Raw genomic sequence first — 57,671 nt, forward strand, 5'->3', positions numbered from 1 at the left:
CGCCCAGGCCGCGTCGAGCTTGCCCGATCCGGGCGCCCCCACGAACAGGTACGCGTGGCTCGCGCGGTCGGTCCGGACGGCGCGTTCCAGGAAATCCCGCACGCGCGGCTGCGTGTCGAGCTGCGCCAGCAGGCTGTTGTTCGCCGATGCGGACATCGCTACTCCGCAGGCGCCATCAGCGCCGACAGCGCCGAGCGCGCATCGTCGGCGGAGACGGCAAGGCCCACGCCGGCGAGCTCCGCCAGCACGCAGGCGAACACGGCATCGATGGGCTGGGTCGCGTCGACGAGGCGCACGCGCTCGGGATGCTCGCGCGAGATCGTGCGGAATCCGTCGGCGACCCGCTGCTGGTACTCCAGGCCCTTGGCCTCCATGCGGTCCGGGGCGTCGTCGCGCTGCTCGCGACGCGATGCCGCGGCGGCGGGGTCGATATCGAACACGAGCGTGAGGTCGGGCACGCAGTCACCGACCGCCAGCGCGTTCGCGACGTCGGCGTCTTCACGGGCGACCGTGCCCGCGAACGCCTGGTAGGCCGACGTGGAGTCGAAGAACCGGTCGCATACGACCACCTTGCCCTCGGCGAGCGCGGGGCGCACGATCTCGTGCACGAGCTGGGCGCGCGCCGCCTCGTAGAGCAACAGCTCGCAGGTATCGCACATCGCCTTGTTCTCGGGGTCGAGCAGAAGCGCGCGTATCTTCTCGGAGATGGCCACGCCGCCCGGCTCGCGCAGGCTCACGATCTCATGGCCGGCATGTTTGAGCGCCGCGGCGACCAGGCGCGCCTGCGTCGACTTACCGCAGCCGTCGATTCCTTCAAGCGTGATAAACGGCATTCGATCTCCCTTCGGTTGCACCCCGTCATCATACCCCAGGACCCCTGGGCGGCACTGATCAATTGCCTTCGAGGCGATCGGCCCCGTGGCGAGGCGGATGCGGGTGAAGGCGAGGAAGGCACAGTGGCGCTGCGGCGACGCAGTCTGAGCGCGTAGGCGCCCGCCACGGGGGCAACCGGCGCGGAATGAATTGATCAGCGCTTCCCAAACTACGCGTTCCGCAGCATGACCTGAATCGACGGTACGCCATAGGCACGCGGCCTCATCGAGAGTACGCTATAGGCACGGTTTCGAGTGCAAAACGTGCCTATAGCGTACCGTGAACAGGCCGGCGTGCCTATAGCGTACCGTCGATTGTCCGCTTACGACGCCTCGCGGAGCGGTATCCCTGCACAGGTCAACAAGCGGCGCATGTAATCCTCGTCAATCGCCTGGGCAAATGAAAAGCGGACGACGAGAGCCCTCGTGAGGTTGAGGTGCGATTCGCGCAAGCGCTCATCGGAAAAGTTCTCGATCGCCGCCTCGATATCCTTCGCGACATCGCCCGTCCCTTTGTATTTTCCCTTTCCATCCAATTCCGCCATAACCTCGGTTCCGTCGGACAGAAGCCAATAGTAGTCAACGCGCTTTACCTGAGTCGAATCCATGGGATCGACAACCTCGCGCTGCAGTTCGGGAACCACGAAGCCGAGTTCGATCATGACGGCGCGGGCGACGGACTCCCCGCCGTTCTCGCTTTTGCCGTCGACCCATTGCAGCACCTTGCGTGCCGTCGCAATCCCACGCTTCCTCTTACCGCAACTGTCGAAATACACCTTGAGCTCCGAAACCGTCGTCAGGTTCCAATGCACAGCGGAATCGACCACAGCAAGACCGTAGCGAAAGCTTGCGGAACAGGCACAGTCGAGCAGCGTCTGGAAGAGTGATGTCACCCGGATGCCCGCCACGACCATAGGCTCGACATCCCCCATCTGATGGCAGGTGATAAACCCGCCAGGCTTGTATTTACGTTCATGAGATCCGACGACGATGTGCACCGTGTCCAGGTACCGGTGAGAAACCTGAAGCCCGTAGACAAGGGCAGCGGAAAAGGATGCGAAGATCCACGTAGGATGCTTTTGAGCCACGGCACGGATGAGATACATCGCTTGGGCGCGTTTCGAGAGGCTCTTGTACACGTCGCTTCGTGCGAAATAGCCTTTCGCCGGCTCAACCACCCGACCAGCATCTCGCCTGCGCTTCAATGCCATGACCTCAGTATGCGACGAAGCGAACGCGAGCCGATACGCGTGCTCCGCCTCATCCAGCAGACGGTCGGCGCACGCTTGCTTCCTCTCGCCCATCTGCAACACCCCCTTTGCGGAGAAACCGTATCAGCAAGATGCCTTACCGGTCTCAAACGGGGATTGACATGCTTCTTACCGCGCAGCTCAAACCCGTAGGCGTGCGCCCGCGCAGAGAAACGTAATCGGCGAATGGCCACCCATGCGCCCCAAACGGCAAGAAGTTGAGAGGCGCCGCGCCCGATGGTCGGCACATCGACGGTACGCCATAGGCACGCGGCTTCACCGAGAGTACGCCATGGGCACGTTTTCGAGTGGAAAACGTGCCCATGGCGTACCGTGAACAGGTCGGCGTGCCTATGGCGTACCGTGAATCCAACCGTGAATCCGGCAGGCTACTTCTTGGAAGACGACTTCTTTGCCGAGGTCGACTTCTTGGCTGTCGTCTTCTTCGTGCTCGACGAGGCACTCTTGCGTCCGCGACCCGATGCGGCCTTCTTCTCCTTGCTCGGGCAATCCATGTTCACGCAGATGCGCCAGGGGCCGCGCGCGGTCTGCACGACCACGATCGGGGCCCCGCAGTGCTCGCACACCTCGCCGGTCGCCTCGAGCTTGCCGCGCCCGGGAAGCGGATAGGACACGCCGCACTCCTCGTAGTTCGTGCAGCGGATGAAGCGCTTGCCGCTCTTCTCGGACTTATGCGCGATCAGGTCGCCATGACGGCCGGCCGCGGCGCATACCGAGCACTCCCCCACCTTGAGGTCGGGCTCGTAGTTGGTCGGGCACTTGGGGTTCACGCACACCTCGTACGCCTTCTGCCTGAACGGCTGGCACTTGATGCGCGGGGCACCGCACTCGGGGCACACGGCCGCCTCGCCCTCGAGCGGGCTCACGCGCACGCCGGAGGGAACCGGATAGGTCACGTCGCAGTCCGGCCAGCCCATGCAGCCGATGAAGCTGCCGCGGGTCTTGGCGCTCGTCTTCATGACGAGGTCCTTGCCGCACTTGGGGCACGTGCCGACCTTGGCGTCGGCCGTCACCGCATCGGAGATGGCGTCACCCAGATCGTCCTTGTGCTCGATCAGCGCATCGAGCATGCCGGCGAGCAGCGCACGCGAGTGGTAGACCACCTGGTCCTGCGTGTCGGCGCCCTCGGCGACATGCGTCATGTCCTCTTCGAGCTCGCTGGTCATGTCCGGCGTGGTGATGCGCGGCGCGAACTCGTGCAGCGCGTCGATGATCGCCATGCCGAGCTGACTCGGCTCGATGGGGCCGCTCGGCGTACCCTTGAAGTATTTCACCTGGTAGAGGCGCTCGATGATGCTCGCGCGCGTGGACTTGGTGCCCAGGCCGCGCTTCTCCATCTCCTGGACGAGCTTGCCTTGGCTGTAGCGCGCCGGGGGCTCGGTCTGCTTGGCCTCGAGCTGCATGTCGCGCACGTCGACCGTATCGCCCTGCTCGAGCGCGGGCAGCTGCTCGTCCTTCTTGAGGCCGAAGGGGTATACGGCGCGGAAGCCGGCGACCTTGAGCACGTCGCCCGAAGCCTGGAACGGCTCGCCGGCGACATCGATCTCGATCTTGGTCCCCTCGATGACCGCGGGGTCGGAGAGCGTGGCCAGAAAGCGGCGCGCGATGAGGTTGTAGAGCTTCCACTGGGCGGGCTCGAGCTTGGTGGGATCCGCCGCGGCCGTGGGGTAGATCGGCGGGTGGTCGGTTGTCTCGGTCTTGCCGCGCGTCGCGGTGAGCTTCTCGCGCGAGAGCAGCTCGCGGCACGCGGGCGCGTACTGCGGGACGCCCGAGATGGCCTTCACGGTGGCGCGCAGGTCGAGCGAACGCGGGTAGACCGTGTTGTCGACGCGGGGATACGAGATGAGGCCGTCCATGTAGAGCGACTCGGCGATGCGCATGGTGCGCGCCGGGCTGATGCCCTCCGCGGCGGCGGCCGCCTGCAGCGAGGTGGTGTTGAACGGGGTCGGCGGGCGCTGGGTGCGGCTCTTCTTCACCACGCTCGTGACGGTGCCGGTCGATGCGCCCTCGACATGGGCAAACGCCGTCGCGGCCGTCTGCTCGTCCGTGAAGCGCCCGGCGCTGTGCGCGATCTTGAACGCGTCCTCCTCGCCGGCGCCCTGCGGCGCCGCCTCGCCCGAGATGACCCAGTAGTCCTCGGGCTTGAACGCCAAGCGCTCGCGCTCGCGCTCCACGACGAGCGCGAGCGTGGGCGTCTGGACGCGGCCGGCGGAGCGCACGTTGCCAAAACCGCCGAACTTGGCCATGGTGAGGTAGCGGGTGAGCGCCGCGCCCCAGATGAGGTCGATGTACTGGCGCGACTCGCCCGCATCGGCCAGGTTCTGGTCGAGTTCCACGAGGTTGTTGAAGGCGTGGTCGATCTCGGCCTTGGTGAACGCGGAGTAGCGGGCGCGCGATACGGGCACGTCCGGGGCGACGTCGCGCACCATGGCGAGCGCGTCGGAACCGATGAGCTCGCCCTCGCGGTCGAAGTCCGTGCCGATCACGACGGAATCGGCCTTTTTGGCAAGGTTCTTGAGCGCGCGGATGATCTCCTTCTCCGCGGGAAGCTTCTCGATGGGCGCCCACACGAGATACGGCAGGCTCGGCACCTTCCAGCCCTTGATGTCGATGCCGTCTTTGAGGAAGGGCTTGCGCTTGGACTCGTACGGCGGGCGGGCGAGCCCGTCGGGCACGTCCGCGGGCAACATCTCGCCGTCTTGGGAGATCGCATACCAGCCGAGCTTCTTGTCGAATTTGAGCTCCGTGGGGAAATCGGGGGCCAGGATGTGGCCGCGCAGACCGATGGTGACCCACTCCTCGCCGTCGACCGTAAAGCGGTAGACGGGCGTGTTGTAGACCTTGTCGGCCTTGGGCTTGCCGACGCTGCACAGCAGGCGCGCGATCTGCTGGGCGGCGTCGTTCTTCTCGGTGATGACGAGCTTCAAAGCGGCTCCTTACGTATATATGGTGCCCGCGGCGCACGGCCGCGGGCGTCAAGTCGTGTACCGCAACGTACCACAAGTGAGCCGCAAGCGCGAATTTTTTCACCCGCACGCAAAGTACTGCACGCGCGGGGACGTACCTTCCGCGTGCACTTTTGCAAATCCGGGGACGTACCTTGCGCGTGCATTAGCGCACGCGCTGGGACACCCCTTGCCCGCGCGCGAGCCCAAGATGCACCATCGGGGACAGGCGCACATGGCAGATCCTTGATGCCGCCACGTCGAGATGGCAGGCTTTGGGCGATCAGCCGTGTGCTCCCGTCCCCGATAGCGGGTCAGGGGTGTCCCCTGCGTGCATTAGTGCACGCGGAAGGTACGTCCCCGGATTTGCATAAGTGCATGGAACAGGTACGTCCCCGAGCGTGCGTCCCCGTGCGTGCATTAGGCGATGTGGATTCGTCCGCTCACGCTGCCGAGGTCGATGTCGCAGGCGCCGTCTCCGATGACATAGGAGCCGTCCTCATCGACGGTGTTGAGCTCAAAGGGCGTCGACAGTCCTCCCGAGACCGTGTCGGCCGCAAGCGTGAACCCTAGCCCGTCCGGCACATCGAGCTCGATGGCGCCGCTGACGGTGGATACCGAGATCTCGCTCGGCGCGCCCTCGGTCAACGTCAGGTACGCCCCGCCGCTCATCGTGGAGACGTCCAGCTCCTCGGAAACCTCTCCGGAAACCTCTACGGGGCCGCTGACGCCGCCGATCGACACGTCCTGCGCGCGGATGCCGTCGAGCGTGATGTTGGAGCTCACGCTTGCGACCGAGAGATCCTCGCTGACAACGCGCTCGACATCGATGGTCGAACTGACGCTCTCGATGTCGACGTTGCCGAACATGAGCGCATCGTCACAGGGCGCCTCGACGACAAGCTCCATGTGCGGATACGTGCCGCCGCTATCGGGCAGGCCGTCATCGATCTTGAGCGTCTTGCCCTCCTGCGTGAAGGTGGCGTTGCGCGGATCCATCTCGTAGTCGCCGGCGGCAACGCGCTCGATGACGCGAATCTGGTCCCCATCTCCCGCAACGAGCCTGATCGAGCCGCACTTCCAATCGATATCGAGATCGTCCACCTCGGAGGCGGCAAACGATTCGGAGCGGTCGATGGGGGCCTCGAGCGAAACGGGCTTCGACCCGATCGAGAAGCCGCCGATCTGGATGACGGGGAACCAGCGCGTGAACAGCCCGGACCACCCCGAAGCGGCGATCATGAGGATGAGCGCGATCGCCGCGATGCCGACGCCGACCCTCACCTTGTCGCCCTGCGAAAGACGCGACATGGCTATCGCCTCCCCTCTTCATCGGATCGGACGCCCTGCGGCGCCGCGGGCGCTGTGCCGTCGTCTCCCCTTCCGAGCGAATCGTCCATGATGTTGGCGATCCAGTGATAGATGGGGATGGTCAGAAACACGAGCCACGCGGTCGTCCACGCATGGAAGCCGAAGCAGAACACGAAGAAGAAGATAGTCGCGACCACGCTGTACGGAAACGAGCGCCACGGGCCGCGGCGGCGCAGAGTATCGGACTGTCCTTTATACACATCTAGCTGTCTATCATCACCAGGGCCACTTATTTGAAGCCGACTTCTTTCCCGTTGTTGCTGGACCTACGGCACGGTGGGGTCGACGGGCGGCCCCGCAACCTGTCTCTTATACACATCTAGATGTGTATAAGAGACAGCCTGATGGGCCCGTTGCTCGCGCAGGGCCTCCTCCCGCTCCGCTTGGGCCCGCGCCGTCTTTTCGGCACGCTCGGCGTTCTCGAAGGCGACATCGTCCTCGATATCCTTGTCCACGTTCAACAGGTCGTCGAGGCTCACGCCGTACAGGCGCGCGAGCGCGATCAGATTCTCCGTATCCGGCGAGCTCTCCGCGCGCTCCCATTTGGAAACAGCCTGACGGGACAGGCCCAGCTCGTTGGCAAGCGCTTCTTGACTGTAGCCCTTGGCGCGCCGAAGCTCGGCCAAGCGCTGAGCGATCTGCACGTTCATGTGAACTCCCTTCGCCGACGACACGCGTCCGTCGACCTTGCGACCATACGAGATTCTACCGATATCGATACGCCTCCCCGGTCGACGATCCGATCCGTCTGGAACGCGTCCGGAAAAACCGGGCAGATCCTTTTCGCGGGACACCGCGCAAGCGCCCGACGCGAGACGAATCGACCGGCGTCTCCCGCGGGAGGCACCGGTCGACGATCCGATTCTGCCCATGCATGCAACAGTGCACGAAACAGATACGTCCCCATGTTTGCAATAGTGCACGAAACAGATACGTCCCCATGTTTGCACGCTTTGGGTGTCCGGTGCCTCCCTCGGCGGGATGGCAGCTGTACCGTACCGAGAACGCACGGTAGCGCGCCAGCAAGTCTGGTGGGAATTTTGCCGCAACTATCGGTTGCGTATGCTCTGAGCAGGAGTTTTGCCTACGCTCGCGCCATCTCGATCTGATGCGCGAGCCACGTTGCCCACGCTTCCATGCCCCCGCCCTTGGTGGCGCTCACCGAGAACCGGGGTGCTGTGGGGTTCAGGTCGTCGAGCACGCGATGGTAGCCCTCGATATCGAAGTCGAACGCGGGCGCGACATCGATCTTGTTGAGCAGCAGCGCCCCGGCGTGCTGGAAGATGCCGGGATACTTGATGGGCTTGTCGTCCCCCTCGGGCACCGACAGGATCATGATCGAGAGGTTCTCGCCCAGATCGAAGTCGACGGGGCACACGAGGTTGCCCACGTTCTCGATGAAGATGACGTCGATGGCATCGAGGCCCACGCCGGCATCGAGCGCATCGATTGCCTGGCCGATCATGTTGCCCTCGAGATGGCACAGGCCGCCGGTGTTGATCTGGATGGCCGGCATGCCCGCGGCCTTCATCTTGATGGCGTCCACATCGCTCGCGATATCGCCCTCGATGACAGCGCAGCGGTAGCCGAACCGGTCGCGCAGGATTTCGTTCGTGGCGAGAATCGTCGAGCTCTTACCCGAGCCCGGGCTCGACAGCACGTTCACCACATAGGTGCCCGTCCGCGCGAACCGCTCGCGCAGCTCGGATGCGATCCGCTCGTTGCGCGACAGGATGGAGCTGCCGATAGCTACCGTCTTTTCCGCCATTCGTTCCTCCTCAGTTTGACAAGACGTCCCCGCCTTGCCCTACGTCTCGTCCTCGATCTCCATGGAGACGATGTCCATCTCGCGCCCGGCCACCAGATGGGTCTCGCGGCTTCCGCATGCGGGGCAGCGCAGATGGAACCGATCGTGCTCGAACGTCTCGCCGCACGCGCTGCATACGCTGCGCGGGTGCACGTACTCGACCTCGACGGTCGCCCCCGCGGTCAGGGGGTCGTCTTCGCGCAAGACGTCCCACGCGAAGTCGAACGACTCGGGGTTCACCTCCGCCATGTCGCCGATACGCAGCAAAACAGAAACGACGCGCGAAGCACCCGCCTCGCGCGCCGTTCGCGTCACCACGTCAAGAACTCCCGAAACCAAGCCGAGTTCATGCATGGGCAGACCTACTCGTCGTCCTCGTCATCGGAGAACAGGCTGATGCGCCGTTCGGTCAGGCCCTTCTTGCCCTCGCGCGCCACGATGACGATGCGCGTCACGAACAGCGAGATCTCGTAGAGCGCGAGCATCGCCGCGTACATGAACAACAGCGTGACCGGGCTCGCATCCGGCGTCACGGAGGCGGACACCACGAGCATGATCACGTAGATGTAGCGCCATGCGGAGCGGAACGTCGCGTACGGCACGATGTGGAACACGGCGAGGTAGAACACGATGAGCGGGAGCTCGAAGGCCACGCCGAAACCGATCATGAGGAGGATCTCGATGTTGATGTAGTCCTCGAGGTTGGGGGCGATGTTGGCGATGGACAGCGTCTCGCCGATCAGCCATTCGAAGCCGGCCGGCACGATGACGAAGTAGCAGAAGATCGCACCGATGAAGAACAGCAGCGTGGCCATAAGCACCGTGGGCACCACCCACTTGCGCTCGTTGGGCTTGAGCGCGGGCAGGAAGAACGCAAGGATCTGCCACACGATCATCGGCGTGCACATGACCGCGGCGGCCTTGATGGCCAAGCCGAACTTGATGGCGAAGCCGCCGAGCGACGTGTAAATCGAAAGATTGGTGCCCTCGGGCAGCGACGGCAGGATGGGGTCCTTCAGGATGTCGACGAGCACCGGCGTGGCGAAGTACATCACGACGGTGGCCACGAGCACCGACACGACGATGATGGTGAGACGGCGCCGCAGCTCGCCCAGGTGGTCGAGAAGCGGCATGCGCGCGGGTCCGATGGGCATTACTGCTCGCCTCCCTCAACGGAATCGGTGGAATCCTCGGCCTGGGCGGCCTTCGACGCGCGGTGCTTGCGCGGACGGCGGGCGTACAGGTCCTCGGTGGTCTGCACGGCAGGCTCGGCCTCGGCCTCGGGCTCGGCGGACGCAGGCGCCTCGGGCTGTGCCGCCGCCTCGGCGCCCTCGGATGCGTCGAGATCGGCATCCTCGTCATCGACCGCCGCCTGCTCGGCCGCCTTGGCCTTGGGCGCGCTCGCGGCCGCGGCCATCGGGTCGACGACCTCGGTTTGGACGACGTTCGTCAGCTTCTCCTGCGTCTGACGGAACTGACGCAGCGCGCGGCCGATCGTATGGCCCATCTGCGGGAGTTTGTCGGGACCAAAAAGCAGGAAGGCAAACACCAAGATGATTACCAGTTCCGTTCCGCCGATACTAGGCACGGAAAACCTCCTGTTTGCTCATGCGGGCCCGCCGGGTGCGGTACCCGGCGGGCAGACGATTCATACAACTGCTGAAGTATACCGCGCGGATCGCCGGCACGAATCGCGTACGCGAAATGCGCACGGCGATATGCGCGAGGGCATCGAGGCTATGCCCCGACGATGCCGATCTCCTTGTCGACGCCCAGAAGCTGCGCCACGCGCATGACGTTGGGCTGGGCGTTGATGACCTCGAAGCCCTTCTCGTGCTCCGCCGCATGGTGAGCGGCGCCCACGAGCACGCCGATGCCCGTTGAGTCGATGTAGGACACGTTCGCGAAATCGAGCGTGAGCTTCGCGGTGGGCTGCTCGAGCGCCAGGTCGATATGGTCGCGCAGGGCGCCCACGTTGGAGATGTCGACCTCGCCCGCAACGGACACGAGGTAGCGCTCTGGCGTGGGGGTCGTCGTGATTCCGAGTTCCATATTGTTGTGCTCCTTACGTTCTCATCGGTTCAACGTGCACGCCGCCGCAGCCGCGCCCCGCTACGAGGCGCTGAGCGCGTCCAGGTGCTGCTGGGCATAGTCCTTCACGCCGTACGCGTCGCTCGAGTCGCTCTCGATCGCGCGCTCGTAGGCCGCTATCGCCTCGTCGGTGCGCCCCTCGGTCTCGTAGAACATGCCGAGGTTCGCCCATGCGGGGCCGAAGCTGCCATCTTCCGCGGTGAAGGATTCGAGCTCCGCGATGGCACGGTCGCGGTCGCCGGTGTAGAAGATAGAGATGGCCCGGTCCACTTCCACCGACTTCGAATCGGGATTCTGCTCGAGATAGTCGTCATAGCGCGCGATGGCCTGGTTGAACAGGTCGACGACGTGCGCGTCGTCCTCGTCGGTGGCCACCACGTCGCGCGCGGAGACGCCCCAGTCGAAATAGCCGTTGGCGAGCTGCAGCAGCGCCGAGGGATTGCTCGGGTCGCTGTCGTACTGCGCCTGCAGCTGCTCGACGACCGAGGCGTAGTTCGCGTCGACATGGGTCATGTCGTGCTCGCCGGAGGTGACGGCCTGTCCTGCGGCCTGCGAGGAGCCGTCGGTTGTGCCGTCGGCTGCCTGGGAGGTGGAATCCGCGGTGCCGGTCGCGGCGCCCGGGGCCAGCGCGCCCGAGAAGACCACGGCCGCGATCGCGACCACGATGACCGCCGCGGCCGCCAAGACGATCGCCTGCGCGCGGCGCGTCTGTTGGGCGTCAAAAGCCATACGTCGCCTTCCTGCTCGCTACCTACTGCGCCGATCCGGCAGACGACGTCCCGTCGCCCGTGGCGACAGATGCCGTGCCGTCCTCGTTGATGTCCAGCTGGGGATGGCCCTCGGGCAGAACCTCCGAGGAGTCGATCGCGTCGCTGCTCTGCTGGGTGGCGGCGCCCCCGGAGGACCCCAGGGCGTTCAAGGCCGTCGACGTGCCGATAAGATAGCCGATGACCATGCCGAGCAGAAGCGCGATGGCCGCGATGGCGACGACCATCCAAAACGGGGGCGCCGAGGTCTCCCGGGCGGCCTCGCGAGATGGGGCCGGGCCGCGCTGCGCGGGCAAGGCGGCAGGATCTTGGGGTGCGGCGCCCGCCGCCTCCATCAGCTCCTGCTCGTCATCGAAAAACTCGTCGGCCATATCTCAACTCCCGTCGGTTGTGCATGTGCGGCATGCATTCCGTCTATTGTAGCGGGTCCGCGGCACTTTTTGGGACGGGCCGCCCTTGGGCCCATCAAAGCTCTAGCGGGCAGTGCAAATCGGGGGACGTACCTGTTGCGTGCAAAAATGCACGCAACAGGTACGTCCCCCGATTTGCACGATACGCGCACGTGCGCCTTTGCCCATGTCGGCGCTTCGCCGACAGGGGCAAAGGCGGCTCCGTCCCAAAAGTGCCGCTGGATCCGTTTCGCTACGCGCGGGCCTCGCGCGCCAGCTGGGCGGAAACGAGCTTCACCGCGAGCACCAGCACGTCGAGCGCCTCGGAGAGCTCCTCGACGCTCGGATAGGTCGGGGCGATGCGGATGTTCGTATCGTGCGGATCGTTGCCGCCGGGCCACGTGGCACCCGCCGGCGTGAGCTTGACGCCCATCTCGGCGCACAGCGCGCCGACGCGCTTGGCAGAGCCCTCCGGGCCGTCAAACGACACGAAGTAGCCGCCGTGCGGATGCGACCACGTGCCGCAGCCGGTGCCGGCAAGGCCCTCCTCGAGCTTCTCCTCGACGCAGGCGAAGCGCGGGCGCAGGAACTCCGCGTGCTTGCGCATGTGGGTGTGCACGGCATCCAGGTCGGGCAGGAAGCGCGTGTGCATGAGCTGGTTGAGCTTGTTGGCGCTGATGAGGCCGACCTTCAGCGTGTTCGCGACCTCGCCCACGTTGGCCGCCGACGAGCCGAAAAACGCGATGCCCGCACCCGGGAACGTGATCTTCGACGTGGACGCGACGCCCAGGATGCGGTCCTCGTTTCCCGCCTCGCGCGCCAAGTCGAAAACGTTCGCGAGCACATCCGGCGTATCGGTGAAGTCGTGCACCGCGTACGCGTTGTCCCACATGATGCGGAAGTCCGGCGCGGCCTTCATGGTCGCCAGACGGCGGACCGTCTCATCGGAGTAGGTGATGCCCGTCGGATTGGAGTACTTGGGCACGCAGAACATGCCCTTGATGGAGTCGTCGGCGGCGCACAGGCGCTCGACCTCGTCCATGTCGGGGCCGGTCTCGGTCATGCGGACCGGAACGTTCTCGATGCCGAGATCCTGCGTGATGCCGAAGTGGCGGTCGTAACCGGGCGCGGGGCACAGCCACTTCACGCGGTCGAGCTTGCTCCACGGGGTGTACCCGGGCACGCCCTTCTCCCAATAGTGGATGAGCACCGACTGCATGATGTTCAGGCTCGAAGACCCCAGCACGATGGTCTGGTCCGCCGGCAGGCCCAAGAACTCGCCCGCAAGGCGACGCGCCGAGGGGATGCCCTCGAAGCAGCCGTAGTTGCTGCAGTCCACGCCCTCGTCGGTGAGATCGGCGCCGCTCGAGAGCAGATCGAGCATCGGGCGGGAGATATCGACCTGCGCCGGCGACGGCTTGCCGCGCGCCATGTCGAGCTTGAGCCCCTTGGCCTTGACCTCGTCAACCTGTCTGGTCAGATCCGCCAAAGCGGCATCAAGCGCGGCAGTATCCATCTGCTCATACATTGTCTGCATACCGGGGCCCTCTTCCCTCGCGTGAATCGCTGGCCTGCATCCATGCAAAAACAGGACAGGCGATCGGTCGTACACGTGCGCCTTAGTATACGCACGCGATGTTTCCGATGTGTGTCGACTCTGTACATGCTGCCCCGATTTGCGACCGTGGTAGATTTATAGCGGACAACCCGTACCCAAGGAGGACACATGCGACTTGGATCGTTCCAGGCGGAAGAGTTCGGCGAGCTTCAGCGGCTCGTGGACGGCATGTTCACGGGAAGGCAGGTCATCGACCGGCTCGACCTCGTGGTTCAGGCCGAGATCTTGGACCTCGCGCCCGACCTCATGGAGATCGTGACGCTGCTGCCTCCGGGCACCTACGATCGGCAGCGCCTCTGCGACCAGCTGAACTCGGCGCTCGCGGCCCACGGCTGGGGCGGAACCTACGGCACGGTGGAGTAGACGGGCGGCCCCGAGACCGAACGCTCACCATAGAGGAGGCATCACATGGACAAAGACCTGCGCACAGAGATCGATGAGGCCATCGAGGCCGCGGACCGCGCGCTCGAGCACCTGTACCGCGCGCGCGACCTGCTGCACTCGGCGCGCAACTGGGGCGCGTTCGACATCTTGGCGGGCGGCTTCATCTCATCGCTCATCAAGCGCGGCAAGATGTCCGACGCCCAAGACGAGCTCGACGCGGCCCGCAGCGCGCTCGCGACCTTCGCCTACGAGCTGCGCGATATCGACGGCTCGCAGGGCGTGAACATCCAGACGGGCAATCTAGTGCTGGCGGCCGACCTGTTTTTGGACAACCCCTTTGTGGACCTGTACGTCCAGGGAAAGATCGACGATGCCCGCTACCAGGTCAACCGCGCCATCGAGCAGGTCGAAAAGGTGCGCCGGCAGCTGGCGGGTTGACGCAGGTCGCGCCCATGCCGAGGCCGCGTCGCGCGCTATGATTTCGCGATCGTGGTCAATTCACCCATCGAACCGGGTTCGGTCCATGGCTGAGACAATATATTGCGATGCGCTACCGCACTTCTTGCAAGACTGAGCGGCGCGTCGACCGAAGAACTCGGCGCTTCATGCCCATGGCGAACGAAAAACCCGCCCGGAGAGCTCCTCTGGGCGGGTTTGTCCGTTTATACGCAGCCGGCATTCCCGGTTCGATAGGTGAATTGACCACGATCGCGGATAGATACCGCGCCACGGCCCCTACGCGCGCTTGTGGCACACGAAATGCATGTAGATCAGGCCGATAAGCGCCGCAGAGATCGATCCCGCCAGAATCGCCGTCTTGGCGGCGAGCAGCTCCGCGGGGATCTCGGTGAACGCCAGGCCGGCGATCAGGATGGACATGGTGAAACCGATGCCGCCCAGGATGCCGACGCCGACGACATGCGGCCAGTGCACGCCGGTCGGGAGCTCGGCGAGCTTCGTCTTGACGAGCAGCGCGGTCATGCCCACGATGCCGATCGGTTTGCCCAGCAGCATGCCGAAGTACACGCCGAGCGCGACGGGGTCGAACAGAAGCGTCGCGGGATCGACACCGACCAGCCTGACCTGCGCGTTCACGAACGCGAAAATCGGCAGGATGATGAAGTTCACCGGCGTGGAGATGGCGTGCTCCAGACGCTGCAGCGGCGGCGTCACGCGGTGCATCACGCGCTCGACGCCGTTGACCGCGTGCGTGAAATCGTGCTGGCCGAGGATGTGCGCCTCGTCGTCATAGCGGTCGTCGAGCTCGGGGAGCTTTGCGCGCACCCATTCCACCAGGCCGCCCGCATCGATGTCGGAGCGCGCCGGGATGGTGAAGGCCAGGATCACGCCGGCGAGCGTCGCGTGGACGCCGGACTGGTACAGGCAGAACCACAGCACGAGGCCGAGGGCCAGATACGGCGCCAGGCGGAAGTGCCTGCGGATGTTGAGGACGACCAACAGCGCGGTCACCACCGCGGCGGCACCGAGCCACATCATGCTCGGGGCATGGCCGTAGAACAGGGCGATGGCCACGATGGCCAGCAGATCGTCGGCGATGGCGAGCGTCGAGAAGAACACCTTGATCGCCGGGGGCACGCGGTTGCCCAGAAGCGAGAGCACGCCGAGCGCGAAGGCGATATCGGTCGCCATGGGGATGGCCCAGCCGTAGACCGCTCCACCGCGGTTCACGAACGCGTAGATGCAGGCGGGCGCGATCACGCCGCCCACCGCAGCGAGCATCGGCAGCATGGCCTGGCGCGGGCGCCTGAGCTCTCCGACGGTCATCTCGTATTTGAGCTCGGTGCCAACGAGCAAAAAGAAGATCGCCATGAGGAAGTCGTTGACGAACAGCTCGAAGCTGAACGAGAACTCCCACCCGGCGATACCGATCGACACCGGCAGGGCGAACCACTCGTGCAGCGCATAGTACGCATCGGTATTCGCGCAGATCACCGCAGCGACGGCGGCGAGGATCATCACGCAGGCGGAGATGGTGCCGTTGGAGGTGATGCGGTCGAGCACGCTGCGGCGCTCGATGCGCAGGCGCTGCTCATCGCTCATGAGCGGCACCGGTATGCTCGGAGCATCCAGGGCAAGCGCCTTGCGCTCGACCGCCTTGGCCGTCCGCTGGTTGTGCATGCGCTTACGCTTTGTCATGTCAGCTCCGATCCTTTCTGCACCAAGCGTCCTTCTCACAAAACCGCGGGCGCCGCATCCGGCGTCCCGCGGTTCGTAATAAATTATTATTGACTCTCAAGCCCTCATGCGGCAGTTCTTTGGGAACGCGCGGCAAACGCGGGCGAGCGGTCTGTAGGCTCCGGGGAAGCCCCGAATACAGCATCCCCTACCCGTGATAAAAACCCACCGATTCGATAGGCGATAACATGGAACATCCACGGGTCGTGCGCAGGTTCTGCACAGGGCGCTTCACAGCAAGGCCCGGCGCTCGCGGGCCCATCGCCACGCCCCCCTCCGCTTTGTTGACGGCGCGACCACAGCGTATTGACGGGCCGGCTTCGGCGGGGTATCCTTCACGTCAGAGTACGCAGCGCGTACGAAGGGGCGCACCACCTCGGGTGCGGTGTCCCTTCGTGCGCGCTTTTTTTGTTGGCTCGACGCCCCGCTCTTGCAGCGGAGGCGCGGTGGCCGCGGGTGCGTGCTCTTGGCTGGCGACGATTCCGTAACGAGAGGAGGTCCCATGGCACGGGTGAACGGCAAGGAGGATCCGTCGGTCGACGGCCTTACGCTGGCGCAGCTGCTCGACCGGATGGACTTTGAGGGCACGCGCGTGGCGTGCGAGCTCAACGGCGACATCGTGCCGCGCGCGCAGTTTGCCGAACGCACGCTGCGCGCCGACGATGCGTTGGAGATCGTACGGTTTGTGGGAGGCGGCTGATGGACGAGGGCAGCGTGCGCGCCGGGGCGGCAGACCCCCTTGCGGCACGCATCGGAACGGCGGCGCGAGCCCGCAAACCGCCACAAGGTCGGCAGCGTGGGCTCCGGCCCCTCCGGCATCGCCGGCGCCGGCGGGCTGGGGTCGAACATCGCGGTCATGCTGGCGCGCAGCGGCATCGGCGCCCTGCGCATCGTGGACTTCGACGCGGTCGATGCGAGCAACCTCAACCGCCAGCATTACTTCCGGCAGCACGTGGGCATGCCCAAGGTCGAGGCGCTAGCCGATCAACTGCGCGCCATCGACCCGAAGATCGTCGTGGACGCCCGGTGCGAACGCGTGACGGCGGCCAACGCACGCGCGCTCTTTGCCGGCTGCCCCCTTGTATGCGAGGCGTTCGACGCCCCGGAGGCCAAGGCGCTCCTGGTCGAGGAGCTTCTCGCCCAGCCTGACGGCCCGGTGGTCATCGCCGGCAACGGCATGGCGGGCCTGGGGCCGGCGGCGGAAATCGTCACGCGCCGGATGGGCCGACGGCTTTACCTCTGCGGCGATGGAAGGTCGGACGTGGGCGCGGGCCAGGTGCTCTACGCGCCGCGCGTGGCGCTGTGCGCCGCCCAGCAGGCGCTTCTCGCCCTGCGCCTCATCATGGGAGAGGAAGCACCGGAGGGCTAGGGCGCGTTCCCTCGTCCCTATCGCACGTAACGCAACGACCCTCTGCGCCCCCGTCCCAGCGATGGAACAGGCGCGGCAAGGGTCCCAGAAAAGAGAGGAGCATCATCAATGTCAGAGCATACGCAAACCGCCTGCCAGGCCCCGGAGGCGGATACCTGGCTGCTGGGCGGCAAGGAGTTCAGCTCGCGCTTCATCCTGGGTTCTGGCAAGTTCAGGCTGGACCTGGTCCGCGCGGCCGTCGAGGACGCCGGCGCCGAGATCGTGACCTTGGCCGTGCGGCGCGCCAACACCGGCCAGGAAGGCAACATCCTGGACGCCATCCCGGACGGCGTGACCCTGCTGCCCAACACGTCGGGCGCCCGCACCGCCGAGGAAGCCGTGCGCATCGCCCGCCTGGCGCGCGAGCTGGGTTGCGGCGACCTCGTCAAGGTGGAGGTCATCCGCGACACCAAATACCTGCTGCCGGATAACGTCGAGACCGTCCGCGCCACCGAGCTCCTTGCCGACGAGGGCTTCACCGTGCTGCCCTACATGTACCCCGACCTCAACGTGGCGCGCGATCTGGTCTCCGCCGGCGCCGCCGCGGTCATGCCGCTAGGCGCGCCCATCGGGTCCAACAAGGGCCTGGTCACACGGGATTTCATCCGCATCCTCATCGAGGAGATCGATCTGCCGGTGATCGTGGACGCCGGGATCGGCCGGCCGTCGCAGGCGTGCGAAGCCATGGAGATGGGCGCCACGGCGGTCATGGCCAACACGGCCGTGGCCACCGCCGGAGACATCCGCCTTATGGCTCGCGCCTTCGGCCAAGCGGTGGATGCCGGTCGCGCGGCGTACCGGGCCGGCCTGGGCCGCGTGCTGGACACAGGCGAGGCGTCGTCCCCGCTGACCGGCTTTCTTGAGGAAGAGGGGCGGTAGCCATGGCGGACAAGACCGAGCAGGGCGAGAAGGACGCATCGGGCACCGTTCCCGAAAACGCCGCCGCGGCCCTGGCCGCCGGCGACCTCACCACGGCCGACCTTCCGCGCGAAGCGGTGGGCACGCGCGCGTACCGCCTCGCACCGCTGTCCCAGGAGGCGCTCGACGCGGCCATTCACACGGATCGCGCCCTCGATCCGCTCACGTTCCTGCCGGACATGGACGTGCTGGGCGGCGGCATGTTCGACCGGGTGCTCGATGCCGCCGAGGCGTACGATCCGAGCGCCGTGACCGCCGCCGACGTACGCCGCGTGCTGGCCGAGGACACGGTGGGGCCGGAGGACTTCGGCGTGCTTCTCGCCCCCGCAGCAGAACCGTATCTGGAGCAGATGGCCGTACGCGCCCAGCGCGAGCGCGCGCGGTGGTTTGGCGCCAACGTGCAGTTCTTCACGCCCCTCTACATCGCCAACTACTGCGAGAACCGCTGCGTGTACTGCGGTTTCAACTGCGCAAGCGACATCCGCCGCGCGCAGCTGAACGAGGCCGAGATCATAGCGGAGCTCGACGCCATCGCGGCCACGGGCCAGGAGGAGATCCTGCTGCTCACCGGCGAGGACCCGCAGCGCAGCAGCGTGGACTATATCGCACGCGCCTGCGAGCTCGCGGCGGAGCGCTTCCGCACGGTGGGCGTGGAGGTCTACCCCGCCAACGTGGCGGACTACGCGCGCCTGCGCGCCGCCGGCGTCGACTACGTCACCGTGTTCCAAGAGACCTACGATCCCGTGCGCTACGGCAAGCTCCACCTGCGCGGCCGCAAGCGCATCATGCCGTACCGCTTCGAGGCGCAGGAGCGCGCGCTGCGCGGCGGCATGCGCGGCGTGGCGTTTGCGCCGCTGCTGGGCCTAGCCGACTTCCGCCGCGATGCCCTGGCCTGCGGCCTGCACGCATGGGAGATCCAGCGCGCCTACCCCGCGGCCGAGATCAGCTTCTCGTGCCCGCGCATGCGCCCGGCCAAAGGCGGTGTCGTTCCGCATACGCCGCACGTGAGCGAGCGCCAGCTCATGCAGGTCATCTGCGCGTACCGCATCTTCATGCCGTTTTCGGGACTCACGGTGTCCTCGCGCGAAAGCGCGCGGTTCCGTGACCACGCGGCCGTCATCACGGCCACCAAGGTATCGGCAGGCGTGTCGACAGGCGTGGGCGAGCACACCCACCAGACCGACGAGGGCGACGATCAGTTTGAGATAGCGGACACCCGCGACCTCCCCACCATGTGCGCCGCCATGCGACGGATGGGTCTGGAGCCGGTGATGAACGACCACGTGCTGGTGTAGCCGCCGCGCCCGCCCGCAGGCGATGCGCCGATCAACGAAAACGCAGAGAGGAGCGCCATGGTTGACGAGCATATCGTATCCGGTCGATCAATGGAGGTGAGGGCCGTCGGTGCCGCGGGGACGACCGGGGCGGCCAGTCCTGCCGCCATGCAGACGTCCGCCCCGGCTGCCGCCGACGCTGGGACGGCACCCGCTGGCGCACCGAGCCTTGCCGTGCTCTTCTCATCCGGACAATTCGCTCGCGTGGCGATAACGGATCGGCTCAACTGCATACGCCCGCTTCCCGATCAGGTGGAGCGGCTGGCCGGCAAGGTCGACGCACTGGTCCTGCGCGAGAAGGACCTGGCGCCAGACGCCTACGAGCGCTTGGCGCGCGACGTGCGCGCAGCCTGCGAGCGCGCGCACGTCGCCTTCATCGCCCACTCCTTTGTCGAGCCCGCCCGGCGCGCGGGCGCTCGGAGCCTGCACCTGCCGCCGCCCGTGCTGGCGCGCACGGGCCGCCCGGCGGGCTTTGAGCTAGTGGGCACCAACGTTCACGAGCTGGACGAGATCGTCGGCGCGGAGGCCCTGGGCGCAGACTACCTCATTGCCAGCCCTGTCTTCGCCCCGTCGTGCAAGCCGCTGCCCGGGCGCGGCCTGGATTTCCTCAACGCGGTTATCGCCCGGGCCCATGTTCCGGTGCTCGCCCTGGGCGGCGTCACCGACACCACCGAGCAACAGGTCCGCCAGGCCAAGGCCGCAGGAGCCTGCCGCATGTCGGGCTACATGCGCCTCTGACGAGGCTTATGCAAGAGGCCGCTCCTGCATGCGGAGCTATCGCCGCGGCATACGCGATCGGCACGCATCGTTATTCTCAATGTAAACAGGGTATGACCCGCCGATTGCCGTTCAAAGAGGGCGAAGCGACCCTTGGAAAGAGGACGGCAGGCGCGGGCGCTTCATCGGGGATCTCGAATTGATTCCGGCCCCGGGAATAAGGCTGGATTCGCCGCCGGCGGTCGCAGGGGCGCCCAGCTTGTCTTCCGGCACCGTTGCGCACAGCCGGAAGACAATGCCCGGCACCGCATCACGCGGCACCGGGCATTGAAGAGACAGCTTGCGATCAGGCTACTCGGCGGCGGCGAGGATCGGCGCGGCCACCTGTTTCTTGCGGGAGAGCACGCCGGGCATCCACACGCCCTCGGGCACATCGTCGATGCCGAGACCCTTCTGGGCGACATCGGTCTTGCCCTCGAAGAGCACCTGGGAGCCCTCCTCCATGATGTCGGTCAGGCACAGCACGATGCCGTCGGCGCCCTTGGAGGCCTGGTAGGCGCGCATGGCCTCGCGGATCTCGGGGATCATGCCGAGCGCGCGGGTCTTGTCGACGGTCTCGTACTGGCCGATGAGCAGCTTGTCGGCGCCGACCTCGAACTGCTTGATGTCGTTGCCGACCATCTGCTCGGCCGTGAAGGAGCCGGACGGACGGGTGAGGAAGACCTCCATGCCGAACTTGACCGGGTCGACGCCGAGCTGCTCGCCGAGGCGGGCGGCGACGGCGCGGTCGACATCGGTCGTGGTGGGGCTCTTGAGCATGAGGGTATCGGTCATCATGGCCGAGAGCAGCAGCTTGGCCTGCGCGTCCGTCGGCTGCTGGCCGAAGACCTCGAACAGCCTCGCCACGATGCAGCAGCTGGAGCCCCAGGGCAGGGAGATGATATGCAGCGGGGCCGCGGTGGTGAAGCCGCCGAAGCGATGGTGGTCGACGACGCCGACGATCTGGGCGCCCTCGAGCCCGGCGACGGACTGGCCAGCCTCGTTGTGGTCGGTGAGCACGACCTGCTGGCCCTCCTCGACCGACTCGAGCAGCTCGGGCTCGGCGATACCGTTGTCGGCGAGCAGCTTGGCGGACTCGGCGGGCAGCGGGCCCAGGCGACGGGCCTCGTAGGTGTCGCCGTTGTAGTTGACCTGGTTCAGCAGCTGGGTGAGGACAACGGCGCTCATGATGGCGTCGTTGTCGGGATTCTGGTGTCCGAAGACGAGAACCTTGCTCATGGATACCCTCCAAAACGGTTCACGGATATATCAAACGGTGTAATCGTAGCACGCAAGCGGTGCCGCACGGAGCATGCCGCGCACATCGCCGCACGTTTTTCGCGCGCATGCGCGGCGCGCGGGCCGCGCACGGGGAGCGTTGCGGGAACTCGATACCAACCGCGCGGTCCAAACCCCAAGCGTCGATGCGTAGCGTACGGCGACGGTGGGGAAACCTCACCGCAAAACCGCAGATAAGAGGGGGTCACTATATTTAGAACATGAATTTGGTATCAATTCAAGAAATACGAAGGGAAAACGGCCATATCCGACAAGCCTGTGACCTGCGGTTCCTTTGCTTGGCCGACCACGGAGGCCCTGGGAGGGGCCTCCGACCAGCACCTACGCGGCCCTTATTGCCCGAAATATGATACCAAATTCAAAACGAAGCGGCCGCCCACCCTGGTAAAACCTTTTACCGAGGTGCGGTTTCGCACGCGAGCGGATGCAGCGGCCTCCCTCGCCTCTTCCGTCCTCACGCGTGGGTGTTGGCGCGGCGCCATTCGCGCGGGCAGAGGCCGAACGTGCCCTTGAACGCCCGGGAGAAGTGCAGCTGGTTGGGATACCCCACCGCGCGGCCGACCTCGCCCACCGACAGCGCGGTGAGCTTGAGCAGCTGGGCGGCCTTCGTCATGCGGAAGTCGATCAGGTACTGCTGGGGCGACTTGTCCGTGGCGCTCTTGAAGATCTTGCCGAAGTAGCTGCGGTTGAGCCCGGTCTGGCGCGCGATGTCCTCCACGGTGATCCCGTTTTGGTAGTTCTGCTCGATATAGGACATTGCCTCGCGCACATAGAGGTCCTGCAGGCGGTTGGTCGTCGCGGCGCGCTGGTTCACGATGGAGCGCAAGAAGCTGTCGAGGAACAGGTAGGTGTGCCCGATCAGCTGGAACGCCGAGGCGTCCTGATGGTCGACCAGAAAACGCATCTCCTGCTCCATGGAGCTGCGCAGCTCCGCCTTGTCGGATCGGTAGATCGGGCTGGACTCGGACAGGCCGGCAAGCGAGAGCGATTCCTTGACGCGGATACCGTCGAACTCCACCCAGATGTACTCCCACGGGTCGTCCATGTCGGCGTAATAGGTGTTGGTCTGCCCGGGAAAGATGAGGAACCCTTCGCCCCGCCCCAGGTAATAGGTCGTCTGCCGACCCGACTCATCGGAGGCCACGAGTGTCCCGCACCCGGAGATGATGTAGTGGAACAGGTAGTGGCTGCGCCGAAACGGCCCAAAGGCATGTCCTGGTGTGCACACCTCGCGACCGTACTGATATGGCATCAGATCTATGTATTTACCTCGGGAAAACGTCGATGAGACAATCTCGTGGATTGGCATCTGTACCCCTCTCATAGCGTATGACATATATCTTGGTGCCGTGCAAAGCCTGCAAAATGTTATAGGGACGAATATCATTCTATGCGACTTTTTATACCAGTTTGGGAATATCTCTATGCACTTTTGCTATTTTCTATAGTTTTCCCAGGTAGATGCCTATTTTTTGAGCATGATGAAAATTACTTTACGAATGCCCAAAGCCGTTTCCGGTTCATTTTGCCCCGTTTGCCGAACGAGAACTATTTATCCTTCCCAAATAAACATAGTTTTACCTGCGTTTTAGCGCATTCTGTCAGCTTATATAGCCTAATAGCTTCTTAAGAACGAATTAAGGCAACTTAATATGAAACCTGCAGTAAGAATTGCCTGCTTGTGGAATCAGACACAGGAAGGCATACAGGAAGGGGTTTAAGCTATGGCAGAACTCTCTCTGGAACACGTGGGGAAGAAATACCCGAACGGTTACGAGGGCGTTAAGGACTTCAACCTGGAGATCGCCGACAAGGAGTTCATCATCTTCGTCGGTCCTTCGGGCTGCGGTAAGTCCACGACCCTGCGCATGATCGCGGGCCTCGAGGACATCACGTCCGGCACCCTCAAGATCGATGGCCGCGTGGTGAACGACGTCGAGCCCAAGGACCGCGACATCGCGATGGTCTTCCAGAACTACGCGCTGTATCCGCATATGACGGTCTACGACAACATGGCCTTCCCGATGAAGCTCCGCAAGGCCGATCCTCAGGAGATCGACAAGACCGTGCGCGAGACCGCGCGCATCCTCGACCTCGACAAGCTGCTTGACCGCAAGCCAAGTGCGCTCTCCGGCGGTCAGCGCCAGCGCGTCGCTATGGGCCGCGCCATCTGCCGCAACCCGAAGGTCTACCTCATGGACGAGCCGCTGTCCAACCTCGACGCCAAGCTCCGCGTCCAGATGCGTGCCGAGATCTCCAAGCTGCACCAGCGCCTGGGTGCCACCATCATCTACGTCACGCATGACCAGACCGAGGCCATGACGCTCGGCACCCGCATCGTCGTCATGAAGGACGGCGTCATGCAGCAGGTCGACTCCCCCTCGAAGCTCTACTCCGAGCCCTGCAACCTGTTCGTGGCAGGCTTCATCGGCTCCCCGCAGATGAACTTCATCGACGCCAGCGTGGGCGAGACTGCCGGCAAGGTTACCTTGAGCTTCGGCTCGAACACCATCACCCTGCCCGAGGCCAAGGGCAAGGTTCTGAAGGACAAGGGCTACGTGGGCAAGGCTGTCACCATGGGCATCCGCCCGGAGGACGTCGTGGACTCCAACGAGCACCCCGCAGACCGCAACCTCTCCGAGCAGATCGACGCCACCGTCACCGTCTACGAGCTGCTGGGCTCCGAGGCCATGATCTACGCCGATGTTGACGGCGGGTCCATCTCCAGCCATGTCTCGTCCACCAACCCCGCACGTGTCGGCTCCCGCATCGAGGTCGCATTCGACCTCGACAAGGTCCACGTGTTCGACAAGCAGTCCGAGCTGGCCATCGTTCACTAAGCGCGGAAGGAGGCTTACGCATGCTGAACAAACCCATTTCCCGCCGTGCGCTCCTTGGGGGGGCGGCAGCTGGAGCAGCAGGCCTGCTGTTCAGCGGCTGCACCACCGAGCGCGCAGACGGCAAGATCGAGGTTGAGATCGTCAGCTACAAGCAGGAAGCCGTGAGCATCTTCGAACAGCTCATGGAAGACTTCAACGCTTCGCACGACGACATCTACCTGAACATCCAGAGCCCGGCGGACGCCGTGACCGTCATGAAGACGCGCTTCGTGCGCGAGAACTACCCCGATGTCATCGGCATCGGCGGCGACGGCGACTACGCCAACTTCACCGACTCCAACATCTTGGCCGACGTGTCGGACTGCCCCACCATCGAGGACGTGCAGGACGCCTACATCGACATCTTGGACAGCGTCACCTACGTGCCCATGGAGGGCATCTACGGCGTGCCGTTCGTGGCGAACGCCGCGGGCATGCTCTACAACAAGGACATGTTCGCCGAGCACGGCTGGACCATCCCCGAGACCTGGGACGAGCTGATCGCGCTGTTCAAACAGATCCAGTCCGAGGAACCGGATGTCTATCCCATCTACCTGGGCTACCTGGACACCTGGACCATCCTGTCGCCTTGGAACTCCATCACGGCCAACATGGTCCCCTCTGACCTCAACTACCAGGTCAACCTCGGCAACGCGAAGTTCGCCGACTACTACCGCGAGCCTGCCGAGCGCATGCTCGAGCTGCTCGACTACGCCGAGCCCGGCCCGTTCGCCTACGCCTACAACGACGCCTGCACCGCCTTCGCGCGCGGCCAGAGCGCCATGTACCCCTGCGGCAGCTTCGCCGTGCCGCAGATCCTGTCGGTGAACCCCGACATGAACATCGGAATGTTCCCCATGCCGTCGGCAGAAAACGCCGATGACCGCGTGGTGGTCTCGGGCGTCGACCTGCAGTGGTGCGTTGCCGAGACCTGCGAGCACAAAGATGCCGTCTACGAGGTCATCAACTTCCTGTCACAGGCCGAAAACGTCCAGACCTACATCGACGACCAGCGTGCCATCCCCTGCCTGGAGGGCACCTTCGAGCTCGATCCTCTCTTTGACGACGTGGCTCCCTGGATCGAGGAGGGTCGTGTGCTCGACTACCTCGACCACTCCTATCCCTCCGCCATGGGCTGCGACGCTCAGCTCCAGACGATGCTGCTCAACAAGGACGTCGACGCGTTCCTCACGAAGTGGGACAACGACTGGCAGCGCTACAACCGCAGCGTCATTCGCAAGGTCCAAGCCGCGGCTCAGGAGTAAGGAGGAAGCATGGCATCAACGGCAACCAAGGTCGGGTCGGGTCGCAACAAGACCTTCATGGCGATTCTGATCCCTGTCCTGGTAATCTTCTGCGCATTCAATACGTTCCCGCTCATCACGGGCTTTCTGTACAGCTTCACGGACTCGAAGGGCTACGGCGCCTTCAACATCGTGGGCCTGCAGAACTACATGGACATGTTCACCGATACCCGTATCCTGAACTCCTACCTGTTCACCTTCAAGGTGGCGGTGGTGGCAACCCTGCTCACCAACGTCATCTCCCTCATGCTCGCCATCGGATTGTCGAGCAAGATCAGGTTCAAGAGCGCCCTGCGCGGCGTGTACTTCGTGCCCCGCATCCTCGGCGGCCTGGTCGTGGGTTACGTGTTCAGCTACTTCTTCACCTACATCGTGCCCGCCATCACCGGTACCGAGTCGATTCTGGCGAGCTCGGACTGGGCATGGGTCGCGATCGTGGTCGTGCTCGTGTGGCAGGCCTGCGCGCAGACCACCATCATCTACATCACCGGTCTGTCCTCGGTGCCCGAGGACGTCTACGAGGCCGGCGCCCTTGACGGCGCGACTGGCTGGGACAAATTCCGCTACATCACGTTCCCGCTCATCATGCCGTCGGTCACCACCAACATGGTGCTCGTCATGAAGGACATGCTGATGGTCTTCGATCAGATCGTCGCCATGACCTCCGGCGGCCCGGCGCAGTCCACGGAGTCCATCTCCTACCTTATCTACAACAACGGCCTGTCCGGCGGCCAGTTCGGCTACCAGTGCGCCAACGCGGTGATCTTCTTCATCCTCATCGCCGTGGTCTCCATCCTGCAGACGAAGTTCTTGAACAGTAAGGAGGAGCAGCTCTAATGGCTAAGGAAAAAGTCAAGGAACGGGCTAACTGGCCTGTGACCATCCTTCTCATCATCGGTCTTATCACCATCATCTTCCCGCTGTATATGGCGGTGGTCATCGCCTTCAAGGATCCCACCGAGATGACCAACGACATCGCGGGCATCCTGTCGCTGCCAAGCCACTGGAGCCTCGATAACTTCATCGAGGCCATCCAGGTCACCGACTTCTTCAATTCGTTCTTGAACTCGCTCATCATCACCGTCGTGGCGGTCGTGGCCTCCATCTTGATCCACAGCCTTGCCGCCTACGCGATCGGGCGCAACATGGACCACAAGAAGATCTTCAAGGCGTCCTATTACTTCATCATCGCCGGCATGTACGTGCCCTTCGCGATCCTGATGATGCCGCTCGTCAAGCAGACCGCCGTGATGCACCTCGACAACATGGTCGGCGTCATGATCCTCTACATCGTGTTCTACATGCCCATGAACATGATGCTCTACACCGGCTACCTGCGTAACATCCCCATCGCGCTGGAGGAGGCCGCGCGCATGGACGGCGCCTCCACCTGGAGCACCTACTGGAAGGTCATCTTCCCGCTCATGAAGCCCATGCACGCGACCGTCGCCGTCATCACCGGCCTGGCCGTGTGGAACGACGTCATGACCCCGCTCGTCATCATGGGCGGCCAGGGCGTCAACACGCTGCCGCTCGCGCAGATGAACTTCCAGACCGCGTTCTCCACGAACTACAACCTGGCGTTCGCCAGCTACCTGCTCGCCATGCTGCCGATGATCGTCTTCTACATCGTCGCGCAGAAGCAGATCATCGGTGGCGTCACGAACGGCGCGGTCAAGTAGCCCTTCTGCGACATGCACACGTAGGAAATGCGACATATGTCCTGCTCGTGTAGCTTATAGCCCCTGCCACGTGGACCCCGCTTGCGGGGTCCACGTGCCTTAAAATACCTGCGGTTCGGCATAGAGCCGGCTCCGTTTTCTTGCTGTGTCCAATATCTCATAAAGCGAGGTACGATGCCCATACGCATTGATGATGCAACGCGGACCTTCACGCTGCACACGCTACACACGACCTATCAGATGCAGGTCGACGAAGTCGGGTACCTCACGCACCTGTACTACGGTGCGCGCAGCGAGGGCCAGATGTCGTATCTGCCCACGTTCGCCGACCGCAGCGGCTGCTGCACGACGCCCCACGACGTCAAGGACCGCACCTATTCGCTCGACGTCCTGCCCCAGGAGTTCCCGTTCCAGGGCAACGGCGACCTGCGCAGCCCGCTGCTGGTCGTCCGCGACGCCCAGGGCACCTTCGGCTGCGACCTGCGCTACGCGCGCCACGAGGTGCGCTGCGGCAAGTACGCGCTCGCCGGCCTGCCCGCCGCCTACGCCGATGCGGACGCAGACGACGCCCAGACGCTGTCCGTCACGCTTGCCGACGAGCGGCTGGGCCTCGAGGTCGAGCTGCTGTACGGCGTGCTGCCCGCCATCGACGTCATCTGCCGCGCCGCCGTCGTGAAGAACCGCAGCGAAGGCCGCGTCACCGTCGAGAAGCTGCAGAGCGCTTGCTTAGACTTCGTCCACGGCAACTTCGACGTCATCACCTTCAACGGCCAGCACTGCATGGAGCGCAAGCCCAGCCGTCAGCGCGTGCTGCCCGGCTCCTTTGCCGTCAGCAGCCGCCGCGGCCAGTCCTCGCACCAATACAACCCGTTCATGATCCTGTGCGACCGCGACGCCACCGAGACGGCGGGCCGCGCCTGGTCCATGACGTTCGTGTACAGCGGCAACTTCAAGGCCGAGGTCGAGCAGACCCAGTACCAGCAGATCCGCATGCAGATGGGCCTTTCCGACGAGCTGTTCTCCTATCCGCTGGAGCCCGGCGACGAGCTCGTGGCGCCCGAGGTCATCATGACCTACTCGGGCGCGGGCCTGGAACGCCTCTCCCACAACCTGCACCGCTGCATCCGCCGGCACATCTGCCGCGGCCCGTGGCGCGACGCCCCGCGCCCCGTGCTCGTGAACAGCTGGGAGGCCCATTACTTCAACTTCACCGGCGACGAGCTCGTGCGTCTTGCCGCCAAGGCCGCCGACCTGGGCATGGACATGCTCGTCATGGACGACGGCTGGTTCGGCGACCGCAACGACGACTTCCGCGCGCTCGGCGACTGGTCGGTCAACGAGGAGAAGCTCGGCGGAACGCTCGCCCAGCTCATCGAGAAGATCAACGCGCTCGGCATCAAGTTCGGCATCTGGATGGAGCCGGAGATGGTCAACGAGGATTCCGACCTGTACCGCGCGCATCCCGACTGGGCGCTCGCCGTGCCGGGCAAAGCGCCCGCGCTCGGCCGCGACCAGCTCGTGCTCGACTTCTCGCGCGAAGACGTGCGCGAGAACATCTTCGCCCAAATCTGCTCGGTGCTTGACCAGGGCAACATCGAGTACCTCAAGTGGGATTTCAACCGCAGCATGGTCGACATCTACTCGCACGCCGCCACGGATCAGGGCCGCGTCGTCTACGACTACTACCTGGGCCTGTACGATGTGCTCGAGCGCCTGGTGCAGCGCTACCCCAACCTGCTGATCGAGGGCTGCGCCGCAGGCGGCGGCCGCTTCGACGCGGGCTGGCTCCACTACGCGCCGCAGTTCTGGACGAGCGACAACACCGATGGCCACGACCGCATGACCATCCAGTACGGCACGTCGTTCGGCTATCCGTGCTCCACCATGGGCGCGCATGTGTCCGCCTGCCCCAACGAGGTCAACGGCCGCACCGTGTCGCTGTCCGCGCGCGGCCTGGTGGCCATGGCGGGCGGCGGCTTTGGATACGAGCTCGACCTGCTCGAGCTTCCCGAGCGCGCCTGCGAGATCATTCGCAACCAGATCGCCCAGCACCGCTCGATCGAGCAGCTCGTGCGCGAGGGCCTGTACTATCGCCTGACCGACCCCGCGACCGACGACATCTACGCATGGGAGTTCGTCTCCGAGGACGGCGCCGAGGCCATCGTGAACGCCGTGGTCGCCCGCGCCGAGGGCTACGGCGAGGCGCGCTACGTGGTCCCGCGCGGGCTCACCCCGGACGCGCTGTACCGCGAGGTCAACATGGACCAGGTCTTTGCCGCCAACGCGCTGATGGACATGGGCCTGCCCCTTCCGGTGAGCTCCGCGCTCTACATGAGCCGCAGCTTCCGCTTCGTGCGTGTCGACGCGTAGACTTTTAATGAGAAGCCCCCGCCGTGTGCGGGGGCTTTTTTGTTGCATGGGTTGGAACGAACCCGTCCCCAGCGAACCCAGGAACGAACCCGTCCCCAGCGAACCCATAACAACGCAAGGTCCTCCGTGTCCGCAGGGGTTGGACACGGAGGACCTTGCTTACAGGACCGACGCTGTATACGGCACGTGTGTTACAGCGTGGCGAGGAAATGATCGAGGGCGGCACGGCCCGGCTCGTCCCATTTGAAGACGCCCGCATCCTCCAGGACGCCGGCGAACACGTCGCTCACGCCGTCGCGGATGATCTGGTCGGCCGTCTCGGGCGCGATGTCAGGATGCGCGCAGGCGAGCTCAAGCGCCCATGCGGCATGGGAGGCGCACAAAGGATCGGATTCGAGCGCGCGGGCGAGCGCGGCGCGGTCGTTCGCGCCCGCGTGCGCCAGCAGATGCCCGCGCACGGCCCCGAGCTCCTCCACCAGGCGAGGCGGCAGGATGGCAAGACCCATGACCTCGATGAGCCCGATGTTCTCCTTTTTGATGTGATGCCTCTCGGCGTGGGGATGGAATACGCCGAGGGGATGCTCGGGCGTCGTGATGTTGCAGCGCAGGGCCAGGTAGAGCACGTAGTCGGAGCCGTCTTTGCAGGCGACGGGCGTGATGGTGTTATGGCGCACCTCGACGCCGTCCTCGACCGTCGAGGCGAGGATGCCCACCGACGGGTCGTTGTACGCGCGCCAGACGTCGAGCACGTGCGCCGCCGCGTCGAGCAGGCGCTCGCGATCGGCGGCCCGCAGGCGCAGCACGCTCATGGGCCAGCGCACGACCTCGCATGCGATGTCGTCGAATCCCGGCATCTCGAACGCGCCCGCCGCCGGAGCCTTCATCATCGGGAAGACATGGCGACCGCCCTGGAAGTGGTCGTGCGACAGGATGGATCCGCCCACGATGGGAAGGTCCGCGTTGGAGCCGATGAAGTAGTGCCCGAACAGGTCCACGAAGTCGAGCAGGCGTCCCATGTTCTCGCGGTCCACGTGCATGAGGCGGTGCTCGGCGCTCATGGCGATACAGTGCTCGTCGAAGTACGCGTACGGGCTGTACTGCAGGCCCCAGTGCTCCCCGCCCAGCGTGATGGGCAGGATGCGCAGGTTCTGGCGGGCGGGGTGCGCGCCGTGGGCCGCGCCGGCGCCGCGGCCGGGATAGCCCTCGTTTTCCATGCACAGCTGGCAGGCCGGGTAGACCTCGCCGGTCGCCGGGGCGGCGCCCGCGGCGGCGATGGCCTTGGGGTCCTTCTCCGGCTTGGAGAGGTTGATGGTGATCTCGAGCTCGCCCCACGGGGTCGACGACGTCCAGGCGATGTTCCGCGCGATGGCGGCGCGGCGCACGTAGCGGCTGTCGCAGCTCATCCGGTAGAACCAGTCGGTGGCGGTGCGGGGGCCATAGGCCCTATACAGGGTGGAAAACGTCCGCTCGACCTCGGAGGGGCGGGGCATCAGGATGTTCATGACGCGCGTGGCGAGGCGATCGGCGCCCGAGGGCGTGTCCTCCTCACAGCCGTTGGCGATGCCTGCTTCGGCGATGCGCGCGACCGTCCCCTCGAGATCGAACGCGTCGTCGCCGCTCGCCGCAACGACCGGCGCATCCTCGCCCAGCCGCGCGGTCGGAGAGGTCGCATAGGCGGCCTGCAGGAAAATCGCCGCATCCGGGGCCGAGGGACCGGTCGCCCCGACGGCTTCGAGCACCGTGTTGTACGCCCAAACGGCATCGGCCGGCGACACCAGACCGCAGCGGACGGCGTGCCGCACGAGCGCCTCGATATCGGACGCGAGCGCCCCCGCGTCGTAGACCCGCTCTACAGCCATTGCGCATACGCCCCCTCGGATGCGATGCGGTAGGTGCGGCAGTTGCCCTCGCCCAGCCAGCCGTCCATGCCGCGCACGAAGAAGTCGACCATGTCGAGCGGCACGAACGCCTGGATGGAGCCGCCGAACCCGCCGCCGTGGATGCGGACGGCGCCGGCATCTCCCAGCAGGTGCTCGGCAAGCGCAAGCGCGACCATGGCGGGCTGATCGTTGCCGCCGCACGAGACGTTCTGCAGATACATGCCCGAGCTCGCGCCCGAGCGGCGCGTCAGGTCGAGGAACGTGTCGATGTCGCCTGTGCGCAGCGCTTCGAAGCGCTCGACCACCAGGCGATTCTCGATGTAGTAATGCAGCGCGCGCAGCACCGGGCGGTCTCCCAGCTTGGCGCGCAGCTCGGACACGCGCTCGTCGAAGCGCTCCGCGGGAACCTCGCACAGGCGGGTGCAGCCGAACTCGGCGGCAACAGCCTGCATCTCGCCGGGCACGGCGGCGTAGTCTGCCGTGGACACGGAGTGGTCGGTGCCCATGTAGGCCAGGCACAGCGCGTAGCCCTTGTCAGCGAAATCGAAATCGAGCTTTTCGGACACCGGGTTCGCCGGGTCGGCGAAGTCGATGTGGGCGATGCCCCCGAGCGCCTCGGACAGCTGGTCCATGAGGCCGCAGGGCTTGCCGAAATAGATGTTCTCGGAGCGCTGGGCCGATTGCGCCATGGCGGTCGGCGTCACCGGGGAGCCCGGCCACAGCGTCTCCATGACGCGGCCGACCGCGAGCTCAAGGGCCGCAGAGGACGAAAGGCCCGAGCCACCGGGAATGTCGCTCGTCATGACCAGGTCGAAGCCCTGGACCTCGCGCCCGGTCGCCGCGAGCTCGGCCGCCATGCCGCGCACCAGGCCCGCCGTGCTGACCTTCTCGTCCTCGCGCGGGGCAAGATCGGACAGGTCGAGCTCGAACGGCTCGTAGCCCGCGCTCGCCACGCGCGCCGTCATGGTGCCGTTCAGCGCGGCGACGCCCTCGATGGAGACGTCGAGCGCGCCTGCCACCACATGGCCTCCCTCGTGGTCGGTGTGGTTGCCCGCGATCTCGCTGCGCGCGGGCGCGTGGACGTGCGCCAGCGTGCGGCCCTCCCCGAACTGGTCGGAGAAGCGATCGATGAGCTCGGATACGACGGTACTCATGGAACGGCCCCTTTCATCTGTCGGCGCGCGGTCCGTACAGGGGAATCCGCGCTGCTACCTTTCATCCCTATCGACGGCATAGATCGATAGTGTTCATACCTGTAAGAGTTTGTTCATCTACACCGACTGTACCACAAGGGAGCCCCTGCGCGTCCGCGATGTCGGCCAACGCCGTCCCCACGATGCGGCACTGTGGTATATGGACTCAATTTCGCTTCGTTTACCTGCGAGGTTCGCGCTTCCATCGGAACGGGCGCAAAAAGAGGTCGCATGATGTATACATGCGCGCGCCGTCCGCCCGCTGTCGCTCGCGCTCACGGAGTCTTTGGCACCATTCGCAAAAATCTTGCGCGACTTTGTTCGTTTGTGTTCAAATGAATCAAAGGAGGCATCCATGCTCAAAGCGGAACGACAGGAACAGATCATCGCGCGCCTGGCGGGCGGCAGCACGGAATCCGTATCCGCCATCGCGCAGGCCCTCGACGTGTCGGACATGACCGTCCGGCGCGATCTCGAGGAGCTCGCCGAGCGCGGCATCGTCGAGCGCGTCTACGGCGGCGCGCGCATGCCCGCCGCCGTCAGGGAATCGTTCTCTGCGGCGGGCATCCCGCTTCTGCGCGAGTACTCGCACACCGAGAAGCGGCGTCTGCGCAGCGAGGAGAAGCAGCGCGTTGCCCAGCGGGCGATCGAGCTGATCGAGCCGTCCGACACCGTCTTTCTCGGCGCGGGCACGACCGTAGAGCATATGGCGCGCTTTCTGCCCGATATCCGGCTGCGCGTCATCACGAACAGCCTGTCGGCCTTCAAGCTGCTCGAGCACCGCGAGCATTGCGAGCTGTACCTGGTGGGCGGCCTCTACCGGCAGCAGACCGGATGCTTCGTGGGCGCGATGGCAGAAGACGCCGTCTCCCCGCTCGGCATCGACAAGGCCTTCATCGGCGCCAACGGGATATCGGGCGGATCGCTGTTCTGCGCCGACATGGACGAGGGCCGCATCCAGCGCCTCGTGCTGACAAAGGCGCGCGAGCGCTACGCCGTGAGCGATGCCAGCAAGCTGGGGCGCCGCGACTTCTACGCCTTCTTCGGACTGTCCGATCTGACCGCGCTGGTCTGCGACGGCGCGCTCTCGGACGCCCAGCGAAGCGAGATCGAGGAGCAGGTCCGCCTCATCTGCGCCTAGCCGATGCAATTTCGGGGACGTACCTTCAGCGTGCATGCGCGCAGAGCTGCTCTGCGCGCATGCACGCTGAAGGTACGTCCCCGAAATTGCATCGGCTAGGCGATCGACATGACCGGGAAGGGGTCGCGCGCGCGAATCCTGTCATCGGGGAAGTCGAAGATATAGGAGCCGCACGCGTTGATAACCTGCGTGCCGCACGGATGCTCGAGCGCGCGCTCGACGCGGCCGTAGTTCAGATGCACATGCCCGTGCAGCATGAAGGCGGGCCGTAGCTTGTCGACGTAGTAGCCAAACGACTCGAATCCCCGATGGGGCATGTCCTCCATATCGCCGAGACCGCGGATGGGCGCGTGCGTGACGAGGATGTCGACCCCGCCCGTCGCGCGCGCCATGAGGGCCAGGCGCCCGATTCGCCTGCGCATCTCAGCCTCGGTAAAGCCGAACACTCGCTCGTTGTACCTGAGCGAGCCGCCGACGCCCATGATGCGGATGCCATGGAAATCGCGCAGGTGCCCCTCGATCGAGATGCACCCCTGCGGCGGATGCTCGACATAGCCCATATCGTGGTTGCCCCATACGTACACGAGCGGAACGTTGGCGAGCGTCACCACGTGCTCGAGATAACGCGCCGGCAGGTCGCCGCAAGAGATGATGAGCTCGACGCCCTGCAGGCGCTCCTTGTCGAAATGGTCGGTCAGCCACGCCTCCTCGACATCGGAGATGGCGAGGATCTTCATCGCTTGACCTCGCGCCGGGCGGCCAAGGTGGGGTTGACCGGGATCACGCCGCCGGCGACCACCTCGTCGAGGCCGCGGTCCGACAGCTCGCGCACCTCGGGAAGGCGCCCGACGATGTTTTGGTTCAGCCATGCCATGCGCGCGATCTGCATGCTCGAAAGGCGCCCCGCGCCGGACGGCTGCACGAGCCCCGTCTGGCTTTTGAGCTCCCCGGCGAACGGATGAGTCTGGCCGCTCAGCATACTCTGCTTGAAGATCTCAACCAGGCTGCGCTGGCGGGCGGGCACGCAATCGCAGATGTGCACGTCCATAACGCCGGACGACAGGCCCCACCAGTAGTTCAGCGCGCGGTCGTGCAGCTCGTCGCGCTCGCGCTGCCACGAGTCATCGCGGATGGACTGGACGATGCGCTCGTAGTAGCGCCCCCACTCCCAGACCGGTTCGCCGAGGTGCACCTCGGTGCCGTCGTGCTCGACCAGATACAGACCCCACGACTCATCCGGGTTGCCCGGGTTGGGCACATCGCGCGCGCAGACGATGCGCACGTCGCTCTCGTGCAGCTCGCGGCGCCAATCGTAGTCTTTGGCCGAATACCACTTGAGATACACCGTCGCGTGCGGGTCGACCGTCTGCGCTCCGATGGCGAACGCGTTGATACCCGCCACCGTCCCGTACACGGGGGAATCCGCCACGTACCCCACGCGGTGGTTGTCCGACAGGCTTGCCGCGAGCGCGCCCAGTAGGAACTTGACCTCATAGGTCTTGGTGCTGAACGTGCGCACGGCACCATACGACAGGCTGACCGAGCAGTTGAGCACCTTGAGCTGCGGATACCTGACCGCAGCGCGCAGGGCCTGCGTCGCCTGCGTGGGCACGTTGGTCACGATGAGGTTGTCTTGCTCCGCCACCGCCCGCTCCACCGCGCGATCGAACGCCTCGTCGGACGCGCAGTCGGTGAACACCGTGGTCTCCACCGTGCCGCCCGACGCGCGCTCGAGCTCGATACGGCCGCGGTCGTGCGCAGCCGCCCATCCGGATGTCTGCGGGCTGCGCTCGTAGATGAACGCGATCCGCAGCGGCTTGGGGAAGAGCCTGTTCTTGTAGAGCCCCTTCAAATCCGAGATGATGCCGCCCCGGGACGCAGGCTCCGTCGGCGTCTCGAGATAGGCGATGGCGTCCTGGTTGATCGTGACGCGCAGCTCGCCCCAGATGCGGCCGAGCCTATCGGCAATCTCGACCGGAGAGGCGCAGACCGCGAGCTCGAACCCGTAGAGCTTGAGGTAGATCAGGTACGCGTCGCCCGAGGTGATACCGAGCGACTCGCCGTGCCGCTTGGAGAACGCCTCTGCGAAGCTGCCGAAGGAGGCGCGCAGGTCGGCCACGCACTCATCGGGCCACGGGTGGTCGAGATCCTGCCCGGCGAAGATCGCCAAGCGCTCGTAGGAGCCCTCCTCCGAGAAGGTGATGCCGTAGATGGGACACACGCGGTAGAAGCGCAGGAACTCCTGGTAGATGCGAGACTCTTTGGAGTCCGACGGCATGGGCAGCATGCGCGTGACGCTCGCCGTGATCGTCGGCATCTCGAGGTAGCGCATCACCGATACGCGCTTGTTGCCCTCCTGCACGTAGAACCGCTGCATGTACTCGTAGACGATGATGGGGTCGCGCAGGCCCTCCTCGCGCTGGGAGTCGATCAGCGCGCTCCACTTGGCGGCGAACTCCGAGGTCTCCTCGAGCAGGGGCATGAACCCGCGGGAAAACGAGTTCTGGCGGCCCTGGGTCCGCGTGCCCGCGATCAGCGCCATGTCGACCTCGACGACGCCGATGGGCACCTCGCCCTGATAGCCCCGGTCTTTGATGATTTCGCTCAGGGCGGGCGGGTACGGATACCTGCCTGCGGAGACATCTTGCTGGACCTGCCGTAGTCCCGCTTTTCGCGCCTTGCGGTAATCTTCGATCATGAAGCCCTCGCCCTCTCGCCCGTCGTAGCCCATGTTTCACATCCATTATCCAACGTCAGGCGCTGTCCTGCGGCTAGCTGAGAGAATCGGTCGAACCCTGTATGCATGACATGGCAAAATGGGTCTCTTCCGAGCCGCCGGGGCGTTTATTCATGAACGTAGAAGGGTCGATCCGGCGTTTCCCCAGGATTGGAAAGAATGACCCCCGTACTTATTCATGAATGAACGCTCCCCTCTGCGCTGGCCGGCGCAGAGGGGAGCGGCCTCAGGAGTTGATTGGGGACGGGTTCGTTCCGACCCGTCTCTTGGCGTCGTCAGCGCCGAGACAACTTTGAGCACAGGACCCCGATCAGCGCTGCCGCAAGCGCCGGCGCAATCCAGCCGAGCCCCATGCCGGCAAAGGGCAGCAGGTCGATCGGAAGCCATGTGCCGGCAGCAAAGGCATCGCGCAGCGCGCCCGTCACGCTCACGACCGCGGTCACGCCCACCACCCACGGCCACACCAGCGGCACGCGGTCGCACAGCGTGTGCAGCATGCCCATGGCGACCAGTACGATGGCGATGGGATACAGAGCGCCAAGAAGCGGCACCGAGAACGCAAGGATGGCATCGAGGCCGAAGTTCGACACGATGCACGAGAACGCGGCGAATACGAGCGCGCAGACGCGGTACGAGACCCGCGGCAGCTCCTCGGAGAAATACGTGCCGCAGCAGCTGATAAGACCGATGCAGACGTTCAGGCACGCAAGCAGGAAGATGGCGGCGACCACCACCGTCCCCACGACACCGAAATGCAGCGTCGCCGAGGCGGTGAGCACCGCGGCACCGTTGGTGGCGTCGGGGAGCTGCTGCGCCATACCGGCGCCCACATAGGCGAGCCCGCAGTAGATGAGCGCCATGAGCGTGCCCGCGAACACGCCAGCACGGGAGATGGCGCCCATGAGCGAGCGGGGCTCGGTCACCCCCATCTCGCGGATGTTCGTGGCGATCACGATGCCGAACGTCAGCGACGCGAGCAGGTCCATGGTCTGGTACCCCACCAGAAAGCCCTGCACGGGAGCGCCGGCGTCATACGGGGCGACCGGAGCCGGAGCCTGGGGCATCGGCGACACCAGCGCAGCGGCCGTCACCGCCACGATCAGCAGGATGAGCGCGGGCCCGGTCACGCGGCCGAGCAGACGGGTCAGGCGCCCGGGATGCATGGCGAGCAGATAGGCTGCCACGAAGAACAGCACCGAGAAGGCGAGCTGGGCGGCCTCGACGGGCACCTCTGCGGGCAGCAGGGGGCTCAGCATCTCGAACGCCGTCGAGGACGTGCGCGGGATGGCGAGGCACGGCCCGATCGCCAGATACACCGCCGCCACGAAGATGCGGGCGAAGATCGGATGGACGCGCCCGGCGAGCTCGCGCGCGGTGCCGGCCAGCGCCACCGCGACGATGCCCAGCACCGGCAGGCCGATCGCGGCGACAAGGAATCCGATCATGGCGGGAACGGCCTCGGCACCCGCCTGCAGGGCAAGCAGGGGCGGCAGGATAAGGTTTCCCGCCCCGAAGAACATTGAAAACAGCGTCACGCCGACCAGCACCGACTGACGCATCGACAGGTTTTGGTTCACGATTGTTTCTCCCCCATAGCCGCAGGCATTGTCTTGCGTGCAGTCTATGGTAGCGCGAGCAGAGAGCCGCGCCCCGGGACACGAGAGTAAAACGCCATCGCACAAGGTTTCCATCGGCACGAGTCCCGGGGCCGCCTCGATACCAGTGTGAAGGCTTTTTCGTCCGCGTTGTTGCGCAACATGGCGTTTTTCGCACAATCTGGAACCGGTGCGAGTATTTCAAGGGGGCATGACGCAGATGCGGGCACCCCGCACGGAGCGGATCGATCGTCGGCTCCCCTGGAAAACCCGACCCTCCACCCGCTGCTACCAGTCCGTTTCCGCATTTGCCGCGCTCTGTGCATTCGTGCTATGTTGACTGTATTTCGTTCGAATTCGAGGAGGTCAGGACATGGCGACAGACACTCCAAGCTCAGTCATGTACACCGACCTGCGCCAATTCGGTGGCATCGCGCACCGCGACACCGCGACCGTCCTGTTCGACGGGTCGGTCTCCATCGGCGGAAAAACCCTTTCGGCACGCATCGACGACCGCACGTTCCTGTCGCGCGAGATCGTCCACGCCGAGCCCGGTTCCCTGCATCCCGAGCTCTTTTCCGACTTTCCCGTCGCCGCCAAGAAGATCACCTCGCGCCTGATCGCGGCGCGCGGCGGAGGGCAGGCGGGCTGCTCCGAGGTCATCGCCCACTACCGCGGCGCCGCCGCGACCTGCATGTGCGACGCGCTGACCTCCAACGACATCGATGCCATCCCGTACGGCAACGTCGTGCGCAAGATCATGTCCCTTCATCTTGAGCTCGAAAGCGACCGCGCCCTGCTGCTCGTCATGCTCTTCGTCATCGTCGGGTGCCTGGCGGACCCGCGCGCGGCAATCGACGCCATCGACGCCTTCGCGGCAAGCGAGCTTGCCACCTCGCTCGACACCCTGGTCGGGGACGAGGCCCCGCGACCGCAGGCCGCCTCGGCCGCCCATGAGACGCGCCTGGGCCTGGTCCGCCTGGTCAACGGCGCCTTTCGTCCGCCCATCCACGAGCTGTCGTGCGACCCGGCGGGCACCATCATCGGTTGCCTGCCCAACGGGCCGCACTCCATCGCCGACGTCGACGCCGACGTCTCGCGGCAGCACGTGCGCATCTGGCGCGAAGACGGCCGCTGGCTCGTCGCCGACCTGAACTCGACCAACGGCACCCGCGTGATCTCCGGTGCCGACAAGTCCGTGCACATCATCGCCGACGCCCAGGCCGAATCGCGCGAGCCCTTCGCAAGCGAGCCGTTCGAGCTGCGCAACAGCGACATCCTCTGCCTGGGCTCAACCACGCGCTTCCTGGTCATGAAGCTCAGCGTCGGCTGATCTTAACGGACCCCCTGTTGTTGCGCAACAGGAGCACGGTCGCATCGCCGTACAATCGATGCGAGACCCCGCACGTCATCTTCTCGGTTAGGCAGCACATCATGGCACCTCATCCCCTACAGCCCCATCAGCTCATCGAGTTCTCCTCGTTCGACACCGCGTTCGCCGTGGCACCTGACGAGGAGGAGGCTACGCGCAGGCGCTATATGACGCTGCTTGTCGACAGCCAGTATGCGCCTCGCAAGGGCGCGTCGAGCACCGTGTACCGCGTGAGCAACACCGAGTGCTCCCCGTTCGCCCTCAAGGTGCTCAAAGCCGACGATCTCGAAGGCGAGGAGCGCGAGCGCCTGCTGCCGGTCCGCGTCCGCAAGTTCGCCGAGGAGTACCGCGCGCAGACCGTCGTGTCGCATCTCAGCGGGTTTCCCAAGCTGTACGGCTACGGCGTCATCGAGGACGTGCCCGCGATCTTGATGGAGTGGGTCGAGGGCTTCACGCTGAACGAGGCCACGCCGCAGTTCCCCGCCGACATCTACGGGCGCATCAAGGGCCGCACGGTCGCCGGGATCGGCATGTCCGTCCTGAACGTGCTCATCTCCGCCAAGGCGCTCGACGAGCGCTTTGTCCATCGCGACCTGTCCCCGCGCAACATCATGCTGCGCACGAGCCAGGTGCCCCTGGAGGAGCAGACCGCGAGCAACGCCTTCGATATCTGTCTGGTCGACCTGGGCAGCGCCACCATCGTCACCGGCGACACCTCGCTCACCTTGGTCGAGAACATCTGGCGCAACGGCACGCCCGACTACGCTCCGCCCGAGATGCTGGCGCGCGACGTGCCGGCGCTCGCCGCGCTACGCTCGTCGGCCTCCATCGACACGTACGCCCTCTGCAGCATCCTGTACGAACTCTACGCGCAGACCACCCCGTACGGCCGCGGCATGCTGCTCGCCGCCTCCCCCTATCGCGTCAAGGTCGACAACGATCCCATGCCGCTCGTGCCGCGCAGCCCCCGCGACGAGGAGCTGTGCGCGGCCATCATGGCGGGCCTCGCGCGCGAGCAGGACCAGCGCATCTCCGCCGAAGACCTTCTGTCCCGGCTGAGCGCGTGGGCGGGTGCCCCGGCCTCAGAGGACTCCGAGCACCACGCGCCCGCTGCGAACGCGCCCGCCGCATCGGGCAACCCTCTCGAAGCGGGCTCCCACCTCACCATGAACGGCGCGGGTATCGAGGCCTCGCTCGGCCAGCAGGACACGGCACCCGTCGACGATCGGCTCGCCTCAGACGGCGCCGGCACGACGGATGCGCCCGCAGCGAGCACGCGCGGCATCTCCCGCCGCAGTTTCGTGATCGGCGCGCTCAGCGGCATCGGCATCACCGCGCTCTCGGGCGCCGCCGTCATCACGCGCGGGTTCGGCCTCCTTAAGCCCAAATCGCTCGACACCTATACCTGGGCCGAGCTGTCCGACATCTCGAAGCAGATCGCCCAGGCAGAAACGCCCTCCGACGCCATCGAGGTTGCACGAAGCTATGGACTGGTCGACCAGGACGGCAGGCTCATCTCCACGCAGCGCAAATCGGTCGAATACGACGGCATGCCCCATGAGGTGCAGATCGTGGGCATCAACCACGATGAGCTTGCCGACAGCTCGGGTTACGCGGGCCTCACGTTCATGTTCAGCGAGATCTTGAGCACGAGGCCCATGAACGACGCCGCATACGACGATGGGGGCTGGGAGGCCTCCGATATGCGCGCATACCTCAACACGAGCGTCATGGACAAGCTTCCCGCCGAGCTGCGCGAGCGCATCGTCCCGGTTCGCAAGTACACCAACAACGTCGGCGGCACCGAGGACCCCTCCTGCGTGACGGCAACCGAGGAGTCCCTGTGGCTGTTCAGCTACTGTGAGCTCGCCGGCGAGCGGGCCCGCCTCTCCTTCAACGAAGGCTATCGCTTCCTCGCCGACATCCTGAACTCCGAGGGCTCGCAGTACGATTACTTCGAGCAGCAAAACGTCATGCCGCAGTCCAATGCGGACTGCCTGGTTCGCCAGCTCGAAGACGAGGCGGACTACTGGTGGCTACGCAGCGCGAGCCCGGACGTGTCGCTCGCCGACGGTATCGTGACCTTCAACCGCGTGGGCCCGAACGGAGATCCGTTCCATTTCGCCGCCGCCTGCACCGACACCGCGGGCATCCTGCCGGGCTTCTGCATCTAGCGCGCCGATGGGTCGTTTGGGGACGGGTTCGTTCCAACCCATCGGCACGCACAAAAAAGCGCCCGCCGTATTCGGCGGGCGCCTTGGTCCGATTTACAGCTCGCGGCCCGGATAGTGGCAGTTCACGAAGTGACCCGGTTTGACCTCGATGGTCGGCGGGACCTCCGCGGAGCACTTCTCCGTCGCATGTGGGCAGCGCGTGTGGAACGGGCAGCCGCTCGGGATGTTGGTGGGGCTCGGCAGGTCGCCCTCGATCAGCACATGCTTCTTCTCGATCGTGGGGTCGGGAATAGGCACGGCCGACAACAGAGCCTGCGTATAGGGGTGCTGCGGGTTGCTGTAGAGCTCCTCGTTGGGCGCAACCTCCATCATGGTGCCCAGATACATGACGCCGATGCGATCGGAGATCATCTCGACGACGGCGAGGTCATGGGAGATGAACAGGTAGGTCAGGTTGTACTGCTCCTGCACGTCGCGCAGCAGGTTCAAAACCTGTGCCTGAATGGACACGTCGAGGGCGGAAACCGGCTCGTCGGCCATGATGAGCTTGGGGTTGACCGACAGGGCGCGGGCGATGCCGATGCGCTGGCGCTGGCCGCCGGAGAACTCGTGCGGATAGCGCTCGCCGTGCGTGGGCGGCAGGCCGACGACCTCGAGCAGCTCGTGGACGCGCTTCAGGCGCTCGCCGGGGCTCATCTTGGTGTGCACGAGCAGCGGCTCGGCGATGATGTCCTGAACCCTCATGCGCGGGTTCAGCGAGCCATACGGGTCCTGGAACACCATCTGCATCTTGGAGCGCAGCGGACGCATCTCCTTGGCAGAGATCTTCGCGATGTCCTGACCGTCGAAGATGATCTCGCCGGAGTCGGGGGTAATCAGGCGGTTGATGAGGCGGCTCGTGGTGGACTTGCCGCAGCCGGACTCGCCGACCAGCGAGAACGTCTCGCCCGGCATGATGTCAAAGCTGACGTTGTTGACCGCGTGGACCCACTTGTTCGCTTTGCCGAAGAAGTTCTTGCCCACGGGGAAGCGCTTGCTCAGGTTCTTGACCGACAGCAAGGGTTCGGTTGCTTGTGCCATCGCTTACGCCTCCTTTCGTGCATTGGTGTGGAACGGGCAAGCTGCGTAGTGGTTCTCAGCGACCTTGACGAGCTTGGGCAGCGCCTCGGAGCACGAAGCCTGCGCGTACTTGCAGCGCGGGGCAAAGCGGCAGCCCGAGGGCATGGCGGCCAGATCGGGCACGGAGCCGGGAATGGACGGCAGACGGTGCACACGGCGGCCGAGCTTGGGCACGGACTCGATAAGGCCCTGCGTGTAGGGATGCTGCGGGTTGGAGAACAGCTCCTTGACCGGGGCCTCCTCCACGATGTTGCCGGCGTACATGACAATGACGCGGCTGCAGGTCTCGGCGACGACACCCAGGTCATGGGTGATCATCAGGATACCCGTGTTGCGCTTGTTGCGGATGTCCTCCATGAGCGCCAAGATCTGCGCCTGAATGGTCACGTCGAGAGCGGTGGTGGGCTCGTCGGCGATGAGCAGCTTGGGCTCGCAGGACATAGCCATAGCGATCATGACGCGCTGGCACATGCCGCCCGACAGCTCGTGCGGATAGTTGCGCAGCGTCATCTCGGGCTCGGGAATACCCACGAGCTTTAGCGCGGAAACGCAGCGCTTATGCAACTCGTCTTTGGAAAGCTCCTTGTTGTGCAGGGAGATCGCCTCGATGAGCTGGTTCTCGATGCGCATGATGGGGTCGAGCGCGCTCATGGGCTCCTGGAAGATCATCGAGATCTCGTTGCCGCGGATGCTCTGCATCTCGGCCTCGGAAAGCTCGAGGATGTGCTTGCCGCCGAAGACGATGTCACCGGAGATACGCGTCGACAGCTTGTTGTGCAGACGCATGACCGACATCGAGGTGACGGACTTGCCGCAGCCCGACTCGCCTACCAGACCGACGATCTCGCCGGCGTTGACCGAAAACGACACGCCGTTGACGGCGGTAATCCAGTCTTTCTTGCCGCGCTTGAATTCTGTTCTGAGGTCCTTGACCTCAAGCAAGGGTTCAGCCATGAGGACCTCCGACTAGTTGAGCTTGGGATCGAGCGTGTCGCGCAGGCCGTCGCCGAACAGGTTGAAGGCCAACACGGTCAGGAAGATCACCAAACCGGGGAACAGGACGAGGTGCGGGGCAATCGCCAGATAGTTGCGGCCCTGGGACAGAATAGCGCCCCACTCCGCCTGCGTGACGTTCGCGCCGAAGCCGAGGAACGACAGCGAGGAGGCCGAAAGGATGGCGCCACCCACGTTCATGGTGAAGTTGACGATGAGCGCCTGCATGGTGCCCGGGAAGATGTGCACGAACATCGTGCGCGCCGGCGAGCAGCCGATGGACTGGGCGACCTCGACGTAGAGCTCGCCGCGGACCTCGAGCACCGCGCCGCGGATGATGCGCGCAAAGGACGGCACCGTGAAGACGGCCAGGCCGATCATGATGTTCGTGATTCCCGGGCCGATGATGGCCACGATGGCGATGGCGAGCAGGATCGAGGGGAACGCGAACATGACGTCGCAGATGCGCATGATGATCGAGTCGGCGATGCCGCCGAAGAAGCCCGCGATCAGGCCGAGGACGACGCCGCCCGCCGTACCGAGAATCGAAGCGGTGAGCGCCGTGCCGAGCGACAGCTGCGTGCCCGCAAGGATACGGCTGAAGACGTCGCGGCCAAACTCGTCGGTGCCCCAGATGTGCGTGGCCGACGGGCCGGCCAGAATCGCGCCGTAGTCGTACGCGTTGGGATCATAGGGAACGATCGACGGGCCGATGACAGCCATGATCAAGATGAACACGATGAACAGGAAGCCAAGCACCGCGGTCTTACGGCGCAGGAACTTCTTAATGAACTGCACGGTAGGATTTTGCGCCTTGGGCAGCTCCTCAGCAGACAGGGCCTGAGCGGTGGTTGCGTTGGTATCAGCCATGGTATCGCCTCCTATTCGTATCTCACGCGCGGGTTGATGACGGCGTACAAGATGTCGGCAAGCAAGTTGATCACCATGTACTCGAACGAGAAGAACAAGATGAGCGCCTGCACGACCTCATAGTCGCGGAAGCCGATAGAGTCGACGAGCAGACGGCCCATGCCCGGAATCGAGAACACGCTCTCGACCACGACGGAACCGGCGATCAGGGCGCCGATCTGCAGCGCGGTCACGGTGATGATGTCGATCGAGGAGTTCTTGAAGGCGTGCACCATGATGACGCGCGGCTCGGGCAGGCCCTTGGCGCGCGCGGTGCGGATGTAGTCCTTGCCGAGGTTCTCGATCATGGACGAACGGGTCACACGCGCGAGGATCGCCATGATGCCCGCGCCCATGGCGATCGAGGGCAGCACGTAGCCGCGCCAGTCCTCGAGGCCGCCCGTGGGGAAGATGCCCAGGTTGACCGAGAAGATCTGCATGAGCTGCAGGCCGAGCCAGAAGTTCGGCAGCGAGATGCCGGCGATGGCGATGAGCATGCCGAGCAGGTCGAGCGCACGGCCGCGGTTGATGGCCGCGATGACACCGATGATGATGCCGATGATGACCGACCAGGTGATCGAGCAGATCGTCAGGTAGATGGTGATGGGCAGACGCGGGGCGAGTAGCTCGGCCACGGACGTGTTGTTCGTGAACGAATGGCCCAGGTCGCCCTGGAAGATGCCGGTGATCCACTGGAGATACTGCGGAACGAGCGGCTGGTCGAGGCCGAGCTCGCGACGGATGTTCTCGATCTCGCCGATCGTCGCCGTGGGGCCGCCGATCTGACGCGCAGGGTCGCCAGGAATGAGGCGGACGAACATGAAGATGATGATGGAAATGACGATCAAGAGCGGAATCATGCTCAGGACGCGTTTAACAGCGTATTTCCCCATGTAGTTCCCTCCCTTTGTGTCGTATCGGGGAGACACGGGGGCTGCCAGCCCCTGAAATCAGAGGCTGGCAGCCACCCAACACCCTCGATGTGAAACTCAGGACGTAATCAACACTAGACGTTCAGGGTCGCGTGAATGACGTCGATACCCTGGGCGACGTACTTGATGCCGTTGAGGTACGCCTTGTAGGACAGGAGGGTGTTGTCGCTGGCGAGGAACAGCCACGGGCACTCCTCCCAAGCGATGTCCTGGCACTTGCCGTAGTGCTCGTTCTGCTCCTCCTCGGTCGGGGCGGCGTTGCCGGCCTCGAGCTCGGAGTCGAACTCGTCGTTCTTCCAGAAGGCGGTGTTGTAGCCGGTCGGCGGGACCATGGCGCTGGAGAGCAGCGAGCGCAGGAAGCCGTCGGGGTCGGACTGGGACCAGTTGACGTACCACATCTGGAGCTCGGTGGTGTCCTCGGGCTCAGCGGCGATCTCGGCGTTGGTGGCAGCCTCGTTGGGCAGGACGTTCACCGTGACGCCGATCTTCTCGAGCTGCTGCATGACGAACGTGGCGCCCTTAGTCTCCTGCGTGGAGTTGTCGCAGATGATGGAGACCTCGAAGCCGTCGGCGTAGCCGGCCTCCTCGAGCAGGCTCTTGGCCTTGTCGATGTCGGTGTCGTACGGCGTCTGCGCCTTGTAGCCGGGGACGAGCTCGGGCAGGCAGGAGGTCGCGGGCGTCGCGGCGCCGGAGTACATGACGTTGACGTACTCGTCCTGGTTGAACGCATAGTTCAGGGCCTGGCGCACGCGGACGTCGGACAGCGGCTCGTAGTTGGTGTTGAGCGTGACATAACGCATGGTCGTCGAGGGGATCGAGATCATGTTGATGTCGCCGGCGGAGCGCACCGTGGCGACCTGGTCGGTCGGCATCGGGTAGATGGCCGTGGCCTCACCGGTCTGCAGGGCGGCGATACGGGAGCCGGCCTCGGGCACGACGCGGAAGTCGATGCGGTCGATGGAGGGAGCCTCGCCCCAGTAATCCTCGTTGCGGACGATGGAGACGTGATCGCCCTGCGCATACTCCTCGAGGATGTAGGGACCGGAACCTGCGGACTGCTTGGAGTAATCCCAGCTGGAGTCGGCAAGCGCAGTCGGGGAGATGAGGTAGAACTGCGTCATGGAGTTCATGAACGGAGCATAGGGCTCGGGCAGGTGGAACTGAACGGTGAGCTCATCCACGGCGGTGCAGGAATCGACGCGGGTGTTCTCGGTGTTCTCGTCGATGGTCTCGATGAACGTACGACGACGACGCCAGTTGTTCTCGGGGTTGATCGCTGCCTCGTAGTTGGCGACGACGGCCTCGGCGTTCAGCGGGGCGCCGTCGGTGAAGGTGATGCCCTCGTTCAGATGGAACGTGTAGGTGCACGCGTCGTCGGAGACCTCGTAGCTCGCGGCGGCGCGGGGAGCGTACTCATAGTTCTCATCCAGGTCATAGAGCGAGTCGTAGATGTAGTAGACGACGTTGCCCGAGTTGCCGTCGGACCAGTCCATGGGGTGCATCTCCTGGAACTCGCCCTCGAAGGCCAGGATGCACTCGTTCTTGGGAGCCTTGCCGTCGGTCTTGGTGGCGCGAACGACGAAGCCCTCCTCGTCGGCCTCGATCGTCTCGACGTTGGATCCGCCGTCGCCGGAAGCCGAGCCGGTGTCAGTGCCGGTCGAGGTGTCGCCACCGCCGCCGCAGCCGGCGAGGCCGAGGCCCGCGACGGACGGTCGCGGCACCGGCAGCCACGGCACCCACGAACCCGCGACGAGTCACACCGGAGTCCGACCACGTCATGTTCTTGTTCTCTTTGTCCATTACAGACTCCTTTCGCACCGAGAACACTCCACGCATTGGCGCATTTGATGTAGTGCAGCCAAAATCCTCCTCGCGGCACAGACAGCAAATGAACAATCGCTATACTGTGCCCGCCACAACACTATAACGCTTTAACGCGTTAGAGCGGAGGCAAGGTGTAAACGGCCATACCGTTCAGGGACCGGAAACAGACCGTTCACCGCCAGGAAATACCATTATTGCTTATTTCGGACAAAACGGACACATTTTGTGAGGGATGGAGGAAATGTTGGCCTACCAGTTCGACCGGGAGCGCTACAACCGACGCATGAAGTGGTACCTGCACGACCGCTTCGGCATGTTCATCCACTTCGGAATCTACAGCATCCCCGCACGGGGCGAATGGCTGCGCAGCACCGAGGAGATGCCCGAGGAGCTCTACCTGCCCTATTTCGAGGAGTTCAACCCGTATGCGCTCGACGCCCGCGCCTGGGCCCGCGCCGCCAAACGGGCAGGCATGCGCTATGCCGTGCTCACCTCCAAGCACCATGACGGCTTCTGCCTGTTCGACACCAAGACCACCGACTTCAAGTCCACGAACACCCCCTACGGTCGCGACATCGTGGCCGACTTCCTGGACGCGTTTCGCGCCGAGGGCATCCGCGTGGGCCTGTACTACTCGGTGATCGACTGGCACCATCCCGACTTCCCGCAATACGGCGACCGTCAGGCCCCGCTGCGTAACGATCCCGTAGCCGGCTCCAACGAGCACCGCGTGTTCGACCGCTACCTCGACTACATGCACGAGCAGGTGCGCGAGATCTGCACCAACTACGGCAAGCTCGACCTTTTGTGGTTCGACTTCTCCTATGACGACATGCGCGGCGAGAAGTGGCGCGCCACCGAGCTCATGAACATGGTGCGCGAGCTGCAGCCCGACGTCATCACGAACAACCGTCTCGAGGTCTCCGGCGAAGGCTTCGGGTCGCTCGCCGAAGGGCACCCCACCCCCTACCACGGCGACTTCGTGACGCCCGAGCGCATGATCCCGCCCAACGGCCTGTTCGACGTCGAGGGCAACCCGCTCGCATGGGAAGCCTGCATCACGATGAACGATAACTGGGGCTACTTCTCCCACGACAACAACTTCAAGCCCGCGCCGCTGCTCATCCACAAGCTCGTCGAGTGCGTCTCCAAGGGCGGCAACCTGATCTTGAACGTCGGCCCGGACGCGACCGGCCGCATCCCCGACCAGTCGCTTGCCATCCTGGACGAGATCGGCCGCTGGATGGACCGCAACTCCGCGAGCATCTACGGCTGCGGCCCCGCCGCCGGCGGTCCGATCGAGGTCGAGCGCCCCGAGTACGGCCGCATCACCCGCAACGGCGACACCTACTACTTCCACCTGTACGAGAACGCGCTCGGCCCCATGCCGCTGCTCGGCGTGCCCAAGGAGCGCATCGCCTCGATGCGCCTTCTGCGCGACGGCACCGAGGTCCAGCTCTCGAACAGCTGGACGCACAGCGACTACCCCAACATCGCCTTCGCGGACCTGGGCCCCTCGCCCGTACTCCCCGATCCCGTGGATACCGTGCTCGCCGTCAAGATCAAGGAGGCCTAAAGGATGGCCGTGCTTTCCGATTCGTTTGCCGCCCATGCGGACAAGCGCTTCGACGCCCGCCGCGAGGTGCTCTCCCCCATCGCACAGGCCATCGAGGCGGGCCTCGCCGCCATCGACGATGCGGACGTCCGCACGCTCATCAAGAGCTACTACGGCACCATGCCGCTGACCGACGTGTTCGACGCCGAGTTCGAGCTGTTCGCCTCGTTTGCCCGCCAGGCCTGCGAGCTGCGCCGCACCAGCCCGTGGTGCGCCGACATCCCCGAAGACATCTTCGTCCAGTACGTCGCGAGCCCGCGCGTCAACAACGAGCCGCTCACCGACGCCTGGCCCACCTTCCGCGCCGCGCTCGCCGACCGCTTGCGCGGGCTGGACGCCTACCACGCCATCGTGGAGACCAACTACTGGTGCTGCGAGACGGCGACCTATCAGTCCTCCGACGGCCGCACGCTGGGCCCGCTCGGCGTGCTCGCCTCGGGTGACGGTCGCTGCGGCGAGGAGTCGACCTACCTCGTGACCGCCCTGCGCGCCAACGGCATCCCCGCGCGCCAGCTCTACACGCCCTGGTGGGCGCACTGCGACGACAACCACGCCTGGGTCGAGGCGTACGCCGACGGATCGTGGCACTACCTGGGCGCCTGCGAGCCGGAGGAGGAACTCGACCGCGGCTGGTTCACCGCGGCGTCCGGTCGCGCCATGCTCGTCCACACGCGCCTGTTCGACGACTTCGGCTGCGACTTCGAGCGCGATGCGCACCTGCTCGCCCGCGAGGGCAGCCAGGTGATCGTGAACCTCACCGAGTCCTACGCCCCCTGCGTGCTGCTGTCGGTGCGCGTCCTTAACGCCGCCGGCGCCCCCGTCGAGGGCGCCTCGGTGCGCCTGCGCCTGGTGAACGAGGCCGCATGGCGCGACATCGCCCACCTCTCCAGCGATGAGGCGGGCATGGCCCGCATCGTGGTCGGCGAGGGCACCGTGCGCGTGGTCGCCACCACGGGCGACGGCATGGCCGAGACCATCATCGACACCGCGGACTGCCATGACCTTGAGCTCACGCTGGGCGAGACCGTGCACGGCGACACCGATTGGGTCGACTTCGACGTGCACGCGCCGGCAGATCATCCCGCGCCCTCCCACCCGCTCACGCCCGAGCAGGTCGAGCGCGGCCGTGCCCGCAAGCGCGAGGCCGACCGCATGCGTACCGAACGCGTCGCCGGCAACGTGGAGCGCGCCCGCGAAATCGCCCGCGCCTGCGGGCACGACGCGGACGGTTGCCTGCCCTACTTCGAGCAGGCCTTCGCCAACGCGCCCGAGGTCGAGCGCTTCCTGACCGTCGACGACGGGGCCGACCGTGCCGCCCTGCTCGCCACGCTCACGTCCAAGGACTTCCGCGACCTGTCGGCCGACATCCTGGAAGACCACATCCGGGGCGGTCGTGCGGTCCGCGAGGATGCCCTCGCCTACCTCGCGCGCGAAGGCGTCGACGACCAGGCAAAGGCGCAGGAGCTCTACGAGCGCTACGTCCTGTGCCCGCGCGCCCACTTCGAGCACCTCTCCGCATACCGCGCCTTCATCCGCAGCCGCTTCGACGCTGAGACGGTCGCAGGATTCATCGCCGACCCGCTGCGCGTGTGGGACTACATCTGCGAGCACACCGCGTTCACCTCCCGCGAGCACACCAAGCGCTACGTGGGCACCCCGCGCGGCGCGCTCGTGTCCGGCCAGGCGAGCGCCGTCACCCGCCGCTCGCTGTTCGTGGCCATCTGCCGCAGCTTCGGCATCGCCGCCCGCATCAACCCCGTCGATGCGGGCATCGAGTACTTCGCCCACGGCTCGTTCGTGCCCGTCGAGCACGCCGAGGAGGGCTTCGAGGTCCTGTTCGCCAGCGACGCCGACCCGGCGCCCGGCTACTTCCAGACGTGGAGCATCGCCCGCTACCTGCACTTCACCGCGGTGAGCGGTAAGGCGGCCCAGGGCTTCAAGGTGCTCGACCTGTGGGGCAAGGCACCGTTCGAGGACGGTGTCTGCCGCGTGAAAATGCCGCTCGGCGAGTATCGCCTCACCACCGCGGTTCGCCTTCCCAACGGCGACGTGCACGCCGCCGAGCGCGCGTTCGAGGTGACCCCCGACTACGACGGCACCCCCATCCAGCTCAAGCTGCGCGAGCCGGACGTCTCCGAGATGCTGCAGAGCATCAAGCTCGACGCCTTCGCGCTCGCCGATGCCGAAGGCACCGCGGTCGATTGCGGCCGCATCGCCGCAGCAGGCGAGACGCCTGCCAAGCCCGTTATCGTGGCGTTCCTCGAGCCGGGCATGGAGCCCACCGAGCACCTGCTCAACGAAATGCGCGAGCAGGCCGGACGCCTGGACGCCGCGGGCGTGCCCATCGTGCTCGCCGTGCGCGATGCCGAGGAGCTCGCCGATCCCACGCTCGCCCGCACGCTGCCCGTGCTTCCCCGCACGACGGTCGCCTACGACGACTTCTCCGAGCTGCCGGAGCACCTGGCGCGCCGCATGTTCACCAATCCCGAGAAGCTGCCGCTGATCATCCTCGCCGTCGCCGACGACGCCGGCAACCTGACGGGTCGCTACGCCGCGGCAGGCTACAACGTAGGCACCGTCGATCTGGTGCTCAAGCTCATCTCGCTCATCGACTAGGTGGCGGAGCCCAGGGCGGACGCCGCAGACGAAGGGGGCGCGGTTCACGATGCGAACCGTGCCCCCTTTTTGCCGACGCACTAATATAGATGCGCCCTTGGGAAGCGCTGGTCGTTCCGCCATTCGGCATCCCCGCGCCCATCTGAAGAGAAAGCGCGGTCGACGGACCCACACTCATAAAGGCCTGCCGCTCATTCATGAATGAGCGGCAGGCCGTTTTGACGTTTCCGCAGGATTCAATTGTTTAACACCCCTGTTCATTCATGAATGAACAGGCCGGTGTCAGGCCAGATTCCTCTCTTACGCCTCCATCAGTCCGGCGTAGGCGGCACCGATCAGGCCGGCATCGTTGCCGAGCGACGCGACCTCGATCGGAGTGTCGGCGCACACCGACAGGGTGTAGTGCTTGAAACGCTCCACGAGCTTGCCCAGGAACAGGTCGCCCGCGGCGGACAGGCCGCCGCCGAGCACGATGGCCTCGGGATCGACCGTGCATGCGAGGTTGGCGAGCGCCAGGCCGAGATACTCGACCATGGTGTCGACCGCCGCCGCAGCCGCCTCGTCGCCCGCCTGATAGGCTTCGAACACGCTCTTGGAGTCGGAGGGACCGGCGAGCTCGACGGGCTGGATCCCGCGCTTCTCGCATTCCATCTTGTAGGTGTTCACGACGCCGGTCGCAGACGCATACTGCTCGAGGCAGCCATGGCGTCCGCAGCCGCACACGCGCTCTTCGGCCGGATTCACGCAGGTGTGGCCGACCTCGCCGCCCGCACCGTTGGCACCACCGATGACTTTGCCGTCGACGACGACGCCGGCGCCGATGCCCGTGCCGAGCGTCACGAGCGCCATGCTGCGGTGGCCGAGCGCCGAACCGCGCCACATCTCGCCGAGCGCTGCCGCATTGGCGTCGTTCACGAACGCGACGGCGGCGCCGCCGAACGCATCCTCGAGCGCCGCGCCGAGCCCCTGGAGGTCGATCGAGGCGTTGGCGATCAGCTTGACGTTGCCGTCATCGGGAACCGGAGCCGGAACCGCAAGGCCGATACCCTTGAGGACGACGTCGCCATCCTGGGCGTCAAGCAGGCTCTTGATGCCGTCGATGACCGCTGCATAGCCGGCCTCGTCCACCAGCGGCGGCGTGGGCACGCTCAGCTTGGACAGAATCTTGCCCTCGCGGTTGACCAGGCCCTCCTTGACGGTCGTGCCTCCCACGTCGATACCAACAAATAGCTCCTCGGCCATCCTTGGCCCCCTTTCTCGGATATACCACGTGCAGCACATGATACCGCGCATCCCAGCCGTTTTGTCCCATATCCCGGCAGACGGCAGGAGCGCTCCGCGCTCGCCTACTGCGCGCCGCTCGCAAGAACCCGGCGTATCCCCGGTACGCTTGATATCTCCTCGAGAATGTCGATGAGCTTGTCGCTTTGGAAGTACTCTCCGCGACGTCGCGAGCCCATCGGGCGCAGCATGCCGTATGCGCACGCCCGACCGACCAACGTCGACGCTGCTCTCGGGGTGATACCGAGCTTCTCGGCCACAAACGCGATCGTGACGACAGGCTGCTCGGCCAGCAGAGCGGGCAGTCTCCAGATCGAAGACCCCGCACGCTCCTTGATGTCCTTCTTCCAGGCATCCATGACCTCATCCATGAGAGCCGAGACGCGCCCGCCGATCACGAGAGCGAGCTCCAGGGCCTCAATCGTGCAGATGACAATAGGCATGGGGTCACCCTGTTGGTACGCTCTGATCGCAGCCATGTAGTCATCGACATCATGGAGCAAACCCGCTGAAACGGGAAGCGTGCTTCTCGAGAGCACCCCCTCCGACGAAAGGACGATATGGAGCAGAACGCGCCCCGTTCGCCCATTGCCGTCAATGAACGGATGAATCGTCTCGAACTGAGCATGGGCGATCGCCGCCTTGGCGACAGGGTTGATGTCATCCCGACGGATGAACGCAACGAGATCCTCGAGTGCGCCCGCAAGCCGTTGAGGCGCAGGAGGAACAAAGAGGGCGCCATGGGGGCTATATGCAGTTCCGCCGATCCAAACCTGCTCGTCTCTAATTTCCCCTCCAAATGAAGCGCCCGTCGGAGCGATAAGCGCCTCGTGGACAGCACGGATCTGATCGACTGTCGTGCTCGCCGAGAGCGAGAGCGCAGTTCGTATCGCGGCGATGTTTCCTTGGACGATGCGCGCGTTGGCAGGGGCCTCGCTCGTCAACTCCGCGAGCGCAACAATGCGCACGCTCGACGTGAGATGTTCAATCTGGGAGCTGGCCGCGGACTCGCTGCGCAGCAGCAGCGCCGGCAGGTCGTAGCCACGCACCGCCTGCAGCTCGTCGAAACGCGCAAGCTTCACAAGCAGCTCGCCGATACGAGCCGACAGGGCCTCGGGTATCGCCAGGTTCAGCGATGCTATCTCCGCAGGAATCGCTGCCTGATAGCTCGATGCGATCCTGCGGCGCGCGGTTTTGGAGATCATCGCGCGCTCGTCAGGGTCAATGTGCCAGGGAAGCTCCTCGTATGAAACGGATGGCCACATAGCCCCTCTCCCTCGAGTCGAATTTGCTTCTCACGCCGTCAGCTTAACGGAAGCGAAAACAAATTCACTTCCGTTATCCTTATTGTAACGGAAGTGAATCGCGTTTCGCTTCCGTTAGCATCAGCGCATCGGAAGTGGGTCCGCTGGGGACAGGTTCGTTTCAACCCATGGGATCATCAAGTGGTTCACCCGCAATGACCTGCGAAGGAAACCCCGCTACGCGAGCCGGTTGCGTTCGGCTGCAAGGTCGCGGGCGAAGCGACGGCAGCTCCGCGCCGCAAGCGCGGACATAGCCGCCGTCCACACGACGGCAAGCCCTGCAAGCACCGGCACGGGAGCCATCGCGTCCATGCCGCTCGCGGTGCACAGGATCTCGGCCACGGGACCCAACGGCCAGAACCATGTGATCGCGCGGACGGTACCGGACATGAACGCGAGGATGGGCGCCAGCGCAACCACCGTGAGCGGCACGGCGAGCAGGCTCGAAGACATCTGCTCCCGCGCGGAAAGGCCGGCGACAAGCCCCGCGAACAGAAGCGGCTGGACCCCGAAGGCAGAAAGCCCGAGCAGCAGCGCCGCCCTCGCGGGCGCAAGGCCCAGCAGCAGGCATGAGACGGCCTGCGTGACGAGCGTCACGAGCACCGCCGAAAGCCATTTGGAGACGGCGATCTCGCCTGCCGTCACACCCGCCTCGACAAGGGTGACGTAGGCGCCGCGCTCGCGCTCCTCGGCCATGACGTAGAGCTCGATCACGCATCCGGCGAACGCGGGGGCGATGCAGAGCACAGCGACCTGGGCGAACGCGTCGGCCTCGCCCGGCATGAGCCTGGATGAGGTCGCCACCACGCTGCCGATGAACGCCGTGAACAGCGCACCCGCGCCGCACGACATGAGTGTCGTCGGATTGCGGACGGCGTCAAGCAGGTCGCGCGCCACCAGCGCGCGTATGTTTCCAAAAGCCCCGTTTGCCATGTGAGACATGATACCCGATATACTTGACGTCGTTTTCCACCCTGAGAAACCGAGGAGGAGTCCGTGGCGGACACCGCATCCTACGATACCGTCGAAGATCTGCTCGCCGCCCGTGAGGGCGAGAGCGTCCACCTCGAATGCTGCCGCGAGACCGTGGACCGGGCCGTTCGCTTCGTCCACGAACGCTATGGCCGCCGGCGCTGCGCGTTCTACGTCTCCACCGACCGCGGATTCGATCGCGAGACGGTGCGCTCGTATCTCAAGCTCTTCTCGCGCCTCGCGGGAGGCTCCGTGACTCCCCAGGACGCCATGGCGCATTTCGGACTCACCTCGACGGCGCGATCTCAGGTGAAGACCTTGACCGCCGAGCAGCGCGCGCTGCTCAACTTTGCCCGCATGAGCCTTTTTGAACCCGAGGTCGTCTTCTGCGAGCGACCGCTTGCGGACGTGACGCCCGCCACGCGCGGACTTGTGACCGCATGGATGGGCCAGGTCGCCGAGGCCGGGGGCGCGCTCATCACCGCCGGCGAGCCCCTGCGCGAGGCGCTCCTCATGCCCGGCACCGCCTTCTTCGAGGAGGACGGGCGCCTCCACGAGGCCAAGACCGCGGTCGGCGACGATGAGACGCAAGACGTGGAGTTCGCCGGCGACGAGGTCCGCGTCTTCAAGGTCCCGGCGAAATCCGATGGGGCGACCCTGCTGTTCGATCCGCGCGAAGTCGACTTCGTGGAGAGCGTGAACCGCGCCAACTTCGCCTCCGTGCGCGGCGAGCTCTACCCGGTGAGCATGACGCTCGACAAGCTGGAGGCGGAGCTCGAGCGATTCGGCTTCTTCCGGTGCCATCGCTCCTACATCGTGAACGTCCAGAAGGTGGCGAAAGTCGAGCGCTTCACGCGCAACAGCTTCAACCTCACGCTCGCCGACGCGCATCAGACGCAGATCCCGCTCGCCAAGGGACGCGCCGAGGCCATGCGCGAACGCTACGGCTGGCGCTAGGGAAACGCTGATCAGTAATTATTTGTGTGACGGTCGTTCCGTGGCAGATGCGTAGATGTTCGGCGGCAGGGGCGACCCCAGCCGCGCCCCTCCCTGACGATCGGGCTCCTGGAGCACGCGAGAAGGCCACTGTATCCGCCCGCGTGCGAAACCGCACCTTAATAAAAGGTTTTATCAAGGTGCGCGGACACCTTGCTTTGAATTTGGTATCAAATCTTGGGCAAAAGGGCCGCGGAAGGGCGGATCGGAAGCCTCTCCCGGGGCCTCCGGGATCAGCCAATCAAAGAACCCGCAGGTCACAGGTTTGTCAGATATGGTCGCTTCCACTTCATACTTCCCGGTTTGATACCAAATTCATTCTCAGGATATAGCAACCCCCTCTATCCTGCAGATTCGCGGTGCGATTTCTCCACCGTGCGCATACGAGCCCCGGGACCCGCCCGTATCTGCCAGCAAACCGGGGCCTCCTCGGCTGCTCCTCTCGTACCCGCCTATGCTCCTCTCGTCGTTTCCGCAGCTCCTGACGGCCGGAACCCCTTGTCCGCCCCACCGGCGCGGGCGAGTATGGCCTCAGCAGCCAGCAACCGAAAGGAGCACCATGAAAGAGCAAAAGATCTACGACCGCGTCCGCTCACTTGGTCACGAGCCCATCGAGGGGACCGCGATCATCGTCACCCGTACACCCGAGAGCATCCTGCAGGGCGTCGTCGAGTTCGCCATGCAGACCGACCGCTTCGAGCTCATGGTCTGCGCCGAGGACGCCGTCCTCCTCTTCAAGCTCAACAACCTCACCAGCGACATCCGCACATCTGCAAGCTACCGCTGCATCTCTCGCGAGGACATCCTCTCCGCCGACACAGAGCTCGCCGACGCCGGCATGACGCGGCGCATCCGCATCACCACCGACGAGGACGACGTGCTCCTCAACGCCCAGCACGAATCCACGAGCGGTCTTCGCACAAGCGGCCTGTGGGGCAGCTGGCACGCGGCGAACCTGCCGCGCGCGTGCGACGAGATCTGCCGCATGGGCTCTGGCGCGAAGGAGGCGATGTAGCATGGATCCCGCGCTCATGGGTGCGATCATCATCGCGTGCTGCTTTGCCGCCGGCGTGTTCGAGACGGGCAGGCGAAAGAAGAACCGTAAGGACGAGGGCGAGCATGCGCCCGAAACACGGAAAGGAGGAGGCACGCGATGAACGGGACGCATAGCGCCGTGCTCTCCATGGAGGGCGTCTGCCTCTCATTTGGAGCCAAGCGCGTCCTCGACGGACTCACCTTCGACGTTGCCCGGGGCGAATGCTTCGGCTTCCTCGGCCCGTCGGGCGCCGGCAAGACCACCACGATCAAGCTCCTCACCCGCCAGCTCACCGCTGACACCGGGCGCATCGCCCTGTTC

The 57,671-nt window shown here is 65.1% G+C and carries 51 protein-coding genes and 1 pseudogene (1 of these 52 running past the window's edge); 21 read left to right on the forward strand and 31 right to left on the reverse strand.

The annotated features are described in order from the left end of the window. The 15 genes and pseudogenes from BN3789_RS12550 to BN3789_RS00675 all read right to left on the reverse strand — a co-directional run. Nucleotides 1-156: pseudogene (locus BN3789_RS12550) on the reverse strand (DNA polymerase III subunit delta'); the annotation flags it as partial. A gap of 2 nt (nt 157-158) precedes the next feature. Continuing rightward, nucleotides 159-833, reverse strand: coding sequence for a dTMP kinase (gene tmk, locus BN3789_RS00610; RefSeq protein ID WP_066828716.1), 675 nt, complete (start codon nt 831-833; stop codon nt 159-161). Between the two features lie 362 nt (nt 834-1,195). Continuing rightward, nucleotides 1,196-2,176: a hypothetical protein gene (locus BN3789_RS00615; RefSeq protein WP_066828718.1), complete on the reverse strand. Its 981-nt coding sequence runs from the start codon at nt 2,174-2,176 to the stop codon at nt 1,196-1,198. A 335-nt stretch (nt 2,177-2,511) separates the two neighbouring features. Continuing rightward, nucleotides 2,512-5,070, reverse strand: a complete 2,559-nt coding sequence (locus tag BN3789_RS00620) for a DNA topoisomerase I (protein WP_066828720.1) — start codon at nt 5,068-5,070, stop codon at nt 2,512-2,514. Between the two features lie 438 nt (nt 5,071-5,508). Continuing rightward, a complete protein-coding gene (locus BN3789_RS00625; RefSeq protein ID WP_066828722.1) occupies nt 5,509-6,399 on the reverse strand; it encodes a DUF4097 family beta strand repeat-containing protein in 891 nt (296 codons plus the stop codon). A 2-nt stretch (nt 6,400-6,401) separates the two neighbouring features. Further along, nucleotides 6,402-6,659, reverse strand: coding sequence for a hypothetical protein (locus tag BN3789_RS00630; protein WP_066828724.1), 258 nt, complete (start codon nt 6,657-6,659; stop codon nt 6,402-6,404). A 66-nt stretch (nt 6,660-6,725) separates the two neighbouring features. Next, nucleotides 6,726-7,109: a helix-turn-helix transcriptional regulator gene (locus BN3789_RS00635; RefSeq protein WP_066828726.1), complete on the reverse strand. Its 384-nt coding sequence runs from the start codon at nt 7,107-7,109 to the stop codon at nt 6,726-6,728. 434 nt (nt 7,110-7,543) lie between these two features. Continuing rightward, nucleotides 7,544-8,227, reverse strand: coding sequence for a hydrogenase nickel incorporation protein HypB (hypB, locus tag BN3789_RS00640; RefSeq protein ID WP_066828728.1), 684 nt, complete (start codon nt 8,225-8,227; stop codon nt 7,544-7,546). A 39-nt stretch (nt 8,228-8,266) separates the two neighbouring features. Beyond that, nucleotides 8,267-8,620 carry a hydrogenase maturation nickel metallochaperone HypA/HybF gene (locus BN3789_RS00645; protein WP_066828730.1) on the reverse strand — a complete coding sequence of 118 codons (354 nt, stop codon included), beginning with the start codon at nt 8,618-8,620 and terminating at the stop codon, nt 8,267-8,269. Between the two features lie 8 nt (nt 8,621-8,628). Beyond that, complete coding sequence (tatC, locus tag BN3789_RS00650) at nt 8,629-9,420, reverse strand: twin-arginine translocase subunit TatC (RefSeq protein ID WP_187119093.1); 792 nt, start codon at nt 9,418-9,420, stop codon at nt 8,629-8,631. After that, nucleotides 9,420-9,854 carry a twin-arginine translocase TatA/TatE family subunit gene (locus BN3789_RS00655; protein WP_066828732.1) on the reverse strand — a complete coding sequence of 145 codons (435 nt, stop codon included), beginning with the start codon at nt 9,852-9,854 and terminating at the stop codon, nt 9,420-9,422. Before BN3789_RS00655 ends, tatC begins: the two co-directional genes overlap by 1 nt. Nucleotides 9,855-10,003: 149 nt before the next feature. Beyond that, on the reverse strand, nt 10,004-10,318 hold the full coding sequence (locus BN3789_RS00660; protein ID WP_066828737.1) for an STAS domain-containing protein: 315 nt from the start codon (nt 10,316-10,318) through the stop codon (nt 10,004-10,006). 60 nt (nt 10,319-10,378) lie between these two features. Next, nucleotides 10,379-11,086 carry a tetratricopeptide repeat protein gene (locus tag BN3789_RS00665; protein WP_066828740.1) on the reverse strand — a complete coding sequence of 236 codons (708 nt, stop codon included), beginning with the start codon at nt 11,084-11,086 and terminating at the stop codon, nt 10,379-10,381. A gap of 22 nt (nt 11,087-11,108) precedes the next feature. After that, entirely contained in the window at nt 11,109-11,495 is a 387-nt protein-coding gene (locus BN3789_RS00670) for a hypothetical protein (RefSeq protein WP_066828741.1), read from the reverse strand. A 271-nt stretch (nt 11,496-11,766) separates the two neighbouring features. Next, the gene (locus BN3789_RS00675; protein WP_066828743.1) at nt 11,767-13,050 is read right to left on the reverse strand and encodes an aspartate aminotransferase type Ic; all 1,284 of its coding nucleotides are present in this window, start codon (nt 13,048-13,050) and stop codon (nt 11,767-11,769) included. A 189-nt stretch (nt 13,051-13,239) separates the two neighbouring features. Here BN3789_RS00675 and BN3789_RS00680 point away from each other — a divergent pair, with 189 nt between their 5' ends. Both BN3789_RS00680 and BN3789_RS00685 read left to right on the forward strand, forming a co-directional pair. Further along, complete coding sequence (locus BN3789_RS00680) at nt 13,240-13,494, forward strand: hypothetical protein (protein WP_066828745.1); 255 nt, start codon at nt 13,240-13,242, stop codon at nt 13,492-13,494. A gap of 45 nt (nt 13,495-13,539) precedes the next feature. After that, nucleotides 13,540-13,953 carry a hypothetical protein gene (locus tag BN3789_RS00685; protein WP_066828746.1) on the forward strand — a complete coding sequence of 138 codons (414 nt, stop codon included), beginning with the start codon at nt 13,540-13,542 and terminating at the stop codon, nt 13,951-13,953. A gap of 297 nt (nt 13,954-14,250) precedes the next feature. Here BN3789_RS00685 and nhaA read toward each other — a convergent pair whose 3' ends face one another. Then, nucleotides 14,251-15,672, reverse strand: coding sequence for a Na+/H+ antiporter NhaA (gene nhaA, locus BN3789_RS00690; protein ID WP_079988988.1), 1,422 nt, complete (start codon nt 15,670-15,672; stop codon nt 14,251-14,253). 541 nt (nt 15,673-16,213) lie between these two features. On the opposite strand from nhaA, the gene thiS reads away from it, so the two are divergent. The 5 genes from thiS to BN3789_RS00715 all read left to right on the forward strand — a co-directional run bounded on the left by thiS (nt 16,214) and on the right by BN3789_RS00715 (nt 20,109). Beyond that, nucleotides 16,214-16,411 (forward strand): sulfur carrier protein ThiS, encoded by a 198-nt coding sequence (thiS, locus tag BN3789_RS00695; RefSeq protein WP_066828748.1) that lies wholly within the window; start codon nt 16,214-16,216, stop codon nt 16,409-16,411. Nucleotides 16,412-16,507: 96 nt separating this feature from the next. After that, nucleotides 16,508-17,080 carry a sulfur carrier protein ThiS adenylyltransferase ThiF gene (gene thiF, locus BN3789_RS00700; protein WP_229254085.1) on the forward strand — a complete coding sequence of 191 codons (573 nt, stop codon included), beginning with the start codon at nt 16,508-16,510 and terminating at the stop codon, nt 17,078-17,080. Nucleotides 17,081-17,188: 108 nt separating this feature from the next. Beyond that, nucleotides 17,189-17,998, forward strand: coding sequence for a thiazole synthase (locus BN3789_RS00705; RefSeq protein ID WP_066828750.1), 810 nt, complete (start codon nt 17,189-17,191; stop codon nt 17,996-17,998). A gap of 2 nt (nt 17,999-18,000) precedes the next feature. After that, complete coding sequence (thiH, locus tag BN3789_RS00710; protein ID WP_079988989.1) at nt 18,001-19,332, forward strand: 2-iminoacetate synthase ThiH; 1,332 nt, start codon at nt 18,001-18,003, stop codon at nt 19,330-19,332. A gap of 57 nt (nt 19,333-19,389) precedes the next feature. Further along, a complete protein-coding gene (locus tag BN3789_RS00715; RefSeq protein WP_229254086.1) occupies nt 19,390-20,109 on the forward strand; it encodes a thiamine phosphate synthase in 720 nt (239 codons plus the stop codon). A 330-nt stretch (nt 20,110-20,439) separates the two neighbouring features. On the opposite strand, the gene BN3789_RS00720 is transcribed toward BN3789_RS00715, so the two are convergent. Together BN3789_RS00720 and BN3789_RS00725 are read right to left on the reverse strand one after the other, a co-directional pair. Next, complete coding sequence (locus tag BN3789_RS00720) at nt 20,440-21,366, reverse strand: DHH family phosphoesterase (RefSeq protein WP_066828752.1); 927 nt, start codon at nt 21,364-21,366, stop codon at nt 20,440-20,442. A 514-nt stretch (nt 21,367-21,880) separates the two neighbouring features. Next, on the reverse strand, nt 21,881-22,678 hold the full coding sequence (locus tag BN3789_RS00725; RefSeq protein ID WP_229254087.1) for an AraC family transcriptional regulator: 798 nt from the start codon (nt 22,676-22,678) through the stop codon (nt 21,881-21,883). 472 nt (nt 22,679-23,150) lie between these two features. Between BN3789_RS00725 and BN3789_RS00730 the strand changes: the two genes are divergently transcribed. The 5 genes from BN3789_RS00730 to BN3789_RS00750 all read left to right on the forward strand — a co-directional run bounded on the left by BN3789_RS00730 (nt 23,151) and on the right by BN3789_RS00750 (nt 29,661). Next, complete coding sequence (locus BN3789_RS00730; RefSeq protein ID WP_066828759.1) at nt 23,151-24,266, forward strand: ABC transporter ATP-binding protein; 1,116 nt, start codon at nt 23,151-23,153, stop codon at nt 24,264-24,266. Nucleotides 24,267-24,286: 20 nt separating this feature from the next. Beyond that, the gene (locus BN3789_RS00735) at nt 24,287-25,570 is read left to right on the forward strand and encodes an ABC transporter substrate-binding protein (RefSeq protein WP_066828762.1); all 1,284 of its coding nucleotides are present in this window, start codon (nt 24,287-24,289) and stop codon (nt 25,568-25,570) included. Between the two features lie 9 nt (nt 25,571-25,579). Then, entirely contained in the window at nt 25,580-26,446 is an 867-nt protein-coding gene (locus BN3789_RS00740) for a carbohydrate ABC transporter permease (protein ID WP_066828764.1), read from the forward strand. Next, nucleotides 26,446-27,291, forward strand: a complete 846-nt coding sequence (locus BN3789_RS00745) for a carbohydrate ABC transporter permease (protein ID WP_066828766.1) — start codon at nt 26,446-26,448, stop codon at nt 27,289-27,291. The genes BN3789_RS00740 and BN3789_RS00745 overlap by 1 nt, the downstream gene beginning before the upstream one ends. Before the next feature lie 174 nt (nt 27,292-27,465). Further along, nucleotides 27,466-29,661, forward strand: coding sequence for an alpha-galactosidase (locus tag BN3789_RS00750; protein WP_066828767.1), 2,196 nt, complete (start codon nt 27,466-27,468; stop codon nt 29,659-29,661). Nucleotides 29,662-29,852: 191 nt separating this feature from the next. On the opposite strand, the gene BN3789_RS00755 is transcribed toward BN3789_RS00750, so the two are convergent. Both BN3789_RS00755 and BN3789_RS00760 read right to left on the reverse strand, forming a co-directional pair. After that, nucleotides 29,853-31,520, reverse strand: a complete 1,668-nt coding sequence (locus BN3789_RS00755) for a UDP-glucose--hexose-1-phosphate uridylyltransferase (RefSeq protein WP_066828768.1) — start codon at nt 31,518-31,520, stop codon at nt 29,853-29,855. Continuing rightward, the gene (locus tag BN3789_RS00760; protein ID WP_066828773.1) at nt 31,511-32,695 is read right to left on the reverse strand and encodes a galactokinase; all 1,185 of its coding nucleotides are present in this window, start codon (nt 32,693-32,695) and stop codon (nt 31,511-31,513) included. The genes BN3789_RS00755 and BN3789_RS00760 overlap by 10 nt, the downstream gene beginning before the upstream one ends. 394 nt (nt 32,696-33,089) lie before the next feature. Here BN3789_RS00760 and BN3789_RS00765 point away from each other — a divergent pair, with 394 nt between their 5' ends. Beyond that, nucleotides 33,090-33,875 carry a DeoR/GlpR family DNA-binding transcription regulator gene (locus BN3789_RS00765; protein ID WP_079988990.1) on the forward strand — a complete coding sequence of 262 codons (786 nt, stop codon included), beginning with the start codon at nt 33,090-33,092 and terminating at the stop codon, nt 33,873-33,875. A 95-nt stretch (nt 33,876-33,970) separates the two neighbouring features. Here the strand turns inward: BN3789_RS00765 and BN3789_RS00770 are convergent, their stop codons facing one another. The 3 genes from BN3789_RS00770 to brnQ form a co-directional block, all read right to left on the reverse strand. Continuing rightward, complete coding sequence (locus BN3789_RS00770) at nt 33,971-34,612, reverse strand: metallophosphoesterase family protein (protein WP_066828775.1); 642 nt, start codon at nt 34,610-34,612, stop codon at nt 33,971-33,973. Further along, nucleotides 34,609-36,606: a BMP family ABC transporter substrate-binding protein gene (locus BN3789_RS00775; protein ID WP_229254088.1), complete on the reverse strand. Its 1,998-nt coding sequence runs from the start codon at nt 36,604-36,606 to the stop codon at nt 34,609-34,611. The genes BN3789_RS00770 and BN3789_RS00775 overlap by 4 nt, the downstream gene beginning before the upstream one ends. A 281-nt stretch (nt 36,607-36,887) precedes the next feature. Continuing rightward, entirely contained in the window at nt 36,888-38,192 is a 1,305-nt protein-coding gene (gene brnQ / locus BN3789_RS00780) for a branched-chain amino acid transport system II carrier protein (RefSeq protein WP_229254113.1), read from the reverse strand. 388 nt (nt 38,193-38,580) lie between these two features. On the opposite strand from brnQ, the gene BN3789_RS00785 reads away from it, so the two are divergent. Together BN3789_RS00785 and BN3789_RS00790 are read left to right on the forward strand one after the other, a co-directional pair. Beyond that, nucleotides 38,581-39,540 (forward strand): FHA domain-containing protein, encoded by a 960-nt coding sequence (locus BN3789_RS00785; RefSeq protein WP_079988992.1) that lies wholly within the window; start codon nt 38,581-38,583, stop codon nt 39,538-39,540. Nucleotides 39,541-39,641: 101 nt separating this feature from the next. Further along, nucleotides 39,642-41,753 carry a DUF6273 domain-containing protein gene (locus tag BN3789_RS00790; RefSeq protein ID WP_147569463.1) on the forward strand — a complete coding sequence of 704 codons (2,112 nt, stop codon included), beginning with the start codon at nt 39,642-39,644 and terminating at the stop codon, nt 41,751-41,753. A gap of 93 nt (nt 41,754-41,846) precedes the next feature. Here BN3789_RS00790 and BN3789_RS00795 read toward each other — a convergent pair whose 3' ends face one another. From BN3789_RS00795 to BN3789_RS00815, 5 genes are all read right to left on the reverse strand, one after another. Continuing rightward, nucleotides 41,847-42,833, reverse strand: a complete 987-nt coding sequence (locus tag BN3789_RS00795; RefSeq protein ID WP_066828781.1) for an ABC transporter ATP-binding protein — start codon at nt 42,831-42,833, stop codon at nt 41,847-41,849. 3 nt (nt 42,834-42,836) lie between these two features. Then, nucleotides 42,837-43,826 carry an ABC transporter ATP-binding protein gene (locus tag BN3789_RS00800; protein WP_066828784.1) on the reverse strand — a complete coding sequence of 330 codons (990 nt, stop codon included), beginning with the start codon at nt 43,824-43,826 and terminating at the stop codon, nt 42,837-42,839. Nucleotides 43,827-43,838: 12 nt separating this feature from the next. Continuing rightward, nucleotides 43,839-44,735: an ABC transporter permease gene (locus BN3789_RS00805; protein WP_066828786.1), complete on the reverse strand. Its 897-nt coding sequence runs from the start codon at nt 44,733-44,735 to the stop codon at nt 43,839-43,841. Between the two features lie 11 nt (nt 44,736-44,746). Beyond that, nucleotides 44,747-45,667 carry an ABC transporter permease gene (locus BN3789_RS00810; RefSeq protein WP_066828788.1) on the reverse strand — a complete coding sequence of 307 codons (921 nt, stop codon included), beginning with the start codon at nt 45,665-45,667 and terminating at the stop codon, nt 44,747-44,749. Nucleotides 45,668-45,780: 113 nt separating this feature from the next. After that, a complete protein-coding gene (locus BN3789_RS00815; protein WP_229254091.1) occupies nt 45,781-47,427 on the reverse strand; it encodes an ABC transporter substrate-binding protein in 1,647 nt (548 codons plus the stop codon). 344 nt (nt 47,428-47,771) lie between these two features. Here BN3789_RS00815 and BN3789_RS00820 point away from each other — a divergent pair, with 344 nt between their 5' ends. Next, nucleotides 47,772-49,106 (forward strand): alpha-L-fucosidase, encoded by a 1,335-nt coding sequence (locus BN3789_RS00820; protein WP_066828794.1) that lies wholly within the window; start codon nt 47,772-47,774, stop codon nt 49,104-49,106. Nucleotides 49,107-49,109: 3 nt separating this feature from the next. Continuing rightward, nucleotides 49,110-51,761: a transglutaminase domain-containing protein gene (locus BN3789_RS00825; RefSeq protein WP_066828795.1), complete on the forward strand. Its 2,652-nt coding sequence runs from the start codon at nt 49,110-49,112 to the stop codon at nt 51,759-51,761. A gap of 300 nt (nt 51,762-52,061) precedes the next feature. Here the strand turns inward: BN3789_RS00825 and BN3789_RS00830 are convergent, their stop codons facing one another. From BN3789_RS00830 to BN3789_RS00840, 3 genes are all read right to left on the reverse strand, one after another. Beyond that, complete coding sequence (locus BN3789_RS00830) at nt 52,062-53,003, reverse strand: ROK family protein (RefSeq protein ID WP_066828796.1); 942 nt, start codon at nt 53,001-53,003, stop codon at nt 52,062-52,064. Between the two features lie 104 nt (nt 53,004-53,107). Next, entirely contained in the window at nt 53,108-54,307 is a 1,200-nt protein-coding gene (locus BN3789_RS00835; RefSeq protein ID WP_066828797.1) for a Fic family protein, read from the reverse strand. 216 nt (nt 54,308-54,523) lie between these two features. Next, nucleotides 54,524-55,288 carry an ABC transporter permease gene (locus BN3789_RS00840; RefSeq protein WP_229254093.1) on the reverse strand — a complete coding sequence of 255 codons (765 nt, stop codon included), beginning with the start codon at nt 55,286-55,288 and terminating at the stop codon, nt 54,524-54,526. Between the two features lie 54 nt (nt 55,289-55,342). Here BN3789_RS00840 and BN3789_RS00845 point away from each other — a divergent pair, with 54 nt between their 5' ends. The 4 genes from BN3789_RS00845 to BN3789_RS00855 all read left to right on the forward strand — a co-directional run. Continuing rightward, nucleotides 55,343-56,275: a LytTR family transcriptional regulator DNA-binding domain-containing protein gene (locus BN3789_RS00845; protein WP_066828801.1), complete on the forward strand. Its 933-nt coding sequence runs from the start codon at nt 55,343-55,345 to the stop codon at nt 56,273-56,275. Nucleotides 56,276-56,873: 598 nt separating this feature from the next. After that, the gene (locus BN3789_RS00850; RefSeq protein ID WP_066828803.1) at nt 56,874-57,329 is read left to right on the forward strand and encodes a hypothetical protein; all 456 of its coding nucleotides are present in this window, start codon (nt 56,874-56,876) and stop codon (nt 57,327-57,329) included. Nucleotide 57,330: 1 nt separating this feature from the next. Next, nucleotides 57,331-57,471: a hypothetical protein gene (locus tag BN3789_RS12555; protein WP_154018712.1), complete on the forward strand. Its 141-nt coding sequence runs from the start codon at nt 57,331-57,333 to the stop codon at nt 57,469-57,471. Next, nucleotides 57,468-57,671 carry the start of an ABC transporter ATP-binding protein gene (locus BN3789_RS00855; protein WP_066828805.1) on the forward strand. Its footprint extends 651 nt past the window's final position, so the window shows 204 of its 855 coding nt (coding positions 1-204); its start codon is at nt 57,468-57,470; its stop codon lies off the right edge, out of view. Before BN3789_RS12555 ends, BN3789_RS00855 begins: the two co-directional genes overlap by 4 nt.

Source organism: Collinsella ihumii (genome assembly GCF_900046475.1).
Taxonomy (GTDB): Bacteria; Actinomycetota; Coriobacteriia; order Coriobacteriales; family Coriobacteriaceae; genus Collinsella; species Collinsella ihumii.

Bases quoted from the DNA above. Each gene is read 5' to 3' on its own strand.
- tmk (WP_066828716.1), bottom strand. From the start codon at position 833: ATGCCGTTTATCACGCTTGAAGGAATCGACGGCTGCGGTAAGTCGACG.
- BN3789_RS00615 (WP_066828718.1), bottom strand. From the start codon at position 2,176: ATGGGCGAGAGGAAGCAAGCGTGCGCCGACCGTCTGCTGGATGAGGCG.
- BN3789_RS00625 (WP_066828722.1), bottom strand. From the start codon at position 6,399: ATGTCGCGTCTTTCGCAGGGCGACAAGGTGAGGGTCGGCGTCGGCATC.
- BN3789_RS00635 (WP_066828726.1), bottom strand. From the start codon at position 7,109: ATGAACGTGCAGATCGCTCAGCGCTTGGCCGAGCTTCGGCGCGCCAAG.
- hypB (WP_066828728.1), bottom strand. From the start codon at position 8,227: ATGGCGGAAAAGACGGTAGCTATCGGCAGCTCCATCCTGTCGCGCAAC.
- BN3789_RS00645 (WP_066828730.1), bottom strand. From the start codon at position 8,620: ATGCATGAACTCGGCTTGGTTTCGGGAGTTCTTGACGTGGTGACGCGA.
- tatC (WP_187119093.1), bottom strand. From the start codon at position 9,420: ATGCCCATCGGACCCGCGCGCATGCCGCTTCTCGACCACCTGGGCGAG.
- BN3789_RS00660 (WP_066828737.1), bottom strand. From the start codon at position 10,318: ATGGAACTCGGAATCACGACGACCCCCACGCCAGAGCGCTACCTCGTG.
- BN3789_RS00665 (WP_066828740.1), bottom strand. From the start codon at position 11,086: ATGGCTTTTGACGCCCAACAGACGCGCCGCGCGCAGGCGATCGTCTTG.
- BN3789_RS00670 (WP_066828741.1), bottom strand. From the start codon at position 11,495: ATGGCCGACGAGTTTTTCGATGACGAGCAGGAGCTGATGGAGGCGGCG.
- BN3789_RS00675 (WP_066828743.1), bottom strand. From the start codon at position 13,050: ATGCAGACAATGTATGAGCAGATGGATACTGCCGCGCTTGATGCCGCT.
- BN3789_RS00680 (WP_066828745.1), top strand. From the start codon at position 13,240: ATGCGACTTGGATCGTTCCAGGCGGAAGAGTTCGGCGAGCTTCAGCGG.
- BN3789_RS00685 (WP_066828746.1), top strand. From the start codon at position 13,540: ATGGACAAAGACCTGCGCACAGAGATCGATGAGGCCATCGAGGCCGCG.
- nhaA (WP_079988988.1), bottom strand. From the start codon at position 15,672: ATGACAAAGCGTAAGCGCATGCACAACCAGCGGACGGCCAAGGCGGTC.
- thiS (WP_066828748.1), top strand. From the start codon at position 16,214: ATGGCACGGGTGAACGGCAAGGAGGATCCGTCGGTCGACGGCCTTACG.
- BN3789_RS00705 (WP_066828750.1), top strand. From the start codon at position 17,189: ATGTCAGAGCATACGCAAACCGCCTGCCAGGCCCCGGAGGCGGATACC.
- thiH (WP_079988989.1), top strand. From the start codon at position 18,001: ATGGCGGACAAGACCGAGCAGGGCGAGAAGGACGCATCGGGCACCGTT.
- BN3789_RS00715 (WP_229254086.1), top strand. From the start codon at position 19,390: ATGGTTGACGAGCATATCGTATCCGGTCGATCAATGGAGGTGAGGGCC.
- BN3789_RS00720 (WP_066828752.1), bottom strand. From the start codon at position 21,366: ATGAGCAAGGTTCTCGTCTTCGGACACCAGAATCCCGACAACGACGCC.
- BN3789_RS00725 (WP_229254087.1), bottom strand. From the start codon at position 22,678: ATGCCATATCAGTACGGTCGCGAGGTGTGCACACCAGGACATGCCTTT.
- BN3789_RS00730 (WP_066828759.1), top strand. From the start codon at position 23,151: ATGGCAGAACTCTCTCTGGAACACGTGGGGAAGAAATACCCGAACGGT.
- BN3789_RS00735 (WP_066828762.1), top strand. From the start codon at position 24,287: ATGCTGAACAAACCCATTTCCCGCCGTGCGCTCCTTGGGGGGGCGGCA.
- BN3789_RS00740 (WP_066828764.1), top strand. From the start codon at position 25,580: ATGGCATCAACGGCAACCAAGGTCGGGTCGGGTCGCAACAAGACCTTC.
- BN3789_RS00745 (WP_066828766.1), top strand. From the start codon at position 26,446: ATGGCTAAGGAAAAAGTCAAGGAACGGGCTAACTGGCCTGTGACCATC.
- BN3789_RS00750 (WP_066828767.1), top strand. From the start codon at position 27,466: ATGCCCATACGCATTGATGATGCAACGCGGACCTTCACGCTGCACACG.
- BN3789_RS00755 (WP_066828768.1), bottom strand. From the start codon at position 31,520: ATGGCTGTAGAGCGGGTCTACGACGCGGGGGCGCTCGCGTCCGATATC.
- BN3789_RS00760 (WP_066828773.1), bottom strand. From the start codon at position 32,695: ATGAGTACCGTCGTATCCGAGCTCATCGATCGCTTCTCCGACCAGTTC.
- BN3789_RS00765 (WP_079988990.1), top strand. From the start codon at position 33,090: ATGCTCAAAGCGGAACGACAGGAACAGATCATCGCGCGCCTGGCGGGC.
- BN3789_RS00770 (WP_066828775.1), bottom strand. From the start codon at position 34,612: ATGAAGATCCTCGCCATCTCCGATGTCGAGGAGGCGTGGCTGACCGAC.
- BN3789_RS00775 (WP_229254088.1), bottom strand. From the start codon at position 36,606: ATGGGCTACGACGGGCGAGAGGGCGAGGGCTTCATGATCGAAGATTAC.
- BN3789_RS00785 (WP_079988992.1), top strand. From the start codon at position 38,581: ATGGCGACAGACACTCCAAGCTCAGTCATGTACACCGACCTGCGCCAA.
- BN3789_RS00790 (WP_147569463.1), top strand. From the start codon at position 39,642: ATGGCACCTCATCCCCTACAGCCCCATCAGCTCATCGAGTTCTCCTCG.
- BN3789_RS00795 (WP_066828781.1), bottom strand. From the start codon at position 42,833: ATGGCACAAGCAACCGAACCCTTGCTGTCGGTCAAGAACCTGAGCAAG.
- BN3789_RS00800 (WP_066828784.1), bottom strand. From the start codon at position 43,826: ATGGCTGAACCCTTGCTTGAGGTCAAGGACCTCAGAACAGAATTCAAG.
- BN3789_RS00805 (WP_066828786.1), bottom strand. From the start codon at position 44,735: ATGGCTGATACCAACGCAACCACCGCTCAGGCCCTGTCTGCTGAGGAG.
- BN3789_RS00810 (WP_066828788.1), bottom strand. From the start codon at position 45,667: ATGGGGAAATACGCTGTTAAACGCGTCCTGAGCATGATTCCGCTCTTG.
- BN3789_RS00820 (WP_066828794.1), top strand. From the start codon at position 47,772: ATGTTGGCCTACCAGTTCGACCGGGAGCGCTACAACCGACGCATGAAG.
- BN3789_RS00825 (WP_066828795.1), top strand. From the start codon at position 49,110: ATGGCCGTGCTTTCCGATTCGTTTGCCGCCCATGCGGACAAGCGCTTC.
- BN3789_RS00830 (WP_066828796.1), bottom strand. From the start codon at position 53,003: ATGGCCGAGGAGCTATTTGTTGGTATCGACGTGGGAGGCACGACCGTC.
- BN3789_RS00835 (WP_066828797.1), bottom strand. From the start codon at position 54,307: ATGTGGCCATCCGTTTCATACGAGGAGCTTCCCTGGCACATTGACCCT.
- BN3789_RS00840 (WP_229254093.1), bottom strand. From the start codon at position 55,288: ATGTCTCACATGGCAAACGGGGCTTTTGGAAACATACGCGCGCTGGTG.
- BN3789_RS00850 (WP_066828803.1), top strand. From the start codon at position 56,874: ATGAAAGAGCAAAAGATCTACGACCGCGTCCGCTCACTTGGTCACGAG.
- BN3789_RS12555 (WP_154018712.1), top strand. From the start codon at position 57,331: ATGGATCCCGCGCTCATGGGTGCGATCATCATCGCGTGCTGCTTTGCC.